The sequence below is a fragment of the Mesorhizobium sp. M1143 genome (genome assembly GCF_040318435.1).
Taxonomy (GTDB): Bacteria; Pseudomonadota; Alphaproteobacteria; order Rhizobiales; family Rhizobiaceae; genus Mesorhizobium.
Genome location: NZ_JAMYMJ010000010.1, coordinates 52,528 through 107,731, shown reverse-complemented (window position 1 = coordinate 107,731; position 55,204 = coordinate 52,528). Strand labels below are relative to the sequence as shown.

Genomic DNA, 55,204 nt, shown 5'->3' with positions numbered 1-55,204 from the left:
GACAGCCTCTCGATCGTCACCGGCCAAAGGCCCCGGTCCCCATCGTCCACGCTCTTGCGACGGAATTCCGGCGACAATTTGTCTTCCGGAGTTTCGCGTGTTTATCTCAACCACTCGTTAAGGGCAACGCGCGGGCGCTTTTCACCCGCCCGCCGTGGCATTTGTGCACCGGCTTTGAGCACTCACAAACGTCCCAGAGCCTTGAGTTCATGCAGCACGGCGGCATCGCGGGCAGACACGTCGGGGAATTCCACGTCCTGCCCGACATCGGCGGTATAGCGCCACGAACGCGCGCATTTGACCAAGCCGCGGTCCTCGGCCTTTTCGACCACCACCGCGACACCTTTGACATCGTCGAGCGCAAAGGCGCCTTCCGGCGCCTTGCCATGGGCGATGACGAGATCGCTGGTGATCGCCATCTCGGCCATGTCGACATCGGCGATCGCGGCTTCAAGCGTGGCATCGTCGAGGCTCACGACCGGCACGGCTTCCAGCGAGGCACCGATGACCTTCTGAGCGCGTGCGATCTCGAGCGCGCCGGTGACGACACGGCGGACCTGCCGCACCTTGCGCCATTTTTCCGCCAGTGCCTCGTTCTTCCAGTCGGCCGGAATCTCGGGGAACTGGTCGAGATGCAGCGAGACAGCATCCGGATGACGGTCGAGCCAAGCTTCTTCCGTGGTGAAGGGCAGCATCGGGGCCAGCCATTTCACCAGGCAGTCGAAGAGGTGGCGCACCACTTGTACCGAGGCCTTGCGCTTCACGCTGGCGGGTCCTTCGCAATAGAGCGCGTCCTTCCTGATGTCGAAATAGAAGGCCGACAGCTCGACCACCATGAAGTCGAGCAAAGTGCGGGTGATGCGTTTGAACTCGAACGCGTCGTAGCCCGAGCGCACGACCTCATCGAGCTCGGCCAGCCGATGCAGCATCAGCCGCTCCAGTTCCGGCATCTTGTCCAGCGGCACCTCCTCGCCATCGTCATGGGCGAGCGTGCCCAGCATCCAGCGGATGGTGTTGCGGAGCTTGCGGTAGGCGTCGATGTTGGTCTGCAGCACGTTCTTGCCGAGACGCTGGTCTTCCCAATAGTCGGTCGTCACCACCCATAGCCGCAGAATGTCGGCGCCGGACTGCTTGATGACGTCCTGCGGCACGACGGTGTTGCCGAGCGATTTCGACATCTTGCGCCCCTCCTCATCCATGGTGAAGCCATGGGTGACGACGGTGTCGTAAGGTGCCCTGCCCCTGGTGCCGCAGCTTTCGAGCAGCGAGGAGTGGAACCAGCCGCGATGCTGGTCGGAGCCTTCGAGATAGACGTCGGCCGGCCATTTCAGGTCCGGACGGTCTTCCAGCGTGAAGACATGCGTCGAGCCCGAATCGAACCAGACGTCGAGGATGTCCATCACCTGCTTCCATTTGGAGGCATCGTGATTGCCGAGGAAACGCTCCTTGGCGCCGGCAGCGAACCAGGCGTCGGCGCCTTCCTGTTCGAAAGCATCCATGATGCGCTGGTTGACGGCTTCGTCCTTCAGCACGTTGCCGTCCTCATCGGCAAAGACGGCGATCGGCACGCCCCAGGCGCGCTGGCGCGACAAGACCCAATCCGGGCGTTCCTCGATCATGGCGCGGATACGGTTCTGGCCGGCCGCCGGCACGAAGCGTGTGTCGTCGATCGCCTTCAGCGCACGGCTGCGCAACGTCGTGCCGTCGCCGAGGTCCTTGTCCATATAGACGAACCATTGCGGCGTGTTGCGGAAGATGATCGGCTTCTTCGACCGCCAGGAATGCGGGTAGGAATGCTTCAGCCGGCCGCGCGCGAACAGCGCGTTGCGCTTGATCAGTTCGTCGATGACCGCCTGATTGGCATTGCCCTTCTTGCCGTTATCGTCGATGACACGCGCGGCGCCACCTTCGCGATCCGGGCCAAAACCCGGCGCGTCCCTGGTGAAGAAGCCGGCATCATCTACAGTGAAGGGGATGGCAGGGTCGATGCCGCGTGCGCGCAAATCCGATGCCGCATCCATCCAGGCATCAAAGTCCTCGCGGCCATGGCCGGGCGCGGTGTGGACGAAGCCGGTGCCGGCGTCGTCGGTGACATGATCGCCGGCCAGCATCGGCACGGCGAATTCGTAGCCGCCGCCGAGACCTTTGAAGGGATGTGAAAGTGTAAGGCTTCCAAGCTCTTCGACCGAAACGCTGCGAAGGCGATTCAAGGTGACCTTGGCCTTGGCCGAAGAGTCTTCGGCAAGCGCATCTGCAAAGATCAGCTTTTCACCGGGCTGTGGACCGAACGAATTTTCGGCTGCGGTAACTTCATAAAGGCCGTAGCCGATCCGTGACGAATAGTTGACGGCACGGTTGCCGGGGATCGTCCACGGGGTTGTCGTCCAGATGACGACGTGGGCATCCCTCAGTTCCTTGATAGCTTCCCAAGCGCCACCCAACTCGGGTGTCGTGACAGTTCTTCCTGATCCAGCGCCGACGATCGGGAACTTCACCCAGATCGTGTCGCTCTCATAATCATGGTATTCGATCTCGGCCTCGGCCAGTGCGGTGCGCTCGACGACGCTCCACATTACCGGCTTGGAGCCGCGATAGAGCTGGCCCGACATGGCGAACTTCAACAACTCCCCGGCGATGCGCGACTCCGAGTGGAAAGCCATCGTCGTATAGGGGTTCTTGAAGTCGCCGACAACGCCGAGCCGCTGGAACTCGCCACCCTGCACCGTGATCCAGTTCGCGGCGAAGTCGCGGCATTCCTTGCGAAACTCGTTGACCGGCACCTCGTCCTTGTTCTTGCCCTTGGCGCGGTACTGTTCCTCGATCTTCCATTCGATCGGCAGGCCGTGGCAGTCCCAGCCGGGCACGTAATTGGAGTCATAGCCGCGCATCTGGAACGAGCGGGTGATGACGTCCTTGAGGATCTTGTTCAGCGCGTGGCCGATATGGATGTTGCCGTTGGCGTAGGGCGGGCCGTCATGCAGCACGTATTTTTCGCGGCCGGCGGCCGCCTCGCGCAGCTTGGCGTAAAGGTCCATATCCTGCCAGCGCTTGACCAGCAGCGGTTCCTTTTCCGGCAAGCCGGCGCGCATCGGGAAATCCGTCTGCGGCAGGTAAAGCGTCTTGGAATAGTCGATCGTTTCAACAGTGTCGGTCATTGGTCTGCCATGTGCATTGCCCGGCGGGCGTAAAAGCTCGGGCGTGAACTATCATGATTTGGAAAAAGCGCGAGGGGGCGCGCAAAACTCCCGGCGGCTCCGGCGGCGCTCAGGCCGCCCGGAACACCGGGCCTGTAATTCGTATCGTCAGCGCGCGAAGGCGCGAAAAGCTCGTCATTGCCGGGCTTTTAGCCGAGAAAGCCGCAGGAATAAAGCGTCTCTTGTTCGATTCACTTACATCGCGAAGTCGAAGCGATAGGTGGTCGAGACGCCGACCGTGAACTGGTTACGGTCGCCGCGCTCCTTGACCAGGCTGGAATCGGCGGCCGGGCCCATCAGGCGCGCATATTCGCCGAACAGGCTGGCGGTCATCGGATCGGTCACCTTCCAGGTGATGGCGCCACCAAGGCCGGTCGATTTCAGGCCGCCGCCAGGATGGTATTCGCTCAGGCCCGAGGCCGCAGCCTCCTTGGCGTTGACACCATAATAAGAGTCGAAATAGCCCGACGAGGCAAAGGACACGCGTGGTCCGCCCGAAATTCTGACAGTCGGCGTCACGTCGTAGAAAGCATCGGCGGCGATGTCGGCGACAAAGCCATCATGGGCACGAATGCCATGGCGCAGTTCGGCGCGGGCGCGCAGCCAGTCCGTCGGATAGATTTCGAAGAAGCCGCCGACCTCACCGCCCCAGCGCACCGGGTCGAGGCCCTTGAGCTCATCCTTGCTGTCGCGGGAAAACAGGAATTTTCCGGTCAGGCCGGCGCGGACGCCGCCATCGTCGACCAGCGCCAGCGAGATGTTGTCGTTGCGCGAGGTAAAGCGCGCGGCCGGGCCGGCCTTGCCCAGTGAGATGATCGGCGATGCGCTGAGCAGATAGCTGTTGGAGCCCTCGAATTTCGGCGCGACCATGCCGGTGGCGCCAAGCGTCAGGTACCAGTCGCCGGACATCCAGCCGAAGGCACCCTCGCCCGCATTGGCGGTGGACACAGTGAGCGGCGCCGAGGCGAGAAACAGCGGAATCGCCCAGACAATACCCATCATCACCCCCATACGCGAAACAAAACGGAGAGAACACCCGGCAGCCAAAGCCATGGCGCCGGTTCGGTAAAATTTGACTTAAAATCTACAGCAGTGGCGGCAACTGCGACCCTGTTTTTTGCGCTGTGGCCCATTTGAACAGGGCGCCGCCGGGCCTGTGGCGAGTTGACAGAAATAGCGAATTTGCCTAAATTCGCGTTAGTGCAGACTAACATGAACAGATGGACCGCGCTTGGCGACCCGACCAGGCGGACGATCTTCGAACTGCTGGTCGAACAACCCTGTTCGGTCGGGGAATTGGCTCGTGCGCTTCCTGTCACCCGGCCGGCGGTCTCGCAGCACCTGAAGGTGCTCAAGGACGCCGGCCTCGTGGCCAACACACGGCTAGGCAAGCAACGCATCTACCGGGTCGAACCGGAAGGCTTGGCCAGCCTGCGCGCCGAACTCGACCGGTTCTGGAGCAAGACCTTGGCGGCCTACAAAGTGGTCGTCGAACAGCCCTTGAAGGAGCAGGAATGAGCACACATCAACCGCCCGTGAGGCACTCCATCCTTGTCGAGGCTCCGATCGCACATGCCTTCAAGGTCTTCACCGAGGACTTCGGCAGTTTCAAACCCAAAGAGCATAACCTGCTTGCGGTGCCGATCGCGGAGACGATCTTCGAACCCCGCGTTGGCGGTCACGTCTACGACCGCGGTGTGGATGGCAGCGAGTGCCGCTGGGCACGGTTGCTGGCCTACGAGCCGCCGAACCGACTGCTTCTGAGTTGGGATATCAGCCCTCAATGGCAGATCGAGACCAATCCGGACAGGACCAGCGAGTGGGAAGTCCGGTTTACGGCGGAGACGAATAGCCGGACCCGCGTCGAGATCGAGCATCGCAATCTCGAACGTCATGGCGAAGGCTGGGAAGGCGTGCGCTTTGGGATTGACGGTGATCAAGGCTGGCCGCTGTATCTCAGGCGATTCCAAGATCTTTTTGCCGGCAAAGTGACCTGAAGGAGCACAACTATGGAACCCTATTGGCTAAGCATCCTCGGTGTACTGATCCTCTGTCTTTTGTCAGTCGCGCTGGCGGTTTACTCGGGTTCGTCCAAGGGATTTGCCGGAGCGCTTTCCGGTCCGGTGATCCCGGCCGACGACGCCAATCTCCTCTACAGGATCGACCGCGTGCATATGAACTCGGTCGAGGCGCTGGCGCCTTTTGTCGTCCCGGCGGTGCTGGCCATGATGGTTGGCGTTGGGTCGGCCACGTTGGCGACCATTGTCTGGGTTCATGTGGCGATACGCCTGCTTCACCTAGGGGTTTACCTACGCGGCGGCAATGCCGCCAAGGGTGGCAGTGTCAGAACGATCGTCTACGTCTCTGGAGCGATCGTCACGCTTGTCCTCGTCCTTGTGACTGGGTGGGCTGCCATAAATTGACACATACGCGCGAACCTCAAGCCACCGACGCTTTGTTTGTTTGCTAGCCGTCGCCATCGGCTGGACGTCCGCTACAGCCGGGGCTAACCTCCCGGCAAGGTGCCAGGCGATTTCGAGGAGATGCAGCCATGACCCTGCACGGTGATACCCTGAAAGATGCGATGGGCCGGACACGGGACAAATGGGGGTGGTTCGTCGCGCTCGGCGTGCTGCTGCTCATCTTCGGCGGCATTGCCTTCGGCAATCTGTTCATCGCCACCGTCGCCTCGGTCTATGTCGTGGGCTGGCTGATGCTGATGGCCGGCATCATCGAGATCGTGCATGCCTTCGGCGTGAAGACCTGGAGTCGCTTCTTCTATTGGCTGCTCAGCGGCCTGCTTTATGCCGTTGCCGGTTTCTTTGCCTTCGACAATCCGCTGCTGGCCTCGACGGTGCTGACCTTGCTGCTGGCGGTGGCGCTGGTCGCTTCAGGCGCGCTCAGGGCCTGGGTCGGCTATAGCCACCGACCGGAAAAGGGCTGGGGCTGGGTCGTCGCGGCAGGCCTGATCAGCGTGCTGGCGGGGCTGACCATCGCCATGGGCTGGCCGGTCAACAGCCTGTGGGTGCTCGGCCTGTTCCTGGCCATCGACCTGATCTTCCAGGGCTGGAGCTTCATCGCTCTCGGACTGGCGTTGAAGAAGTAGGGGCTTGAAGAGGTAAGCGGCCGGAAGGCTCAAAAAGCGATGGCGCCGTCCAGATCCGAAAGCGGCCTGACGCCGGCCAGCAGCGCGCGCGCCTCCGCCTCGTCGCGCTTCATTTGTGCCACCAGCCCATCGAGCCCATCGAACTTCACCTCGGGACGCAAAAAGCCGAAGAGCGATACGTCGCAGATCTCGCCATAGAGATCGCCGGCAAAGTCGAAGACGAAGGTTTCGAGCAGCGGCGCGCCATTGTCGTCGACAGTCGGGCGACGCCCGAAGCTGGCGACACCATCATAGAGCGTGCCGTCGGCGCGGCGAAAGCGGACGGCATAAATCCCTTCCTTCAGAGTCGTTTCCGGCGAAAGCCTCATGTTGGCTGTCGGGAAGCCGAGCGTGCGGCCGAGCTGCTGGCCGCCGATCACTTCGCTTTCGACGGTGAAGCGGTAGCCGAGCAGGCCTGCGGCCTCGGCGACCTCTCCCTCGCAGAGCAGCTCGCGGATACGGCTCGACGACACCACCTCGGCGCCCTCGTCGCGAAAGGCGTCGACCAGGGTGACGCCGAAACCATGGCGCTCGCCTGCCGCCATCAGAAACGCAGGACCGCCCTGCCGGTCCTTGCCGAAGTGAAAATCGAAGCCGGTGACGGCATGGGTGATGCCGAGGTTCGTCTCCAGCACATCGGTCACGAAAGCCTCGGCCGACAGGCCGGCAAAGGCGCGCGTGAACGGCTGTTCGACGATTGCGGCAAAGCCCAGATGCGACAGCAGCCGCGCCTTCATCGGCGGCGGCGTCAATACGAACAGCGGCATATCGGGCCTGAACACCTTGCGCGGATGCGGGTCGAAGGTCAGCACTAGCGCCGGCACGCCGCGCCGCCCGGCTTCGGCAAGCGCGCGATCGAGCACCGCCTGGTGGCCGCGATGGACGCCGTCGAAATTGCCGATCGCCACCACGCCGCCGCGCAAATGCGGCGGCAGCGGCGCGGTTGCTGAAATGTGTTCGAAAGCTGCGCTCATGCAGCAACCCTACCGCAGTCTCGGAATGACGGCGACCGGCCGGTAGCCGTGCTTTTGCAGAAAGGCTGCAAGCCTGGCGGGGTCCGGCTGCATGGGATCGCCATAGTCGCGCGCGTGAATGCCGCCCGAGACGTAAAGCACGTCGATGCCGTTGTCGGCGGCGCCCTTGACGTCGGTCATCATGCCGTCGCCGATGGCCAGCACCTCGGTGCGCGCGACGTCTCGGCCTAGAAGCACGGCAACCTCCCGCAGCGCTACGTCATAGACCGGCGCATAAGGTTTTCCGGCGATCAGCGTGCGGCCGCCAAGCTGGGCATAGTCGCGCGCCAAGGCGCCGGCGCACCAGATCATGCGCTCGCCGCGTTCGACCACGATGTCGGGATTGGCGCAGATGAAAGGCAGGTTCCTGGCGCGCAGCCGGCGCAGCAGATCGGCGTAATCCTCAGGCGTTTCCACCTCGTCGTCGAACAGCCCGGTGCAGACCGCGCCGGAGGCCTCGAACTCCTCGACGAGCTCGACGTCCAGACCGTCATAGAGGGTGAAATCGCGGTCGGCGCCGATATGGAAGATTTTTCGTGGGCCTTCGGCGATAAGGTCGCGGGTCACATCGCCTGAGGTCACGACGCGGTCGTAGGCGGCGGCGGGAACGCCGATCGCATTCATCTGCGCCACCACATCGGCATTGCGGCGCGGCGAGTTGGTGATCAGGACGACCGGGACCTTCGCCGCACGCGCGGCGGCAAGCGCTTCGGCAGCCGCCGGAAAATGCCATTCGCCATTGTGGATCACGCCCCAGACATCGCACAGGATGGCCGAGTAGGCGCCCGACAAATCCGCGAGCGAGCCGATGATATCAGGCGAATCCGCCATGCCGTTTACCTGCTGTGACGATCATTGCGAGAGCTGCAGCCGACGGTCCGCCGCAACCGGCCCCGCATTAACCGAAGCGTTTCATCCTGTCACCAGCTTTTCGGCACTTGCCAGGCTGTTGCGCAACGGCTGATCGAAGGTTGCACAGGCAGGAACCACCCTTCTCCGAGCTTCGGTCTATCGAAACAATGTCGCACCGCTGATCACCAGGGCCGAGTGGTTAACGAGCCTTGAAAAGATGGGCCCATGTTGAACGCATTTCAGCAACCTGAAATTTAACGATTTTGTGGGCATCTTCGGACCGATATTGGGGTCCTGGCAGGGGTGCTGAAGGCATGATCCGCAGATTTCTGAACGACAGACACGGCAACTATGCCTTGATGACAGTGATCACCATGGTGCCCTTGATGGGCGCGCTGGCGCTTGCCATCGACTACACCGATCTCTTGCGCCAAAAGCAGAACATGCTGAACGCGCTGGATGCCGCCGGGATTGCCACGGCACAGCAGATCGTCACCGGGGCGACCGACACGGCAGTCAAGGCCTATGCGAAGGATTTCTTCGAAGCCAATCTCGGCCGCGTCAAAGCAGCCAATACGGCCCTGACGGTGACGCTTCCCAACAACAACGCAGGTGGTGGCACGCTGAAGCTGTGCGCCGAATTGACGTACCACCCCTATTTCCTGCCGGCAGCGGCCATGATGATCGGAAGAACCGCCGCCGACGTCACAACATCGGCATGCTCGGAGATCCGCCTCAAAAACACGCTGGAAGTGTCTCTCGTGCTCGACAATTCCGGCTCTATGAGCACCAACGGCTCCGGCACCGGCCAGCCGCGAATAGATTTGCTCAAGAAGGCCGCGACCGAGCTTGTCAATACAATGGCGCTCCAGGCCGCACAAATGAAGCAGGTGACCAAGCCGGTGCAGTTCTCGCTGGTCCCGTTTTCTGCGTCGGTCAATGTCGGCGCTCCGATCCCCCCGGCTCCATTGCCGACGTGGCTGGACACGACCGGCATTTCCCCGATCCATCATCAGAACTTCGATTGGTCGACGATGACAGCGGCGGCAAATGCCACCAAATGGATCGAAAAAGTAGGCAGCGTTTACTACCAGCGCGGCACGGGCTGGGGCACTGACAAAGACAAGGAGATGACGCGTTTCACCCTCTATCAGGACATGATGGCAACGACCTGTACGAAGAAAAACTCGAACGGCACTTGCAAGACCTCCGTCGTCGCCAAATACGAAGCCTGGAAGGGCTGCGTGGAGGCGAGGCCGTATCCCTATAATGACGACGACACGTCGCCGACCACTGGCACGCCCGCCACCATGTTCGTGCCGATGTTCGCGCCGGACGAAGCTGGCAATTTCTGGACCGACACAACTCGCACCAGCACATCGACGTGGGGTTACGCCAACAATTGGTGGATCGATTATTCCGACACGCTGACTGTCCCCAAACGCCAGGCGGATATGCGCAAGTATTTTCTGACAAAGCCCTGGGACGCAGCAGCCGCTGCGGCCGATGATGGACCCAATTCGGCATGCACGACCGCCGCGATCACGCCGTTGCAGGACATAACCACCACCGATGGCAAGAAAATCCTGACGGATGCCATCAATGCCATGGCCCCGACGGGCAACACCAACGTGCCGGAAGGGCTGGCCTGGGGCTGGCGGACGGTGTCGAGCAACGAGCCTTTTACGCAAGGCCGGCCGAACACCGAAAGAGGCAACGACAAAGTGGTCATCGTCCTGACCGACGGCGCAAACACCTATAGCATCGGCCCCAGCAACGACATGACCAGCAACTACGCCAAGAATGGATCGACCTACGCCGCCTATGGCTACACCGGCCCTAATTTTCCGAAGCCAGTGGAGCCTGCGACCCGCCTGTTCGTCAACACGACCGTCGCCAAGACAACCTATACGGCGACCAACTACACGGCCGCGCTTGACGAGCAGATGCAAACCCTTTGCGCCAATGCGAAGAATTCGAACATTCTCTTGATGACCGTCTCGCTCGACCTTGTTAGTTCCAAGCCGGCGGAAAAGACTGCCATAGATGCGCTCAAGAAATGCTCCTCGGATTCGCGCTTCCGCAAGGATCCGACCGACCCGAGCAAACCGGCGAAGCTGTACTGGAACGCGACCGGCGCCACCTTGTCGCAAAGTTTCAAGGAAATCGCCGACGAACTGTCGAACCTGCGCATCGTCAGCTGATCGGCGCGATCTTTCGAACAAGGCGCTCCGCCTCGGCGGGGCGTTTTGCGTTCGGCAACTGGCGCATTTGGTTAGCGCCTGGTGAAGCGCTATCCGCGCAATCGAGCAGTTTCCCAAACCCGTCCTTCAACGTTTTGTGAAACTGTGGCGGCATTGAAGAATCCGCAGGCGGGGCCGCTTACATCACATGCGTGAACTCTGGCGCACATTCCGGCGTGACTTCTGGCGTGACCGCCGCGGCAATTACGCTCTGATGACCGTTGTGGCGATGGTGCCACTGATGGGCGGCGTGGCCATGGCCGTCGACTACACCGGCGTGGTCAGCGAGAAGCAGAGGGTGGTCAACGCGCTCGACGCCGCCAACTTCGCCACCGCGCGCCGGCTGGTGGAAGGCGCCACCGACGACCAGTTGCGGGCCTATGCGCTCGACTTCTTCAAGGCAAACCTCAACGACGTCGATCCCGCCGACACGACGCTCAGCGTTACGCTGCCCAGCAGCACGACCGGCGGCGGCATCGTCAAGCTGTGCGCCAGCCTGGTCTACAAGCCCTATTTCCTGCCGGCAGCGGCGATGCTGATCGGCAGGACGTCGGAAAACGTCACCTACTCCGTGTGTTCGCAAGTCCGGCTGAAGAACACGCTGGAAGTGGCCATGGTGCTCGACAATTCGGGGTCGATGTCGAACACGGGCACGGGTGCCGGACAAAAGCGCATCGACCTTCTCAAGCAAGCCGCCAAGCAGCTCGTCGACACGCTTGCCTTGCAGGCCGCGATGATCAAGCAGATCGACAAGCCGGTCCAGTTCAGCCTTGTGCCGTTCGCCGCCTCGGTCAATGTCGGCGCCAGCAACGACAACGCGTCGTGGATCGACGCCTACGGGCTGTCGCCCATCCACAATGAGAATTTCGCCTGGTCCACCCTTAACGCAGCCGACAAATATGCCCAGAAGATCGGCGGCATCTGGTACAAGAAAGGCACTGGCTGGGGTGAGCAGGAGGGGCAGATGCTGACCCGCTTCTCGCTCTACCGCGACATGAAGGTGGTCACCAGCCACGAGCGCATCGTCGGCAGCAAACGCGTGGTCTGCGACAAATATCGCGCCAATCATACATGCTCGGACAGCCACAACGAATACGACTACAACGACACATACGGACCGTTCGCCAGCTGGCAGGGCTGCGTCGAGGTCCGTCCCTACCCCTATAATGTCACCGACGCGCCGGCCTCCGGCGGACCGAACAACACCGGCACCGGCGTCGGCGATCCCGCGACCATGTTCGTGCCGATGTTCGCGCCGGACGAGCCGGGCAATCATTGGTACATAACGCAGGACCCCGACGAGGTGGCCCCCAAGACCTATGGCGCAGCCAACAGCTGGTGGAACGACGATCCGGCGAGCACCACCGGCAAGACCAGGCAGTCCAACATGGCCAAGTATTTCCAGCCACGGCCGATCAATGCTCCGGTGCTGGGGACGGGTGCAGGTCCGAATTACAGCTGCACCACCACGCCGATCACACCGCTGACCGACGTCGCCAACGCCGCCGGGCTGACCAAGATCAAGGCAGCAATCGACCTGATGGCGCCCAACGGCAACACCAATGTGCCGGAAGGCATGGCCTGGGGCTGGCGCACCGTCTCCAGCACGGAGCCTTTCACAGGAGGACGTCCTGAGACGGAACGAGGCAATGACAAGGTGGTCATCGTGCTCACCGACGGCGAGAACACCTATTCGACGGTGAGTTCCGACCCCGCCGGCAACAAGTCGACCTATGCCGGCTATGGCTATACCGGCGTCGGCTACAACGGCACTGCGGTCACCCGCCTGTTCGGCGGCACGTCGAGCGCCATCGGCCAGCTCAACTATTCGTCGAGCAACTACACCGCCGCGCTCAACGAGCAGATGGCGACGCTGTGCAACAACGCCAAGGCGGCCAACATCATGGTGATGACGGTGGCGCTCGACATGTCGACGACCGACGCCGGCGACAAGAGCGCGATGGAGGCACTGAAGACGTGCTCGTCGGACTCGCGCTTCCGCAAGGATCCGACCGACCCGAGCAAGCCTGCAAAACTGTTCTGGAACGCGACCGGCGCCACGCTGTCCGACAATTTCAAGGAAATCGCAAACGAGCTCTCGAACCTGCGCGTGGTGAGCTGAGGGTTGAAGCTGCTGATCTTCCCCCTTGCGGGGGAAATTGACGGCTTCGCTTTCGTCTTTTTTCGACGCTGGCGCAAAGTCTCCGGCCATCATGCTCTTGCGGTGAGTCAAAACGCGTGCTCGGTATCGTCACCGCCTCCCGGAGATTGCCCGTGCCCGAAACCGCCAACCATCTCGCCTTCGCGCTGGTCTGCCTGGGCATGGTGCTGACGCCCGGGCCGAACATGATCTACCTGATCTCGCGCTCGCTGTCGCAAGGCCCCAAGGCCGGGCTGATCTCGCTCGGCGGCGTGGCGGCCGGCTTTCTGTTCTATGTCGTATCGGCTGCGCTGGGCATCACCGCGCTGCTGCTTGCCGTGCCGTTTGCCTATGACGCACTGCGCATTGCCGGCGCGCTCTATCTGCTATGGCTCGCCTGGCAAGCGGTGCGACCCGGCGGGCGCTCACCATTCCAGGTGCGCGAACTGCCGAAGGACAGGCCGCGCAAGCTGTTCGCGATGGGCCTGATGACCAATCTCCTCAACCCCAAGGTGGCGGTGCTTTATCTGTCGCTGCTGCCGCAGTTCATCTCGCTGGGCAAGGGCCATGTGCTGTCGCAGCTTCTGGTGCTCGGCGCCACGCAGATCTCGATCAGCCTGACCGTCAATGCCATCATCGCGGTAACGGCCGGTTCGATCGCGACCTTCCTTGCCGGACGGCCGCTATGGATGGTCATCCAGCGCTGGATGATGGGCACGGTGCTTGCCGGGCTGGCGCTTAAAATGGCGACCGACGCGCAACGCTGATCGGAGGCAACGCGCCGAGACTACATCGGCCGCCGACCTTCCCATTCGAATCGATCGGCCGAACCCGCACGGAGGCCAGCGATTGAGATTTTCGCGGCCCTGCCCGGCAAAAGCCATGATCGCCGCTAAGTCAGCTCGCATGACAATGATCTGCAGCACCAATCACCCGCTCGCGCAAACCCGCTCTGGCGCAGCAAGTCCAAAACCAAACAGGCGCCTGCTGCTGATCGGCCTTGCAGCCATGGCCGGCCTCGCTGCTTGCAGCACGGTCTCGGTGCCGACCGGCGAAGGCGCCGGTGTGTCGTCCTCGGCCACCGCGACGCTGGCCGGCATCCGAGCTTCGGCCGGACTGCCGGCGCTGGTGCCGGACGCCCAGCTCGAGCAGGCCGCTCGGCAGCAGGCCGGCTATATGGCCTCACGCGAACGCATGAGCCACACGACGGGCTGGGGAAAGGATTTCGCGTCGCGGATGAAGGACAATGGCGTGCGGGGCGCCGCCGCCGAGAACATCGCCGAGGGCCGCTTCGACCAGCAGAAACTGTTCGACATATGGATGCATTCGGCTGGCCACCGCCGCAACATGCTCGATCCGGATTTCAGCCGCTTCGGCCTCGCCTATGTACGCGACGGACGCGACAGCGCCATCCGCTACTGGAGCCTGGTGCTCGGAAAATAGCAGCCAGCGGTTACGGCGCGAGCCAGCCGTCAGCCTTTCGCGATCAGCTCGCCGATATCCCCAGCCGACAGGGGTTCGCTGAAATAATTGCCCTGCACCTCGTCACAATTGTTCTTGCGCAGGAAGGCGACCTGGTCTTCCGTTTCGACACCTTCGGCCAGCACCCGAAGGTTCAACTTCTGCCCCAGGGAAATCACGGCGCCAGTGACCGCCTGATCGTTCTCGTCGGTCGCGAGATCGTTGATGAAGGACTTGTCGATCTTCAGCCGCGCCACCGGAAACGTCTTGAGGGCGCTGAGACTGGAATAGCCTGTTCCGAAATCGTCGATCGATATCTGCACGCCGAGCTTTTGCAGTCCGTTCATCGTTGCGACCGCCAGCTCGAAATCCTGCATGATCAGGCTTTCCGTCACTTCGAGCTCGAGATACCTCGCCTCCAGGCCGCTTTCCTTCAATGCGTTGACGACGCGGTCGATCAGGTTCTTCTCCCGGAACTGCCGCGCCGACACGTTGACGCAGACGGCTACGGGCGACAGACCGGCGCGCTGCCAGGCTTTGTTCTGCCGGCAGGCTTCGTGCAGGATCCAGTCGCCGAGCGGCACGATCAGCCCGGTCTCCTCGGCGGTCGGGATGAACATCGCCGGCGAAACCAGGCCTCGCGTCGGGTGGTTCCAGCGCACCAGCGCTTCAACGGCGAAAACCTGCCCCGATCGCAGATCCACTTGTGGCTGATAGTGCAGAGCGAATTCCGACCGGGCGAGCGCGTTTCGCAATTCCTCCTGAAGCAGGAATTTTTCATGTGCCGTTGAGTTGAACTCCGGGGCATAGAACTGGAAATTGTCGCGGCCGAATTCCTTGGCGCGATACATGGCGGCGTCGGCATTGGCCAACAGCGTATCCGGGCTGGTCCCGTCCTTCGGGTAATTTGCGATGCCGATGCTGGCCGTCGTTCTCAGCCGATGCTCTCCGACAAGAACCGGTTCCGCGATCGCATCCCTGATCGTCTGCAGGGTTTCCGAGACCACATCGACATTGGTGGTTTGGTCGAACAGGACGATGACAAATTCGTCGCCGCCAAGCCGCACGACGGTGTCGGTGGCCTTCACGCATCCAACCAAACGGCTGGCGACGGTCTTGAGGAGTTCGTCACCGGCATTGTGGCCAAACGTATCGTTCACCAGTTTGAAATTGTCGAGATCGATGAACACCACCGTCATCCAGCGATTGTATCGCTGCGCGTAGAGGACCGCCTGGGAAAGCCGATCCTCCAGCAAAGCGCGATTGGGCAGCCCGGTCAGCGCATCATGGTTGGCCATGAAGTGGATCTGGTCTTCCGCCAATTTGCGCTCGATCGCGATGCCGGCAATGTGTGTGGTGAATTCGATCAGGCGGGTCTCGGCATGGGTGGGTTCGCGCACGGTCATCGAATACATGGCAAAGACGCCCAACACGACGCCCCGATGCGACAGGATCGGGGTTGACCAGCACGAACGATAGCCATGGGGTGCCGCCAGTTCGCGGTAATCGTCCCAAAGCGGATCCTGCAGAATATCGGTAACAATGACCGGTTCCCGCCGGTAGATGGCGGTTCCGCAGGATCCCACCTTGGGACCGATGGCCGCCCCATCGATGGCGCTCGTATAGGCTTTCGCCAGGCCCGGCGCCGCACCGTGACGCAAATGAATGCCGTCCTTGTCGAGCAGCAGGACGGAACCGAATATCCCCTTCAACTGAGACTCGACGAAGCGCATGAGGCGGTCGAGCACGTCCTCCAGCGGCGCGCTCGTGGCAATCATTTCGAGGATCTGCGCCTGCCCGCTGCGAAGGACATCCGCCTGCTTGCGGGCGGTGATGTCGTGGGCGATGCCAACCAGGCCGAAGATTTCATTTTGACGATTGCGCAGCGGCACCTTCGTCGACGAAAGCCATTTGCCGGCGCCCGACGCATCCACGACAAACTCTTCCGCGTCGATCATTGGTTGTCCGCTCTTGAGCAGGCGCTGCTCGACCAGGCGAAATTTCCGCGCAAATTCCGGGGGGTGGAGATCAAAATCGGTCAAACCGATCATGTCGCTGGTCTTGTTGCGGCCGCTATCGGTCGCAAGGGCGCTGTTGACCACGACGAAACGGCTTTGCGTATCCTTGACCCAGAGATAATCGGGCACCCAGTCGATCAGCGCCTGCAGCGAAATGCGCTCGTCGACGATCTGCCGATTGGCGAGGAGTTCAGTGATGTCCTCATGCGTGGCGATCCAACTGCCATCGGGCATGGGCTGGTTACGGATCTGGATTGTGCGACCATCGACAAGTTTGGCGGTCCAGAGCCGCGAAGCCTTGCCCGAATTGATCGAGCGAGCCGTTGCGAGATAGGTGTCGGCGGCCGTCGCCGCCGTGCCGGCGGCAACGCGGCGTTCGACTATTTCGCTCAGTGTCACGCCAGGCCGCAATTCCTCGGGCGCAATGCGGTAGATTTCCGCATAGCGCCGGTTGCTCAGGATCAGCCGTTCATCGGCATCGAAAAAGCAGATGCCTTGCGAAATATTCTCGATCGCAGTCTCGAAGCGCAGGGTCTGCCCTTCGAGACCCGCAATGGTCGTGCGAAGTTCTCCCTCGAGCGTATCGTAGGAAACGTCAGCCAGTCTTGCCAATGCGGCTACGCCCACCGGCCCGCGCGCCCCGACGGATCTTCTGGATGACTTCGTGACCAAACAGACCTCCTCCGGTTTGGCACCTGAAACAAGAAAGGGCCTCTGTCGTGCCAGACGAAAGTCGACTGACAATGTTACAGATGTGCTAATTCAAGATGAACTGTAACGGAATTGGAGGCGTCAGCAACCAGATACCAAAGGTGCAAATTCATTTCAAATCAACTTCCAACGGCTCATTATCGATATTCTTTTGCACACGCGGGTTTTGACGATCATCCGAGCAACAATCATCAGGGGCAACCAGCTTGCTGCCAGCGCTACCGGCGCCCGCCTCAATCCATATGCGCGGCAGGAGCGGCCGCGCCGGCCGGAGCGGTCTTCGGCTTGCGCAGCAGGAAGACAAACGGAATGGCAACCAGCGTCATCACCATCAGCAGTTTGAAGTCGTTGACGTAGGAGATCATCATCGCCTGGATGTTGACCATGCGGTCCACCTGCGAAAGTGCCGTCGGATCGCCGCCTGCTGCCGCCGGCGAGGCCGCCCACAAATTGGGGTTGAACGGGTTGATGAAAGCCGACAGTTCGGTGTGATTGACCTGCGTGTTGCGCACCATGAGAACCGTCACCACCGACACGCCGATCGACGAACCGAGATTTCGAACCAGGCTGAACAGGGCCGTGGCGTCGGTGCGGAAGCGCACGTCGAGCGTGGCGAAGGCCACCGTCGACAGCGGCACGAACACCATGCCCATGCCGAGGCCCTGGATGACGCCGGAGCTAAGGATCAGCCAATTGTCCATCTGCGGCGTGAAGGAGGACATGGTGTAGAGCGACTGCGCGGTGAGCAGAAAGCCGATGACGACGAGGATCCGGGCGTCGATCCTGCTCATGAGCCGCCCAACGACAAGCATCGAAATCATCGTGCCGACACCGCGCGGCCCCAGGACGACGCCGATGGTCACGGTCGGATAGCCGAAGATGGTCGACAGCATCGGCGGCAGCAGCGACATCGAGGCCAGGATCAGCACGCCCATGACGAAGATGAAGGCCAGACCGGTGACGAAATTGCGGTCGAGGAAGATCTTGGGGTCGATGAAAGGACGTTCCGCCGTCAGTGTGTGGATGATGAACACCCAGAAGCCGGTGATCGAAAGAGCAAGCTCGATCCAGATTTCGACCGAGGAAAACCAGTCGACCTCGCCGCCGCGGTCGAGCAGCAGCTGCAGTGCGCCGACGCCGAGCGAAATCATGGCGAAACCGAAGAAATCGAAGCTGCGTATCCGCCGGGCAATGACCGGCAAATAGGCTGCCATGCCGAGGAAGGCGATGATGCCGACCGGCAAATTGATGAAGAACACCCAGCGCCAGTTGAAATTCTCGGTCAGCCAACCGCCCAGCGTCGGACCCAGGATCGGCCCCAGCATGATGCCGGCGCCCCAGATGGCCATCGCCTGGCCGTGGCGTTCCCTGGGGTTGATGTCGAGCAGGAAGGTCTGCGACAGCGGCACGATGGCTGCGCCGAACACGCCCTGCATCAGCCGGAAGAACACAATGCTCTCCAGGCTCCAGGCAATGCCGCACAGCATCGAGAACACGGTGAAGCCGACAACCGCCGCCAGGAACAGTTCCTTGCGGCCGAAGCGGTCGGCCAGCCAGCCGGTCACCGGCGTCATGATCGCGGCGGCAACGATGTAGGAGGTCAACACCCAATTGATGTTGTCGGGCGACGCGCCGAGGTCGCCGGTCATGGTCGGCAGCGCGACATTGGCGATCGTGGTGTCGAGCGCCTGCATGACCGTCGCCAGCATCAGCGCCACGGTGATCAGGCCGCGATGCGGCACTTCCTTGAAAGGTTCTGGTGTGGTCATGATGCGGAACTTCCGACAGGTAACAATAACGTGTACACTAGGTTTCCGGGCGGCGAGGCCTTCTCTGGTGAAGAGACCCTCATCGCGGTGGGACGCGATCTATCGATGTGGGGGTTACATCGATCGAAGGTCTCGACACATCAGGCGCTTGCCGCCCGGAAATCCAAGGTCCGAAGGATGGGCGCCGAGATGGTCCAGGTTCTGGGCAGCCCGCAATGCGGCCCGGTCCAATCCACCCCTCGTTCAACCTGCCGTCGGACCGATCCTGTCATCTCAACTTCACCTCGCCTGCGGCGGGCGTTCTGCCGGGCCGTGATCCTGCTTTTCGAGATCACGGTCCATTCACAGTCTATTGTGCTTCGCCTGCGGTGGCGTGGCCGAAGATAGCGGGGAACCCGCGTGCCACGCCGGTATCCACCGTAACCGAGGCGCTCATGCCGGTGCGCAGCGCCATTTTGGCGTCGGCATCGGTCAGCTCCAGGCGCACCGGAATGCGCTGGGTGACCTTGACCCAGTTGCCGGTGGCGTTTTGAGCCGGCAGCAGCGAAAACTCCGCGCCAGTGCCGGCGCCGATCGCCTTGACGGTGGCCTCGAAAGTTCTGCCCGGATAGGTGTCGACGACGATCTCGGCCTTCTGGCCAGGCTTCATGTGGGTAAGCTGGGTTTCCTTGAAATTGGCATCGATCCAGGTGTCGCCGGTCTCGACCAGCGCAAACAGCGGCGTGCCGGAACCGACATACTGGCCGATCTTGAACGAGGAGGCCTGGCTGATGACGCCGTCGGCCGGCGCCTTGACCGTGGTCTGCGCCAGATCGTAGGCGGCCTTGTCGCGCGCGGCGAGTGCGGCCATCACCGTCGGATGCTTGTCGGTCTCGATATCGGGATTGCCGGCGAGAGCCGCCTTGGCGCTGATGATGCCTTGCTCGGCAACGGCCAGTTGCTGCCTGGCCTTGTCGAGATCGTTCTTGGCCTCGTCCAGCGACGATTTGGCGTTGATGCCCTTCTGGGCAAGGTCGGCGGCGCGGTCATACTGCGACTGCGCGTAGTCGACCTGGCTGGCATCGGACTTTTCCTGCGCCAGCGCCTGGCTGTAGGCGGCGCGCAGCTGTTCGATACCGACGCGTGCGACTGCGACCGCCGCGTCGGCCTGCGCCAACGCGATCCGGTAGGGCTCGGGGTCGATGGCAAACAGCACATCGCCCTGCTTGACCTGCTGATTGTCCGAGATGCCGACCTGAACGATGCGGCCGGCGGTGTCCGAGGCGATCGACACCTTGGCCTGCTGCAAATTGGCGTTCTCGGTTTCCTGATAGCGGCCGCCGGTCACCCAGACATAACCGCCACCAATGGCCAGCGCGGCCGGCAGGGCGACCATCAGCAGCAAGCGGCCGAGGCGGCGCTTCTTGACCGGAGCCGGAGCGGGTTGAACCGGGGGAGCCACCGCGACAGGTGCTGCGGCCGGCTGTGCAGGCGCTTCGGCGGCCGGCTTTGCCGGCGTCTCGATCTTGGTTACATTCTCGTCTAGCTTGGCTGCCGCGTTCATGCTGCTGCCCCTTCCGTACTCTTCAAGGACGACGTCTCGCCGTCCGCCAGGTTTTGCACGATGGTGTCCAGCGCCCGGATAAGGACGCGGCGGTCGTCCGGCGAAACGCCGACCAGCGATTCCTCATAAACTTCGCCAGCAAGGCTTTTGACCTCGGCATAGGCCGCGTTCGCCTTGGCTGTCGGGAAGATCATGCGCACGCGCCGGTCAGTTGCGTCGGAGCGCCGCTCGATCCAGCCGCCCTCCTCCATCCGGTCGACGAGGCGTGAAACGCTGATCGGCTCGATTTCGAGAAGTTCGGCGAGGCGAGCCTGGGCGACGCCGGCCTCCTTGGCGACGCGAACCAGAAGCCGCCATTGTGCCGAGGAAAGGCCAAGACCGCTGGCGCGCGCCTCGAAGCGCTTGCGCATGAGGCGCTGCACGTCGTGGATCAAAAAGCCCAATCTATCTATGCCGTCGGAAACCATGAGCGGTATATATTATAAGCGTGCTTACCATTCAAGGCGCCGCATTGCGCCAGAGCCGAAAAAGAGGGATGGCAGCCATGCAGATGCGGTCATGGCACAGTCAATAACGGTTGCGGATGACCTCCCGACCGTGACGTGAATTGCCGTCGAGAACGCCGCGAGGAGAAAGGTCGTCTTGCGCGTCCTCGCCACCGGCACACCTAGGCTTTCGGCGGCACTTTCGCCGGCGGGGAAGGCATCGAGCCGGCGGTGGTTCCACAGGGCATAGGCAAGGATGGTGCCCGCACCCAGCGCGCCCGGATATTGTCCCAGCGAGCCAGGCCGAGGCCGCCCAGCAGCGGCTTTCCACGATGGTGACCTGCCACAGTCGACCAGCGCCCTTCGATTTTACGACAGGCGCAATTTCGATCAAACTGGCCTCGCAAAAAGCCGGCAGCATGGTGTGGCCAAATGCGAGGAGACTCATGAACCCGACCGAGAAAGCGCTGTGGTTTGTCGAGAGCCATTTGCCGGAAGCGATCTCGCTTGAGGATGTCGCGCAAAGCAGCGGCGTCTCGCGCTTTCATGTGACGCGCGCCTTTGGCGCCGCCACCGGCCGTTCGGTGATGGGCTATATGCGCGCGCGCCGGCTGACCGAAGCGGCGCGCAAGCTGGCTTCCGGCGCGCCTGACATCCTCGCGGTCGCGCTCGATGCCGGCTACGCCTCGCACGAAGCCTTCACCCGCGCCTTCCGCGATCAGTTCGGCACGACGCCGGAACTGGTGCGCGCGCAGGGCAGCCTCAGCAATCTCGACCTGGTGGAGTCGATCCTGATGGACCAGTCCTTCCTCGCCTCACTGCCGCCGCCGCGCTTCGAGACCGGCCGTCCCTTCCTCATTGCCGGCCTCGGCGAGCGCTACAGCTGCGAAACCAGCGCGGCTATTCCGATGCAGTGGCAGCGCTTCGGTCCCTATATCGGCAACATTCCGGGCGAGACCGGCGACGTCGCCTATGGCGTCTGCGTCAATGGCGACGATGCCGGCAATTTCGACTATATCGCCGGGGTCGAAGTTTCGGATTTCTCGGACCTGCCGAAGGAGCTTTCGCGGGTGCGGGTGCCGGCGCAGAAATACGCCGTGTTCACCCATGCCGAGCACATCTCCACCATCCGCCGCACCGTCAACACGATCTGGAACAAATGGCTGCCGGCCTCGGGGCACGATATAGCCGACGGCCCCGAATTCGAGCGCTACGGCCCGGAGTTCCATCCGCGCAGCGGCAATGGCGGGCTGGAGATATGGGTCCCGGTGGCCTGAACGCCGCTACAACTCCAGGTTCCAGTTCTGGCCGACCAGATCCTTGCCGAAGGCGTGATGGCGCTCTTCGTCCACCAGCCTGAAGCCGGCACTCTCGTAGATGTGGCGGGCGGCGGTCAGGATGTCGTTGGTCCATAGGGTCAGCGTCTTGTAGCCCTTAGCACGAGCAAAGCCGATGCACTCCTGAACCAGCCGCTTGCCGATGCCGAGGCCGCGCGCCGATGGTTCGACATAGAGCAGGCGCAGCTTCGCCACCGCGTCGGATTTGCGCACGACGAAGACCGAGCCGACTACCTCCCCTTGCCGTTCGGCAATCCAGCTGCGTTCCCATTCTGGATCGAAGGATTTTACGAAGGCGCCGAGGATTTCGGCGACCAGCGCCTCGTAGGTTTCGTCCCAGCCATATTCCTGTGCGTAGATCTGTCCTTGGCGGCGCACGACCCAGCCGATGTCGCCGACCTGCAAGGGGCGCAGCACATACGGCACTTTGGACTCCGGGCTGTCGCCCAGGAGTTGCTGCACCGTCTGCATAGCCTTGGCCAGCCGGTCCTGTTCGGCAGCGGGAAGCCGCGCCAGCAAGGCGGCGACCTGGTCGTGCGAAGCCCGGTTCAGCGGCACGAAGGCCTGCCGCCCCGCCGGCGTCAGCGTGATCGACGATTGCCGCGCATCCGACGCCAGCGCCGCGCGCGAAATCAGCTGCAGGTGCTCGAACTTCTTCAGGAGCCGGCTGACATAACCGGCATCGAGGCCGAGATCGCGAATGAGATCGCTGGCGGTCAGGCCATCGCGATGCGCCAGTTCGTAGAGCACCCGCGCCTCGGTCAGCGAGAAGGCGCTTTTCAGCAGGCCTTCGTCGAGCAGACCTATCTGGCGGGTGTAGAAGCGGTTGAAAGCCCGCACCGCGTCGATGCGCTCCTTGCCGGGCTGATGATGGATCGTCATGGGAAGCCTCCTGCCCATCAACGATCGGCCATTTATTTGACTTAGTCAAGTATGTACGAGATGCTCACGCGGTCGCTTCTCAGGCGATCGCGCGGCGGCGCCGCGCGATCAGGACGAACAGGCCGAGCAGCACGACGCTGGCCGCCGCACTGGCGGCGGCAAATTCCGGCACCGGGCGAAAATCCTTGCCGTCGATCAGCAGCGATGCCGCGACCGGGCCGATCGCCAGACCGAAAAGCTGGGCCGCCGGCACCAGAAGCACGGCCGTGCGCGTCTCGTCGGCGGTGATCGCCAGCCGGATCTGATAGGGCACGATGAACAGAAGGATGAAGCCCATGATCAAGGCCGCGACCCAGAAAACCGTCAGGCCGGGGCTGCCGGCGAGCACCACGGAACTGGCGACGGCGACCACGCCGATCGCCACGATCGCGAAGCGGTAATCGATGCGCGCCTCGAAGACGGTAGCCGTCATTGCGCCCAGCACCTGCAATGCGAGGTTGGCCGAGACGATCAGGCCGACGGTGCGGCCATCGATGCCGTATTGTGCGCCAAGTGGCTCGAGAAACGCCCAGACCGAGCCGAAGAACATGAAGTAGCAGAAGACGCTCAGCAAAGCGGCAAGCGAAGGAACGGTCAGCACATTGCTGAACTGTTCCTCCTTGGGCAGGTCGGCATAGCTATCGGGGACGATGAAGGCGACCGCCACCGAAGCGATGCAGACGACGGCAAGGACGATGAAGCCGCCTGCCGATCCGGCGGCCGGGATGACGTAAAGCGCCACCAGCAGGGCAAGGGCGCATTGCGCCAGGGTCTGAAGGGTGACGAAGAAGCCGCCGATGCGCTCGGCCCGGCGCGAACGGGCGATCAGTTCCGTGGCGACCGCCACCAGCCCGCCCTCGGCGAGGCCGGCCACCGCGCGGGCGGCAATCAGCGAGGTGGAGGTCAGCGCATAGGAGGTCGCCCAGTTCGCCAGCGCCAGCAGGACCAGAAGGACGGCACTTTTCCAGCGCATATTGTGGGCGGAAAGCATCATGGCCACCACAGCCGAACCGATGCCGATGGCAATCATCTCGGCCGTGGCGACCAGCGCGAGTTCGTCGCCGCTGACATGCCCCTCGGTATAGAGTGCGCCGAGCAGCACCGGCTGCAGCCCGAGAATGAGCAGGCCGACCGAGCCGATCCACAATGCCGAGGCGAGTTGCGCCCCAGTGGGGTTGCCGACCAGCCAGTCGCCGTTCCCGGCATCGGCGTTACCAGCAGAAGTCACGGTCGCCTCCCAACGTCCTTGCCTGGCGGCAAAAAAACTGACAGTCTGTCAGCATTTAGAAACTGATACTCGATCATATTCGTTTGTCAATCAGTAGCGGGACTTGGCACCAACAAGGCTGGGGATGGTCTTGGCGATCGAATGGTCTGGGCGATCGAGAGGATGGCGGCATGAACGAAGCAGTGCAGATGACGACCGAACCGAGGCGCAGGCCCAAACAGGAGCGCAGCCGCGAGCGCATCGACGCCATCCTGTCGACGACCATGCGGCTGATCGGCGAGAAAGGCATCGACGCCGTCACCATGAAGGAAGTCGGCGCACAGGCCGGCGGGCCGATCGCCACCGTCTATCATTACTTCCCCAACAAGTCGGCGATCCTGGCGATGCTCTACGAGCGATTCTCCGAAGTGAGCCGCGCCCGGCTTGCCGCGATCGTTGCCGACGTCGGCGGGCTGAGCGACGTTATCGCTGCGGCCGACCGGCTGCTCGACGACTACTATGAGCGCGTCGCCGGCGACCCCGCCATTCAGGACCTGCAAAACGCCATCCAGGCTGACAAGGCGCTGAAGAATCTCGACATCGCCGAAACCCGGCACCAGGCGACGATGTTCTGCGACCATGTCGGCCCCTTTCTCGCGCCAGAGCGACGCAATGAGTTCGGCCGTATGGTTTTCCTGATCTTCCAGCTGGCCGGCGGCGTCGTGCGCATGGCGCTGACCCAGGACCAGGAGGAAAGCCGCCACACCATCGAGGACTACCGGTCGATCATCCATACGCAGTTGGGACTGTTTCTCTAGCGCCCGATTCGACCCCGTCCGGTCTGGTGGATGAGGTTTTCGAAGCCGTCGGCCAGGTTGGCTGTGCCGGCGGCAACAATCTTCGACAGGTTCCTGGCGCGACCTGGGGTCTTGTTGGCATCGAGCAGCACGGCCCTGCCCTCATGCACGACAAAGTCGAATTTGCCATAGTCGAAGCCCAGCTTCCGACGCAAGGCGCGCAGTTCGTCGGGAACCGCAACCGGCTCCCGGCGGACGGTGTCGTCGCCCTTGACCAGGCGCTGCGGCGAGACATAGCGGGTGCAGCGCTCCCGATCGCCGCAGAATATCCAGAACCGCGCCGCAAACCCGTCGGGCTCGATTTCGGGAATGAATTTTTCCACGATCAGGTCGGCACGCCTGAAAATCTCCGGCGCCACATCGGCCAGCGAGGCATGCACCTGATAACGGTCGAAGGTCTGCGCGCCCGGGAAAGGCACTGCCTTGCCGGCGCGAACGGATTTTCGGTTGAGCTGCTCCTCGGGCGTCCCCCAATGATTGAGGTTGCTCTTGACGATGACCTGGCCGCTCCAGTTGGCACCCTCCTCGAGGATCGCACCACTGATGCGGCGCTTGGAAATGTCGGTTGCACCAAGATTGAGACAAATCGGAAATCCGCGCGCGTAGTCGACATAGTCCGATGGCGTCACCGTCGCGTCGACATGCAGGACGGCAATATCGGCGTTATGACTTGCCGAGGGTCCACGCATGATCTGCACGGAGTGACCGCGCCGTTTCAGCTCCGCCAGGACGTCGAACAGCATGTAGGGGCTGTCCTGGCGCAGCAGGAGGCCCCGCCGGCTCTGGAAGCGGTCAAATTCATGCGTTATGACGGCAATGCGGGCCATGGCCTTTCCTGCATGAGGTAACTCGCAAGGCAACCAACAGCCTGGAAGGAAATATGTCCAGCCTTTCCCCAAACCGTTCCGCATGACTGAGCATTGGGACGCAATTCGCCGTCATTGGCGGCTTCTCGGGTCGCCGCTGTGTCCGCCCCCGGAAGCTGTCGCCGCCTATGAGCGCGAACTTAGCCTGCAATCAGTCGATGTGGTGCTGCTCGGGGTCACGCCGGAGCTTGCCGGCCTCGGAAGGACCATGCTCGCGATCGACGAGTCCACTGCCATGATATCGGGCATCTGGCCGGGCGATACCGCCTCACGCAAGGCGGTGATCGGCAACTGGCTGGAGTTGCCGCTGGGCGACGAAAGCGCCGGGGCGGTGATCGGCGACGGCTGTCTGTCGGCGCTGGACTCCTCGGTTGCACGGCAGGCGCTGCTTGCCGAGATCTCGCGTGTGCTGAAGTCCGATGGGCGGGCTGCATTGCGCGCCTATGCAAGCCCTCAGGTGCCGGACGATCTGCAGGAGGTCCGGGCGCTGACGCTGTCCGGTGGTGTCGCGACCTTCCACGAACTCAAATGGCGCATTGCCATGGCTTGTGCCGGCGGCGATCCCGACCGCGCCATTCCGGTGCGGGCGATCCTCGACGCCTTCGATGCGCTGTTTGCCGACCGGGAGGCCCTTGCCGCGACGACCGGATGGGAGATGCCGGTCATCGGCACCATCGATGTCTATGCGAATTCGCAGACTGTCTACAGTTTCGCCCCGGCGGCGACGCTGGTCGAAGAGGCGAGCCGGTTTTTTGACAGTGTCCGCCTCGCGCCGACAGGGACCTATGGGCTGGCTGAACGCTGTCCGCTTCTGGTGCTTAAATCGCCGCGGCGCCGGTAGGGTCTGCCGTCGGATCGCGGCACGGCTCCAATTGGCACAATTGTGCTCACCGTTCGCCTTGACTCTCGAAAGCCACGCGCTTATTTCAGCGCACGTTAGCACTCTCCCCAGGTGAGTGCTAACGCACATCCGGCACCGCCGGATCGAGGAACAGCTCTCACCGTTCTCATTCGAGGAAGAAAAAATGGCAAAGTCGAAGTTCCGCCCGCTTCATGACCGCGTGGTCGTACGCCGGGTCGAATCCGAATCCAAGACCGCCGGCGGGATCATCATCCCGGATACGGCAAAGGAAAAGCCGCAGGAAGGCGAGATCATCGCCGTCGGCTCCGGCGCTCGCGACGAAGCCGGCAAGCTGGTCCCGCTGGACGTCAAGGCCGGCGACCGCATCCTGTTCGGCAAGTGGTCGGGCACCGAAGTCAAGCTCAATGGCGAAGACCTTCTGATCATGAAGGAATCCGACATTATGGGCATCATCGGCTGATCATCGGCCTCACCGTCAACTAATTTCGGGCTTGATCGCAAGCCCCCTGCCAGGAGCTAAAAAATGGCTGCTAAAGACGTAAAATTCTCCCGCGACGCCCGCGAGCGCATGCTGCGCGGCGTCAACATCCTCGCCGACGCAGTGAAGGTCACGCTCGGCCCCAAGGGCCGCAACGTCGTCATCGACAAGTCGTTCGGCGCACCGCGCATCACCAAGGACGGCGTCACCGTCGCCAAGGAAATCGAACTTTCCGACAAGTTCGAAAACATGGGCGCGCAGATGATCCGCGAAGTTGCTTCGAAGACCAACGACATCGCCGGTGATGGCACCACGACCGCGACCGTCCTGGCGCAGTCGATCGTCCAGGAAGGTAACAAGGCGGTTGCCGCCGGCATGAACCCGATGGATCTGAAGCGCGGCATCGACCTGGCCGTGACCGAAGTCGTCGCGGCTCTCGGCAAGGCTGCCAAGAAGATCAAGACCTCCGAGGAAGTTGCCCAGGTCGGCACGATCTCGGCCAATGGCGACGAGTCGGTCGGCGCCATGATCGCCGAAGCGATGCAGAAGGTCGGCAATGAAGGCGTCATCACGGTTGAAGAAGCCAAGACCGCCGAGACCGAGCTGGAAGTCGTCGAAGGCATGCAGTTCGACCGCGGCTATCTCTCGCCCTACTTCGTCACCAACGCCGACAAGATGGTTGCCGAGCTCGAGGACGTCTACATCCTACTGCACGAGAAGAAGCTGTCCAACCTCCAGGCCATGCTGCCGGTTCTCGAAGCCGTCGTGCAGACCTCCAAGCCGCTGCTCATCATCTCGGAAGACGTCGAAGGCGAGGCTCTGGCCACGCTGGTCGTCAACAAGCTGCGTGGCGGCCTGAAGATCGCCGCCGTCAAGGCGCCGGGCTTCGGTGATCGCCGCAAGGCCATGCTGGAAGACATCGCCATCCTGACCGGTGGCCAGGTCATCTCGGAAGACCTCGGCATCAAGCTCGAGAACGTCGGCCTCAACATGCTCGGCCGCGCCAAGAAGGTGTCGATCTCCAAGGAGAACACCACCATCGTCGACGGCGCCGGCAAGAAGGCCGAGATCCAGGGCCGCGTTGCCCAGATCAAGCAGCAGATCGAAGAGACCACGTCGGACTACGACAAGGAGAAGCTGCAGGAACGTCTGGCGAAGCTCGCCGGCGGCGTTGCGGTGATCCGTGTCGGCGGCGCGACGGAAGTCGAAGTCAAGGAAAAGAAGGACCGCGTCGATGACGCCCTCAACGCGACCCGCGCGGCCGTGGAAGAAGGCATCGTTGCAGGCGGCGGCGTCGCACTGCTGCGCGCTTCGGCCAACATCAAGGTCACCGGCGTCAATGCCGACCAGGCTGCCGGCATCAACATCGTTCGTCGTGCACTGCAGGCTCCGGCCCGTCAGATCGCTTCGAACGCAGGTGCTGAAGCTTCGATCGTTGCCGGCAAGATCCTCGACAACAAGGGCGCGACCTACGGCTACAACGCCCAGACCGGCGAGTATGGCGACATGATCGCCATGGGCATCGTCGACCCGGTCAAGGTCGTTCGCACCGCTCTCCAGGACGCGGCTTCGGTCGCCGGCCTGCTCGTCACCACCGAAGCCATGATCGCGGAGGCCCCCAAGAAGGAGTCTGCTGGCGGCGGCATGCCTGGCGGCATGGGCGGCGGCGGCATGGGCGGCATGGGCGGCATGGATTTCTAATCCAAGCTATCTGGCTTATGCATACGGAAAGGGCGCCGAGAGGCGCCCTTTTTGTTTTGGAAAGCGGATGGTTAGGCGGCGCTGTCCGCCTGCCGCGCAACCTTGCCTGCAAGCACCGCCTGCTCGACAAGCGCCGCGACCTCGTCGGCCACCACCAGCACCGGGCCACGATCGCGGGTGGCCCTCGCAATCACCATCAGCCCTTCCAGCGAGGATTCGACCAGCAGTGCCAGGGCATGCGCCCGGCGTTCGGGCACTCCTGCCCTGACAAAGGCCTGTCGCAGCAAGCCGATCCATTGCTCGAAAGCCGATCGGCAGAGTTCCGCCAGTTCCGGCACATCGGTGGGTGAATCCAGCACCACCGGCGCGATGGGGCAACCCAGCGAAAAATCATTGTCCTCCAGCATGCGCCCGACCGACTGGTAGATGTGATGGACGGCCACTGCAGGATCGCTCTCGGCTGCCAGTGCTTCGCCCAGCCTTTTCGTGACGTCGGCAACGCTGTTGCGCGTCACCTCGATGACCAGTTGGTCCTTGCCGCCTGGGAAATGAAAATAGAGCGAGCCGCGCGGCGCCCCGCTGGCGCCCAGAATGTCGTTGAGCGAGGTGCCGTGATAGCCGCGCTGCCTGAGCAACAGGCCTGTGGTCTCGAGTATGCGGGTGCGGGTGTCGTTGGCCATGTCAACCTCTGTCAGCAGTGACGCATTATAGGCCTTGCCAAGAATATGACAATCGGTCTATATAATATGTGGATCAGTCTATATACTATTAAGGAGAGTGACATGCGCAGCTACCGTCTCGAAGGGTTTGGTGGAACCGAATCCCTGGCGATGCGCGACGAGGCGCGGACGGAACCGAAACCGCATGAGATCGTGGTGCGAGTCCGCGCCGCCTCGCTCAATCGGCGCGACACGATGATCCTTGGCGGCACCTATCCCTTGCCGGCGCGGCAAGGCATCGTGCCGCTGAGCGACGGAGCCGGTGACGTCGTCGCAATCGGCGATGCCGTCACCCGTTTTGCCGTCGGCGACCGCGTCACCGGCAGCTACTTCGCCCGCTGGATCGATGGCCGCATCAATGCCGGTCTGATCGACCAGCTCGGCTGTACGCTTGACGGCATGCTGACTGAGTTTGCCGTGCTCGACGAACAATGGGCGGCGCGACTGCCCGATCATCTGAGCTGGCACGAAGCGGCGACGCTGACCTGCGCCGGCGTGACGGCCTGGAACGCGGTGACCGGGACCCGGATTCCGAAGCCTGGTCAATGGGTTCTCACCATCGGTTCGGGTGGCGTTTCGCTGTTTGCTCTGCAGTTCGCCAAGTTGCTCGGCTGCCGGGTTGTCGCCATCACATCGCGCGCGGAGAAGGCCGACAGGCTGCGGGCGCTGGGCGCCGACCTCGTTGTCTCCAGCACCGACATACCGGAATGGGGCGGCTGGGCGCGCGAGCAGACAGGCGGAGTCGACCTCGTCGTCGAAACCGGCGGCCCGGCCACCTTCGCGCAGTCGCTGATTGCCAGCACGCTTTATGGACACATCGTGCTGCTGACGCTGCAGGACGCCAGTGGCAGATCGATCGAGATGCCGGCAGCGCTTTATCAGCGCAGCCTCGCCACCATCAGCCGCCTGTTCGTCGGCAGCCGCAGCAATCTTGAGGCCATGCTGCGCGCCGTGTCGCAGCATCGCCTCAAGCCCGTTGTCGACAGGGTCTTCCCCTTTGCCGAAGCCCCCGAAGCGTACCGCCACTTCCAGCAGGGCGACGTGTTCGGGAAGGTTGTCATCGACTGCGCCTGACCCAATTGCCCGCTTTTCAACCCCGAATCAGGAGAACGACCATGACCATCCGTGAAGCTTCCGCAGAATGGCAAGGCACGCTGAAGGAAGGCGGCGGCCGTCTGCGGCTTGGCAGCGGCGTCTTCGAAGGCGCCTATTCCTTTCCGTCGCGGTTCGAGGACGGTCCGGGCACCAATCCCGAAGAGCTGATCGGGGCAGCACATGCCGGCTGCTTCTCGATGGCGCTGACCTTCATCCTCGGCCAGGAAGGCCACGTCGCCCGCACCATCCGCACCGTCGCCAAGGTGCATCTCGGCGCGACCGCCGCCGGGCCGACGATCACCCGCATCGAGCTCGAAACGGAAGCAGAGATTCCCGGCCTTCAGCCTGCCGAATTCCAGCGTATGGCGGAGACGGCGAAGACGACCTGCCTTGTCTCTCGCGCTTTGGCCGGCGTTACAACCATCACCCTCAAGGCCGAGCTGGCCGCCACCACTGCCACGGAACAATGAAAACCAGGAGGTATGAGATGAGCCAGGACAGCATCACGAGCATTCATCCGGGCGACCACTCTAGCCAGACGGCCGAGATCATGCGTCGCTTCAACGATGTGTTCCAGTTGCACGATCCGTCCGCGCTTGCCGAGTTGGTGGCGCAGGATTGCGTTATCGAAAACACCGTGCCGGCGCCGGACGGCGCCCGCCATGCCGGCAAAGAGGCATGCATTGACCTATGGTCGGCGATCGCCACCCAGCCCGGCACGCGCTTCGACCTCGAGGAAACCTTCGTCGCCGGTGAACGGGCGACGATCCGCTGGCGCTACTTCATGGCCGACGGCAACTCCATCCGCGGCGTCAACCTGATGCGTGTCGCGGACGAGCTGATCGTCGAGGCGATGGGTTACGTCAAAGGATAGAAGCGTTGCCCGGCACTCCCGTTCCCAGCCCGGAATCTCGCTCAAGTCGAGTTTCCGGGCCGGTTTTCTGGTCACTGGATGGCGCGGTGCAGCTTCACCGTGGTGCTGGGACTGTTCTGGATGGTCTGGAAGATCACGCAATAGCGATCCGTGAGTTCGAGCAGTTGGTCGAGCTGACTTTGGGGAGCGTCGGTGTCGATGTCGAAGCGCAAGCGGATTTCCTTGAAGCCGACTGGAACACCCGCAGTCACGCCGAGCGTGCCGCGAAGATCGACGTCACCTTCCGCGGAAACTTCGGCGGACCTGATCGGAATTTCGAGCACGGCCGCCGCCGCGCGCATCGAGACACCGGCGCATGCGATCAGCGCCTCCAGCAGCATGTCGCCGGAGCACAGTTCCTGGCCGCTGCCCCCGGCCATCGGATGAATGCCGGCAAGCGCCAGCCCGCGTCCGGTCTCGACCTTGCAGGTCACGGTGGACGCGTCGGCGACGCCTTTGGCCTTCAAGGTGAGGAACGCGGCCTTCGCATCCCTGCGATAGAGATCCTTGATCGGCTCCTGCGTGGCGCGAAATGTTGCGATTTCCATGAACAATCTCCTGTCTTGAATTGTCGTTGTCAAAAATGGCGAGCAGTGGCCGGGCCTTATTCCGGCACCGCGATGCCGGAGCCGCCGAGCTCAGCCGGAAAGTCCCTGAGCTTGGGCAGCCCATCCTTCATCGGCAGCACGGTCTCAGCGTAGTTGACGTGAACCCCAGGCGTGAATTTCACGCCTGGTATGGTTGCCGCATAGACATCGACCAGGCCGAGCGGCGGATGAACGGTCATCAGATGACCACCGCATTTCGTGCAGAACTGGCGATCGCTCATTTCGGTCTTCTCGAACCCGGACAGGAACTCCGCGCCCCTGGTGACCTTGACGTTCTGAGGCTTCCACAGCGTGAAGGCGTTCACGGGAGACGCCGACCACGATCGACACGAACCGCAATGGCAATAGCCCATTGCCTCGGCGGCTCCGTGCACTTCGATTTCCACGGCGCCGCAAAAACACCCGCCCTTATGTACCGTCATGACATTTGTCCCTGGTTGGTTTCGACAGCACTCAGCGCCCTCTCTCGGCAGCGCTTGAGCACCGGTGCAGGTTTAGGAGTTCTGGCCGCGAACTGAATGATACGGCGTCCGCCTCGCTTGACAGCGCGTCCGGAACTCGAAAGGGATGGCTGACCGGCTAGCCGGGTGCGGGACGAAACGGAATGGCCGGGGATGCTCTGTCTGACCTGTTGAGGACGGTACGCCTTACCGGCGCGACGTTTTTTGACATTGAGGGCCACGAGCCGTGGGCCGTCTGCTCGCCGGCGCCATCGTCCATCCTGCCGAAGATCCTGCCCGGTGCGGACCATCTGATCTCCTACCATGTGGTAACGGCCGGTCGCTGCTTCGCGCGCATCGTCGGCCAGGAAGCGATCGCGCTGGAGGCCGGCGAAGTCGTCGTCTTCACCAGGAGCGACCCGCATATTATGTCCAGCAATCCGGCGCTGCGCGCCGATCCGCCGACAGCCGACGTTCTCGACATCGCAACAGCCGGCCGGATGCCGTTTTACATCAACTGCGCCGGCGACGGCGCGACCTCGGCCAGGCTGGTTTGCGGCTATCTCGCCTGTGATGCACAGCCTTTCAATCCACTGCTCGAGGCTTTGCCGCCGGTGATCAAGGCCGGAGCTGCCAAAGGCGATGGCGGCTGGCTCAGCCAGTTCATCAACCTGGCTGTCACGGAGGTGGCGCAAAAGCGCGCAGGCAGTGAAACGGTGCTCACCAAACTGAGCGAACTGATGTTTGTCGACGTGTTGCGCCGTTACTTGGAATCGCTGCCGCCACAAACCACGGGATGGCTGGCTGGCCTGCGCGATCCGCACCTGGCGAGGGCACTGGCGCTGATCCACGACCGGCCGGCGCATAACTGGACGGTGGAGGCGCTGGCGAAGGACTCCGCGCTGTCGCGCAGCGTGCTCGCCGAACGCTTCACCAGGCTGGTCGGCATGCCGCCAATGCATTATCTCGCCAAATGGCGCATGCAGATCGCCTCGGAGCTGCTCAGCGCCGGCTCCAGCAACATGGCCAGCATCGCCGCTGAAATCGGATACGAATCCGAGGCAGCGTTCAGCCGCGCCTTCAAGAAGATGATCGGCCTTCCGCCCTCCGCCTGGCGTCTAGGCATCCGGACCGGATCCGGAACCGACGAAGAGTAGGCCGATGCCTGCCAGATCCTGTTCTATCGATCAGCAAGCGCCAGCTTGGCCCCAAGCATGACAAAGGCGCCGGCGAAGGTGCGGCGCATCCAGGTCAGCACCATCGGCCGCGACACGACATGGCTCCGGATCGAGGCGGCAAAGATGCCGTAAGCGACGAAGACGACGAAGGTCAGCAGCATGAAGACGCTCGAGAGCTCCAGCATCTTGGCAAATGCGTTCGGTTCGGTCGTGCTGACGAATTGCGGCAGGAAGGCAAAGAAGAAGATCGACAGCTTCGGGTTCAGGATGTTGATCAGGATGCCGGAGGTGATGACCTTGGCTGCCGAGCGGGGTGCCGCGTTTTCATCGACGCTCAGGCCGCCCTTCTCCTTCAGCGTGTTCCAGGCCATGTAGAGGAGATAGGCGACGCCGAGATATTTCAGCGTCTCGAAGGCGACAGCACTTGTGTGCAGCAGCGCCGCCAGGCCGGTGATGGCGGCGGCCATATGCGGGATGATGCCAAGCGTGCAGCCGAATGCAGCAGTGATCGAGGCGCGCGCGCCTCGCGAAAGCCCGGCGCTCAGCGTGTAGAGAACGCCGGTGCCGGGCGAAGCCACGACGATCAGCGACGTCAACAGGAATTCGATGCTCATGGTTCCTCCAACGCCCTGCCCGTGGTGGAAGCTATCGGGGGATGTGGGATGAGGCAAGGTGGGCGTCGGCTAGATCGTTGGCATCCCGTGCGCCTTGCGCGCCATCAGGCAATCGTCGCCGCCAGGCATGCAGGCGTGGCAGACGTCCGGGCGGATCTCGTAGATGCCGCAGGCTGTGTGCTTGCCGATCTCGCCCGTAAGCGCCGAACAGCGCACGCCCTCGCAGCGCATCCCGGACAGGTCGGCGGACACGAACTTTTCCGGAATCCGGTCAAGTTGCGCATCGTCCTCGGTCGAGAAGCGCGGCCATTCGGCCGAGTAGGAACAGCAGGCGCCGCAGCTCTGGCAATCGAAAACCGGCTGGTCGTCCTGTTTTGACGACCGGATATCCCTGGCGGCCAACGCGACCAGCCCAGGTGCTGCGAGATTGCGATCGGCTTGGTGCGGCAAGGCGCTATTTCTTCTTGCCTGCCTTGCCCTTGGGCGTGGCGGCTGGCGCCTCGAACAGATCGGTTGCCGACGGTTCGGCGGCCTTCGGCGCGGCAGCGGGCTTGGCCTGCTTTGCAGTGGCAGCAGCCGGCGCTGCCGGCTGGTCCTTGGTGGAAAACTTTATGGCCATGTCAGTCCTCGTCGGAAAAGCGGGATGATGGTGCGCGCGGATTGCGCAAGCGGCCGATCAGCGCCGAGACCGCTGTGATGTTCATTTCCTCGGGCGACCAGTTCCTCGCCTCGGCAATGTGGTGCGCCGCCAGTTCGCGATGCGTGCTGCCGCTATAGGCGGCATCCTGGTAGGTCACGCGCTCCTGGGTCTTTTTGTCCTCGCGGACATATTCGACCAGATAGTTCGGGGCTTCGGCACGGCCGCGCACGCCGACGCGCACCTGGGCATCGCCATGCGCGCGCTTGCAGCGCTCGAGCTTTTCCAGCACACGGCGGACATATTCGACCGGCTTGTCCAGGCCCGGGACCATGGACGCTATGGTCGCATCGGCATCGATCGGCGTGGGCGGTACGCGCTTGGTGGCCATCAGCGTTTGCCTGCCCGCTTTGGCAGCGCCGCAAGGACTGCGGCCGCTGCCATGTCGTCGGCTTCCTTTTCCTTGCGCAGTTCGCGCAAGCGCGCGGTCTTGGCTTCGCGCGCCTCGCTGACGGCATCACGCTCGGACAGGATGCGGTTGAGTGACATCGACTGGGTTTGCGTCTTGCTGAACAGCGAGCCGGCCTGGTCGGCGGTCTTGGATTGAGTGGTCAAAACTTTCTCCTGTCGGGAGCCTGGTGCCGATAGAGCGAGAGCGGTCTTCGATTACGACCAAAGCAATACGGCAGCGGGGCAGTATGGGCGGTTCAGATTGCTGGAGCGTCCCTTAGCACGTTCCGGCCGGCGTGCGGCGCACTTTTAGCGGCACGACGCACAAAATGAAAAAGGCCAGGCACCGCCTGACCTTCCATGAAAGCGCCGCGCATCCAGTTGGATGCGCAAGGCGCTCCTTTCAGCCTTTCATCGGTGCCAGTACATCCGTGGTCACCGGAAGGCCGAATTCCTTATCAGGCCGCCTTCAACTGGTCGGCGGACATCTTGCCCGACTTGTTGTCGCGGGTCATCTCGTAGCCGAGCTTCTGACCCTCGACGATGTCACGCATGCCGGCGCGCTCTACGGCCGAGATGTGGACAAAAACGTCGGCGGAGCCGTCGTCAGGCTGAATAAAACCAAAACCTTTGGTGGCGTTGAACCATTTCACTGTGCCGGTGGCCATGAAGAACCCTTTCCCTGGCAAACATTCGTTCACCATCGTGCGACTGCACAACAGCGTTTTGTCTCGATTTTTGATGGGGAAGTTCGTCAAAGGCGCGCATCATGCGCGGATAACAAAAGTCGGTCAAACAAATATCGACATGTTTCTTATAGACTTCTTTTAGCGCCCAGTCAATTTCTGGTTTGGCCGGAGCCCAAATTCAACCTGAGGGTGCCTGAGGCATAAGCCTCAACTGACGAGGTGGCGGAGCGCAAGGCGTTCCAAAAAATATTCCACGCCCCGGAACCAATCGCAAGCCGGCGCATTTCCGTGATGTCAGCAATTCAGAGAACAATCTCGGTAATGCTGGCAAAAGAACGCCTCCCGCACATTAAACGGTGCGAGAGGCGTTCTTGTATGTGCCGTTGTCTGACACAATTCCCAAGTGGAAAACCGTTTCACATCCATAAACTTACGCTCGCCTACAGGATCGCGCTGATCAGCGGCAGGATCTCGTAGTGGAAACCGCGGCCGAAGCTCGACACCGGATCGCCGTCGGTGACCGCTCTTGCCTCGGCTTCGCTGCCGACACGCAGGATCAGCAGACCCCAAGGGCCGGCCGGGTCGGCGACCGGCCCGGCCAGGATCATGGTGCCCTCGGCAAGCTTGCCGCGCAGATAGTCGGCATGCCGGCCCATCAACTCCCTCTCCTCCTCCGTCAGGGTGAAGGCGAAGTCCGGCCGAGGCGGGATCAGCCGGCAGTGGAAGATTGTTGGCGCGGTAGTCTCACGCGGTCCATCATTGCTGGCCATCGGTCACTCACCGTGATGTCACTAGTGGTCCTATTCGTCCGGGCCGGGTTCCGGCCAAGTCTCCTTCGCCGCTTCCGCGTACCAGTGCCGCATCGCCGGCGTTGCCAACACGGCGTCGACATAGGCGCGCGTGTCGGGCGCGAGTTCGCCGCCATAGGTGTCGAAGCGGGTGACGACAGGTGCATACATGGCATCGGCCGCGGTGAAATGACCGAACAGGAAGGGGCCGCCCTTGCCGTATTGTTCCCGGCACTGGCGCCAGATCGTTTCGATGCGCGCGCGCTGCATTTCGCCTTCGGCGTCGAGCGGCTTGTGGGCCTTCGGCCGGCGCAAATTCATCGGCCAGCCATAGCGCACCTCGCGAAAGCCGGAATGCATCTCGGTCGCCACCGAGCGAGCCAAGGCGCGGGCGCCGATATCCTGCGGCCAAAGTTTTTTCTCAGGAAACAGGTCGGCCAGATATTCAAGGATGGCAAGGGTTTCCCAGACGATCCTGCCATTGTGATTCAACACTGGCACAAGGCCGGTCGGCGACACTTTCGCCAGATTGGCAAAAGTCTCGGGCGTGCGCAGGCGCACGAAACCTTCCTCGAACGGGATCTCCAGATGCTTCATCGCCACCCATGGCCTCAGCGACCAGGACGAAAAGCACTTGTTGGCGATGATGAGCGTAAATTCAGCCAAGGCGGTCTCCCCAAAATTTCGACACACTAGTCACACGATACGACGCGGCAAAGCGTTTCGGCGACCATATAAGCGACCAGATGCGACGATGATCGCCGCCCAGGGAACCTAAGCCAAGCCGGCCCGTTTGCCTCCTGCGAATGAATCCCCGGAATCCCAGGAGATGCAAAGATGGTGAACAAGGATCAGGTTGCCGGCGTGGCCAAGCAGGTCAAGGGCTCGGTCAAGGAGGCCGGCGGCAAGGCGACCGGCAACAGGCAGACCCAGGCCGAAGGCACGGCCGACAAGACCGCCGGCAAGGTGCAGAAGGTCTATGGCGACGTGAAGGACAAGATCAAAAAGGCGCTCTGACCCGATCTTGCAGGCAATGAGGAAGGCGGCTCAAGGCCGCCTTTTTCTTGTCAGAGGCTGAGGCTCTTGCTGAAGGCGCTGGTGAACTTGACCCCGCCCCGGTCGCCCGCCGCCTCGCCCAGCACCACGTCCATGCCGTCCCCGGTTACCCTCACCAGCGCGAAGCCACCCATATAGGCAGCCTTCGGCTTGAACAGGTCGAGGCCATCGCTTTTGTAGATCATAGGCACTTCGTGCTGATGGCCATGGAAGATGGCGATGACATTGTAGCCCTTCAGCGCCGCCAGCAGCGCCTGGCGGTCGGCCTCGCTCCACCAATGCGGCGCGCCTGCGCCGTCATCGTCATAGGTGCGCTTGGCCGGGTCCCAGCGCTCGACCGAGAAAGTGTCCCAGCCATAGTGCTGGAACAGGATGACGGGACGGCCATCCGCAGCGTAGGTCGTCAGATCCTGCTTCAGCCACGGCAGGCTGCTCACCGCGCCGTGGCCGGTGTCGCCGGCAAACCGGTGGGTCTGGACGAGATGCAGGCCGCCCCAGTCCCAGGAATAGCAGTCGGTGTCGACATCGTATTCGGTGGCCGGCACCGGGGGCTTGAAGAACACGCCGGGGCGATGGTTGACCTCGACATAGTCGCGCAATTCGCGCCGGTACCAGTCGACGTGCGGCGGCGAGCCGTTCTGGTCGAGATCGTGATTGCCGAGGCCGACATAGACCGGCATGTGCACGCGATCGGGACCGACGCCCTGTTGATAGCGCTGGCTGAACTGCAACAGTTGCGTGCCTTCGCTGGGCTCGGTGATCTGGCCGCCGCCATCGTCGGTGATGTCGCCGCCGACAACGAGGCCGAGCGGCGCATCGATGCGGCCGCCGGCCGAACGCAGGCGGGTTGCAACGCCATCGATCTCGACTGGCCATTGCCGGCCGGCCAAGCCATTGAGGACAGCGACATTGCGCAACAGCGCGGCATCGGTCTTGCCTTCCTCCAGGCAGTTGGGGCTGAGGCCGCTCGACATGCGGCAGGCATGGACATCGGCGATGAACAGAAAGGTGGCGTCGATGGGCTGGATGCGCTTGCCGGTCTGGCCAAGCGCGGCGCGCGGCAGCATGCCAGCCATGGCAAGGCCGGCTGCCTGTGCGAGGAAATTGCGACGGGAGAGGACGAGCTTGCGATTCATGACCTGAAATTCAGCACAGCCGGCGCCCCACCGTCCAGTTGCCAGGAATTGGCAGGTCGACACGGCACTGAGGCTCTGGCATTTCTTGGGTCATGCTGGCGCGCAGCAAATACAAGCAGAGGGGAGGATTTCATGAGAGCCGTTTCGATAGGCGTGGTGCTGGCTGGGTTGCTGCCGGCGGCTGCGGTGCATGCCGCCGATTGTGTCGACGCAAAATCGGCCAAGGCCGGCTTCGTTCTGGAAATGCCCGGCGTCCGCAGCGAGTTTCGGCCGGTGGCCGGCGGCATGGTCTCCGTTGCCAACACCTACGAATCGCAATCGCCGCAGACACAGTTCCTGTTTGCCGGCCTGGTCGAAGTGTTTCGCGACAGCGATACCGGACGGGTGGCGACGATCCCGTTTTCCGATCTGCGAAAACTGTTTCCGCTGAAGACGGGAGCCAAGAGCACGATCGAATTCGTCGAGCTGTCGCCGAACAAGCAGCCGAAGAGCACCAAGACGCTGAGCCTGGTCGTCAAGGGCAAGGAGACGTTCAGTGTCGGCGGCTGCAAATACAACGTGCTGGCGGTCACGGAGACCTTCAAGAACGGCGCCGGCGAAACGCTGGACACATTTACCGCGCTTTATGCGCCTGATCTGCAAGCGTCCCTCGCCCGGCGCTACGACGAAGGGACCAGCGCGGAATCGGTGAACGGTTACGAGACGATCAAGCCGCTTTCCAACTAGAACAGCGCAGTTCCGGCCTCAAGGTTTTCCCGGCCGCAGCAGGATCCTGCTACGCCGCTTCGCTCTGCTCGGGAATGGCGGCGTTGAGCTACCCTGAAGTTCGGCCAGGCAATCGCGCAGCACGCTGGCATCCTGTGCCGCCTTGGCCATCGACATGGCGCCGGAATAGGCGGCGATGGCGAGTGCCGCAAAGCGCTCGGGGTCGGTGCCCTGCTCCCTCCCCGACTGCTGGTCGGCTCGCACCTTGTCGGCAACCGCCTGACGCCATCCGGCAAAGATGCCGGCCAAAGCGGCGCGGAAATGCGGGTCAGCGAGCGACAGTTCATGCGCCAGATTGTTGAGCGGACAGCCGCGCACGAAGCCTTGCTGCTCAAGCTCGGTCGCCACCGCCTCGAACACCGCGCGCACGCCTTCGCGCGCCGAGCCTGCCGCCCGTACAGGGTTGATCCAGGTTTCATCGAGGGCCGCTGCCACGCGCTCCTCGATCACCGCGAGAGCTAGCGCCTTCTTCGTCGGGAAATGATGATGCAGCGCGCCGCCGCTGACGCCTGCGGTCGTCATCAACTCGCCAAGAGCGGATGCATGATAGCCACGCGCCTGGAACGACGCTTCGGCGACATCGAGCACCTTGTTGCGCAGCCCTTCGGGATCGTTGGTGCGTTTTCGCGGCGGCCCTTTCGGAGCCCGAGCAATCTCTGCTGACATTTGCCAACGATAGCAGATTGACAAAACAGGACAACCGGTCTGTTTTATAAACCGGATGATCATCCTGTTTTTTGGAGACGACACAATGACCGTACCCCTGAATGCGCCTGCGGCGGCAAAACTGCTCGCTTCGCCTGTCGTCGAGTTGCGGCAGTACACGCTGAAGCCGGGCCGGCGCGAGACGCTGATCGACATCTTCGACAGTCGGTTCATCGAAGGCCAGGAACACGCCGGCATGACCATCATCGGACAGTTCCGCGACCTCGACCGCCCCGACATGTTCGTCTGGCTGCGCGGCTTCGATGGCATGGAAGCGCGGAAGCAGGCGCTCACCGCCTTCTATGACGGGCCGGTGTGGACGGCGCACCGCGACGCCGCCAATGCGACGATGATCGATTCCGACGATGTGCTGCTCTTGAAGCCGGCATGGCCAGGCGCCGGCTTCGATCTGTCAGGCGCGCAGCGAGGCGCCATGCCGGCGGATGGAAAGTTGAGCGCAGACAATCGCTTGACCGGTGTTGTTGTCATCCAGATTCATCATCTGCGGTCTGGCGCCGAAGCCGATTTCGCCGGCAATTTCGAAACGGACGCCGTTCCGGTCCTTATCGGCGCCGGCGGACGGTTGCTTGGCGCCTTCATCACCGAGCACGCTGAAAACAGCTTTCCCCGCCTGCCGGTGCGCTTGAGCGAAAACGTCTTTATCGCGGTGACGGGTTTCGACAGTCCCGAGGCGCATGCCAGTTACGAAGCCGCAGTTGCCGCTTCGCCCCAATGGCAAGCGGCCGATGTGACGTGGCGGACCGAAACCTTGCGCCTGACGCCGACGTCGCAGTCGCTGCTGCGGTAACCGGATCGGCACGCGGCCAACCGAAGTTCATACTGAGCGATAGGCCGGCGGCTTGACCGCCCTCGCCGATCGGCATTGCCTTCGTGACGCGGGCAACAGCGAGAGCATTCGATGCGACTTGGCCTTCAATGAGACTTTCTGGCAAACGAGCACTGGTGACCGGCGGCTCGGACGGCATCGGCCTGGCGATATCGGAAGCTTTCTTGCGCGAGGCGCCGACGTGCTGATCGTCGGTCGCGACACCAGCAAGCTCGAGACCGCCCGCGAGACACTTGCGGCGGCGGGCAACGTCGGCACCCAGTCGGCCGATCTCTCGACCTCGTCCGGCATCGATGCCGTGGTCGATCGCGCGAAAGCAACCGGCCCGCTCGACATCCTCGTCAACAATGCCGGCGTCGCTTATCTGGTGCCTTTCGAGACCGTCACCGAGCACCAATTCCAGCAATCCTTCGCGCTCAATGTGACGGCGGCGTTCTTCCTTACCCAGCGGCTGCTGCCGCATCTCGGCGCCAACACCTCCGTCATCAACATCTCGTCCTACTTCGCCGACAAGATGATCCCGAAGCGGCCGTCGAGCCTGTATTCCTTGTCCAAGGGCGCGCTGAATTCGCTGACCAAGTCGCTGGCCTTCGAGCTTGGTCCGCGCGGCATCAGGGTCAATGCGATTGCGCCCGGCACGGTCGACACCGCCATGCGGCGCAAGTCGATCGACAACCTGCCGGCGGCAGCGCAGGCCGAGCTGAAAACCTACGTCGAGCGCAGCTACCCGCTCGGCCGCATCGGCCAGACCAGCGATCTTGCCGGCATCGCCGTCTATCTGGCCAGCGACGAGGCGGCGTGGACCAGCGGCGGCATTTTCGCGATCGATGGCGGGTATACGGCGGGGTGACCGTTTGGACGGCCCTCTGCCTCGAACAAGCGGAGCACTTGACCAAACTTCCGATACCGCGTCTGTCTGCAGATTGAGCAATGCTTCAGACATTCGTGGTGCCATGCCGTCTATCGATCCACTGATCCTCTTCTACACAACGTTCTTCAGCAAACCCGTCGATATCGCGTCGATACAGTGCGAAATGCCCGGGCGGTGGACACTGGACAAACGACGGATTTCCGAGGCCGCGGCAGTGGTCTTCCATATTCCGAACTTTCGCGAAGTTGGCGATGCCTACAAATACCCTGGTCAATATTGGGTCGCCTGGTCGATGGAATGCGGCCAAAACTACAAGCGACTTGCTGACCCCAAAATCATGCGGCACTTCGATATCATCATGACGCATGAATCCCGGTCCGATGTCTGGGTACCCTACCTTCCGCGTGCGGTGTGGTGGAAAGATGCGCTGGCCAGACCAATCGTGCCGAAAACGGAAGAAGCGCCGGTCGCACTCTTCCAGTCGGCCGGCCTGAATTATAGCGGCCGTGTCGATTTGGCGAACGAACTGGCGCGCCACATCAAGATCGATTCTTATGGCCGATATCGCAACAACCGATCGGTCTCTGGCCCCGATCTGGGCTCGAAGACCAAGATCGAAACCATTGCGCGGCACAAATTCTGCCTGGCCATGGAGAACTCGATCGAGGCCGACTATGTCACCGAGAAAATCTATGACGCGTTCATGGCGGGCACGGTGCCGATCTACCTTGGCGCTCCCAATGTGGACGAGTTCGTTCCGGAGCACTCCTTTATTGACGCCAGTGCCTTCGCCAGCGCCAGCGATCTTGCAGCCTATCTCCAGCACCTGATCGCAACGCCGCAAGACTACGAGGCTTATTTCGACTGGCGCTCAAAGCCATTGCCCGACAACCTCGTCAAACGGGTGCAATCATTGGAAACACCCGCGTTCTGCAGACTGATGAGCGTCGTGCGCCAGCGTCTGGAGGCGCGGACAAGCAAGCCTTCCGGACGGCGAACACTTCCGTTCGGCTATAGATCCTATCTCAGGACAAAGCTGCGCCGTTGGAGGAAAAAGGTTCCGAGCTGACGGTCCGCGATCAGGCGCGCTTTCAGCAAAATACGGAGAACAAAGAGCGTCTCTTGCGACGTCGAGACGGCTTCGACCTTGCCGCCATGCATCTTGGAAATCTCCGAGGCTATGTGGAGGCGCTCCCAGGGTGGACTTGAAATTCTCGGCTTCGCGATCCGAAGCTCGATCCGGATGCGATGTCGGATTTTGGTCGGAAACTGAACAGAAGGACAAGTGCATAAGCTACCTCATCGCTGCTGTTGCCAGTGAGACGCCGGCACGGATGGTAGTTTGTGTGGCAGCGTCGCTCGTAGGTAGAGTAGGTAGACATGAATTGCGCATTGCTGATCCTGGGGGAAGTTTGCGTAGAGCAATCCGCCAGCTCGACATGATCTCATCGAGCTAAATCCGCAAGTTTCCGTCCACTTCATGGGATCAAGCCGCACTGAGGAGCAATTTCCTTCACAAGAAAGTGGAGGGTGCAGGATCCCGAAGGCCGGCGCTACCGCTTCAACCGATTTACTGCCTGCCGGCCGCAATCTCTGCTTGAAGGCCATTGTGCAACGCGATACGCCGTTGCCGAATTCGATCGTCGGAGAGACAAGTGACCGCTGCCAGGACCAGAACCGAAACCGACACGTTCGGCCCCATCGAGGTTGCCGCCGACCGTTACTGGGGCGCGCAGGCGCAGCGTTCCCTCGGCAATTTCAGGATAGGCTGGGAAAAGCAGCCGGCCTCGATCGTGCGTGCGCTCGGCATCGTCAAGCGAGCGGCGGCGGAAGCCAATATGGAGTTGAAGCGGCTCGATCCGGCAGTCGGCAAGGCGATCATCGAGGCGGCGCAAGAGGTGATCGACGGCAAGCTGAACGATCATTTCCCGCTGGTCGTCTGGCAGACCGGCTCGGGCACGCAGTCCAACATGAACGCCAACGAGGTGATCTCCAACCGGGCGATCGAACTTCTGGGCGGCGTCATGGGCTCGAAGAAGCCGGTGCACCCTAACGACCACGTCAATATGAGCCAGTCGTCGAACGACACCTACCCGACAGCCATGCACATCGCGTGCGCCGAGCGCATCGTGCACGATCTGCTGCCGGCGCTGAAGCATCTGCACGCGGCGCTCGAGGTCAAGACGAAGGCCTTCGCCCACATCATCAAGATCGGCCGCACCCATACGCAGGACGCGACACCCCTCACGCTGGGCCAGGAATTTTCCGGCTACGCCGCGCAGGTGGCCTCTTCGATCAAGCGCATCGAGATGACGCTGCCCGGCCTGCAGGAACTGGCGCAGGGCGGCACCGCCGTCGGCACCGGCCTCAACGCGCCGGTGGGCTTTGCCGAAACGGTGGCGGCGCGCATCGCCGAAATCACCGGCATCGCCTTCGTCACCGCGCCGAACAAGTTCGAGGCGCTCGCCGCGCATGATTCCATGGTGTTCTCGCATGGCGCCATCAACGCGGCGGCCGCCGCCCTCTTCAAGATCGCCAACGACATCCGCTTCCTCGGCTCCGGCCCGCGCTCGGGCCTCGGCGAACTGTCGCTGCCGGAAAACGAGCCGGGTTCCTCGATCATGCCGGGCAAGGTCAACCCGACCCAATGCGAGGCTCTGACGCAGGTCTGCGTGCAGGTGTTCGGCAACAACGCCTCGCTGACCTTCGCCGGCAGCCAGGGCCATTTCGAGCTCAACGTCTACAACCCGCTGATGGCCTACAACTTCCTGCAGTCGGTGCAGTTGTTGGCCGACGCCTCGATCTCCTTCACCGACAATTGCGTCGTCGGCATCGAGGCTCGCGAAGACAACATCAAAGCCGCGCTCGACCGCTCGCTGATGCTGGTGACCGCGCTGGCGCCGACGATCGGGTACGACAATGCCGCCAAAATCGCCAAGACCGCGCACAAGAAGGGCACCACCTTGCGCGAGGAAGCACTGGCCACTGGGCTGGTCAGCGAGGCAGACTACGACCGGCTGGTGCGGCCGGAGGACATGACGCATCCGGGTTAAGCGATTCCAGGGAAAGTGCCTTGCGTTTCCTCGGGAAGCGCGCAGCCCTCTTCTTGGGGATTGCGTCAACTAGAAATCCGAATTTGTGGCGGGACAATTTGCTCCCGCCGCTGCTGGCCGCGACAAGAATTTTGCGTCGGTCGAACGATCCCGAAATGTACGTCCTGTGAACAATGTGTCGCCGGACTGGCGGCTTTGGTGAACAGTCGGCTTGGTCTATCTGACGGGACATCAACCCTTTTCGGAGAGCCACCATGTCCATCAACACTTCCGCTGCCGGCGCCGGCATCGCGTCCAACAGCTCCACCACCATCCTGCTCGGCCGCATCCTGCTCGCCGCCATCTTCCTGCTTTCCGGCTTCGGCAAGCTCACCGCCATTTCCGGCACCGCCGGCTATTTCGGCGCCATGGGCCTGCCGGTGCCGACCGTAACGGCCATTGTCGTCGGCCTGATCGAATTGCTCGGCGGCCTTGCCGTGCTCGTTGGCTTTCAGACCCGCATCGCCGCCTGGGTGCTCGCGGTCTTCACCATCGCCTCGGCCTTTGTCGCCCATACCGGCTGGGCCGACCAGAACCAGATGATCCATTTCCTGAAGAACGTCGCCATCACCGGCGGCTTCCTGCTGCTGGCTTCCTCAGGCCCTGGCACCTACTCGATCGACGCCAAGCGCGGCTGAGCTTTCCCTTCCCAAGCCTGAAAAAAAGCGGCGTGGAATTTTCCACGCCGCTTTTTCGTTGTCTGCCCAAGCGCACGCTCGACCCATCCCTGCTAGGATCGGTCTCGAAACAGCCGGCGGACAGACATCGGAGATGACCATGCCCCGCGATGCATTGCTTCTGATTTCCCGGCTGCTGCTCGCCGTCCTGCTCGTTCCCTCCGGCTACCACGCGCTCGCCGACATTGCCGGGACGACCGGCTATTTCGCCGGCCTCGGCATGCCATTGCCGACGCTTGCCGCCTGGGGCACCGGGCTGTTCGAGTTGATTGCCGGTCTCTTGATACTGGTCGGCTTTCAGACGCCGGTCGTTGCGATACTTCTTGCCGCTTTCTGCATCGTTGCAGGCTCCATCGGCCACTACGGCCAGGGCGGCGATGACCCGATGCTCACCTTCCTGCACCAGCAGATGCTGATGAAGGATATTGCCATCGCCGGTGGATTCCTGGCGCTAGCCATGGCCGGCGCCGGGGCCTGGTCGATCGACGGGCGCCGCGCCGCGGTCTGATATCGTCAAATATCGTCCCGGTTGAACCATCCGTGCCAGGTCGACCCCCACTCCGTCTCGGCTTCGTCGAGCCACCTCTCCCCCGATCGACGGGGTAGAGGAAGTGCGCGAGCCTATTGCCGCCAACGCTTTCCAACGAGGCTCCCTTCCTTTCCCTCCGGAGGGGGAAGGTGGCGGTGCGAAGCAGCGACGGATAGAGGAAGCCGGTCCTCGAACGCGAGGCCGACGACGACATGGTTTTGCTGTCAGGCCGCGCCTACTTCACCGACACGCTCTGCCCACCCTCGACCGCCAGCACCAGCCGGCGGTTGGTGATCCGCGCCAGTTGCGCCAGCCGTCCGGCCGGGCGTTCGCCGTAAAGATCGGAAAGTGAGGCCGGCAGCACCAGCGCCAACGTGCCATTGCCGCGGTTTTCCCATTTCAGCCGCGGCATGACGCCGGGCATGGCCGCAGTCAGCAGATAGACGACGCGCAGCACCGCCGCCAGGATGCGGGCGCGCTCGAGATAGCGCGGCGTCGCCAGGCCGCGGATTTCCGGCGCCGCATCGTTGAACACGCCTTCGTGGCGGAACAGGCCGACCAGCGCCAGGAAGGCACGGCCGGGGTGATCGACGCCAATGAAGGAGGCGTGGGCAATGATGTTGAGCGACTGCTTGCCGCGATATTCCGGGTGCGCGCGCCAGCCTATATCGGCCAGCAGACAGGCAGCGTGGCGATAGCGCGCCTCATCCTCCGTCTCGTCGATGCCGAAGGCGGCAAAGGTCTTGTCCGTCCATTCGACAAGCTCATGCGCATGGGTGACCGAGCGCGACCGCAGCCGCGCCAGTTCCTCCGAAGCGGAGACCAGCGGATCGGCCTTCTGCTCGGCAGGGTCGAGCAGCGAATAGAGAAACCCTTCGCGCACGCCCAATGCCGAGACGATGATCTTCGACGGCTGCATCGCCGCCATGATCTCCTGCAGCACGACCGCGCCATAGGGCAGCAGCGAACGGCGGTTCTTCGACACACCTTCGATGCCCTTGACCTTCTCGATCTCGCCTTTCGCCACCTGCTTCAGGAAATTGGCGGCGCTTTCGACACCGATCTCATAGTGGTGCATGACGCCAAGCGGGTAGTTGGTCATTTCCATGTGCAGCCGGGCAAGGTTTCGCCAGGTGCCGCCAACGGCGTAAAAGGGCCGTCCCAGCCCGCCCTTCAACAATTTGGCGCGCGCCAGTTCGTCGCGGGTGATCTTTGCCGCCTGGGCGAGCGAATTCCTGGCCATGTCCTGCAGCCGCAGGCCACCCAGCGGCAGCGTGATACCGTCGCCGATCGCCTCGCCATTGATGTCGATAAGCTCCAGGCTGCCGCCGCCAAGATCACCGGCAATGCCATTGGCGGGGTGGAAGCCCGAAATGACGCCAAGCGCCGAATAATGCGCCTCCTGCCGGCCAGTGAGCACGCGGATCTCGGTCTTGAGCACATCCTGGGCGCGGTGGATGAAATCGGGTCCGTTGATCGCTTCGCGGGCCGCGGCCGTTGCCAGCACAAACATGTGCTCCGCACCCGCCTGGTCGGAGAGCGCGCGGAAACGGCGGAACTCCTCCATCGAGCGCGTCACCGCCTCGGGATCGAGCTTGCCGGTCGAAACGATGCCGCGGCCGAGGCCGGCCAGCATCTTTTCGTTGAACAGCAAGGTCGGCGAGCGCGCCAACCCTTCATAGACGACAAGGCGGATCGAGTTCGAGCCGATGTCGATGATGGACAGCGGCCGGCGATCCTGCAGCCGGCCTTGGGACGTTGAAATCATCAGCCGGTGTTCTTCTTGCGACGCTTGAACTGCGCGATGCGCTTGGGCGCATGCGACTTCAGCGCGTCACCCCGTCCCGACAGGCTCGGATTGGTCATGAAATATTCCTGCGCGTTGAACGGTTCCTCACCCTCCTCCAGCACGACGCGCCGGGAGGTTCCGTCAGCCAATACGTCGAAACTTTGCTGGTTGTCCATGATGTTGCCCAGCATGATCTGGCCAAGGATCTGTTCATGCACCGTCGGGTTGGTGATCGGCACCATGGTCTCGACGCGGCGGTCGAGATTACGTGGCATCAAGTCGGCCGAGGCGATGTAGACGATCGCCTCGTCCGACGGCAGGCCATGGCCGTTGCCGAAGCAGTAGATGCGGCTGTGTTCGAGGAAGCGGCCGACGATCGACTTGACCCTGATGTTTTCCGACAGGCCGGGCACCTGCGGCCGCAGGCAGCAGATGCCGCGCACGACGAGATCGATCTCGACGCCGGCACGGCTGGCGTCATAGAGCGCGTCGATGATGTTGGGATCGACGAGCGCGTTCATCTTCATCCAGATGCGCGCCGGACGGCCAGCCAGCGCGTAGGCGACCTCGTCGGCAATGTGCTTGAGGATACGGCTGCGCAGCGTAAACGGCGAGATGGCGATCCGCATCTCATCCGTCGGCTCGGCATAGCCGGTGATGAAGTTGAACAGCTGGGCGACATCGCGCGCGATCGTCGGATCGGTGGTGAAGAAGGACAGGTCGGTGTAGATGCGCGCGGTCACCGGATGGTAGTTGCCGGTGCCGAGATGCACATAGTTACGCAGCTTGCCGTCCTCGCGCCGCACCACCAGCGACATTTTCGCATGGGTTTTGAGTTCAAGGAAGCCGAACACGACCTGGACGCCGGCGCGTTCGAGGTCGCGCGCCCAGCGGATGTTGGCTTCCTCGTCGAAGCGCGCCTTGAGCTCGACCAGGGCGGTTACCGACTTGCCGGCCTCGGCCGCGTCGACCAAGGCGCGCACGATCGGGCTGTCGTTGGAGGTGCGGTAGAGCGTCTGCTTGATCGCCACCACCTCCGGGTCGGCCATCGCCTGGCGCAGGAATTGGACCACCACGTCAAAGGATTCATAGGGGTGGTGGACGACGATGTCCTTCTCGCGGATGGCCGCGAAACAATCGCCGCCATGCTCGCGGATGCGCTCGGGAAAGCGCGGATTGTAGGGGGTGAACTTTAGGTCGTCGCGCGGCACGGCGACGATCTCGGAAATCTGGCTGAGCGCCAGCGGGCCGGTCAGAACGCTGATGCGGCTCGAAGAGACGCCAAGCTCGCCGGCGACGAACTCGCGCAATTCACCGGGCATCGACTTGTCGAATTCGATGCGGATGACCGAACCGCGGCGGCGCCGCTTCAGCGCCGTCTCGAACAGGCGCACGAGATCTTCCGACTCTTCCTCGACCTCGATATCGCTGTCCCGGATGATGCGGAAGGTGCCGGAACCCTTGACCTCATAGCCGGGGAACAGCTTGCCGATATAGAGGCCGACAGCCTCCTCCAGTGGAATGAAGCGAACGTGCTGCTTGCGGTCGGGCAGACGGATGAAGCGCTTCAGCGCCACCGGCAGGCGCAGAAGCGCGCTCATCTCCTCGCCATTCTTGCGATGGCGCAATTGCAGCGCCATCGAGAAGCCGAGATTGGGAATGAACGGAAACGGATGCGCCGGGTCGATCGACAGTGGAGTCAGCACCGGGAAAACCTGGTCCTGGAAATGGTCTTCCAGCCAGACTTTTTCATCCTTGGTCAGTGCATCGCGGGTGATGCTCTCAATGCCTTCCTTGTTGAGCAGCAACATCAGCGCCGAAAGGCTGTTCTGCTGGTCCTCCTGCAGCCGCTCGACCTCGCGCAGCAATTGTTCCAGCTGCTGCTCCGGCGTGCGGCCGTCGGGGCTCTTGAGCGCAATGCGTTCGCGCACCTGGCCCGCAAGGCCGGCGACGCGGACCATGAAGAATTCATCGAGATTGGCGGCCGAAATCGACAGGAAACGGACGCGTTCGAGCAGCGGATGGTGCTCGTTCTGTGATTCCTCGAGCACACGCCGGTTGAACTGCAGCCAGGAGAACTCACGGTTGACGAACCGATCGGGGTTGCCGCCCTCGGGGCTCGCCACCTCGACATTGATGAATTCGCTCTGCACCGGCTTCAGTTCGTTCATGGTTCCTGCTCTTCCCCGCCAACCGTCCCTTGGAGCGCCGCTGGACGTGCCATGCCTCTAACACGCTTTTGTGACGCATGGCCCTTCGGCGAAAACCATTCCGATTTCAGGGACATGCACTTAACCGGCTCACCGTATCCTCTGACAGGCTTTTGCGACAGTTTCATTTCATCGATCTTGCAAACAGGCCTGTTATGTTCCAGATGCTTTTCGACGAGATCAAGGAGACGACGATGGCAGGCGGTTCCATTCCCCACTTCCAGAACGATGCGGGCCATCCGGCAATCGACATCGGCGTCAAGGAATTCATGTGCACCGGCGCCAACCCGCCCTTCGACCATCCACACGTGTTCCTCGACATGGGCGACGACAATGAAAAGGTCTGCCCCTATTGCTCGACGCTCTACCGCTATTCGGCGAAGCTGAGGGCGACGGAAACGCTGCCGGCCGGTTGCCTTTATATCGACCAGGCCGCCTGATCCTTCCGCGACAAGCCCGATGGAAGACATCAGGTCCCGGCAGGTCATAATCGCCGGGGCCGGCATCGCCGGGCTGACCGCTGCCCTTGCCTTCGCCGGACGGGGTTATCCGGTAAAGCTGATCGAACAGGCACAGCACCTAGAAGCGGCCGGCGCCGGCATCCAGCTTTCGCCCAACGCAACACGCATTCTTGGAAAACTCGGCGTGCTCGACCGACTGCTGCCCGCAGCGTTGCGGCCGGAAGCGGTCGTGCTCAAGGACGCCGGGACGCTGCGCGAACTGGCGCGGGTACCGCTTGGGCAAGCCGCCGAAGCGCGCTGGCAGGCGCCTTATCTCGTCGCTCACCGCGCCGATCTGCAGGCAGCGCTGCTGGCGCAAATGGCCGAACGGCCGGAGATTGAGCTCATCACCGGCGCCCGCGTGACCGGCATCGTCAAAGACGCGCAATATGTCGCCGTGACCGCCGAAGTGGACGGCCGCGAGATCGAGGCACGCGGCAAACTGCTGGTCGGCGCCGACGGCGTCTGGTCGGCAGTCAGGGCGCAACTCGCAGGCGAGGACTTCGTCAAAAGCCGTTTTTCGGGCGAACTCGCCTGGCGAGTCACGATCGCGGCCGACGGTGCGGCCGGAGAAGCCTTTGTCGCGATCGGCGCCGCCGACTGCGTCACCACGTTCCTGCATCCTGGCTTCCACATGGTCGCCTACCCCGTCAGCAAAGGCCGGGCCTTCAATCTCGCCGCCTTCACCAAGGGTGAGCGCATAGCCGAAGGTTGGTCGGGCCATGCCGATCCCGCGATCCTCACGGCTGCCCTGCGCGGCACCGCGCCGGGCCTGACGAAGCTTGTGGCACTGGCCGGCCCATGGACGGCCTTTCCGATCCACACCGTCGAACAGAAGCGGTGGACGAGCCCGCAGGGCATCGCGCTGATCGGCGACGCCGCGCACGCGATGACGCCGTTTGCCGCGCAGGGCGCGGCAATGGCGATCGAGGATGCCATCACGCTTGCCGATGCTATCGCCGATTTCCCTGGCGATCTGCCCAGAAGTTTTCAAATCTGGGAAAATCTTCGGCGGCCGCGTGTCGCCAAGGCCGCGCGTCGTGGGGCCGTAAACCGCCTCGCCTGGCATGCTGCCGGCCCGGTGGCGATCGCCCGCAATCTGTTCCTGGCCATGCGCTCGCCCGACAAGCTCGCCGCCGACCTCGACTGGCTCTATGGATGGCGAGCGGACGCTCGGCAGTCTAGATCGTCGACTTAGCGATCCTTCCCACCCCCTCTGTCCTGCCGGACATCTCCCCCGCAAGGGGGGAGATTGGATGTCGCCGTCGCCTTCGCCAAAATCGCCGGCGTTGCAGCAGGAGCGCCGCGGGCAAACGGCTGCTCTCCCCCCTTGCGGGGGCGATGGCCGGCAGGCCAGAGGGGGGTGCTGTCCCGCTGACTTCAAAAGATCCAACACTGTCGCGGTGCGATGAAGGACTGCTAGTTATAAAACCGCATCGACAAGCCCAGCGAGGCCGGCAGCGGGTTCCACCAGCCGGTGCGCAGGCCGGCGGTGCGCAGGCCGGCGGCTGTCCAGGTGTTACAGCCGACAAGCGCGTTGAAATGGCCGTTCGCCTCGAAGAAGCGGTCGAAGCTGGAATAGGCGGCGTTCTCGATGACGACCGGACCATGCGGCCCTTGCTGGAAACTCGCGTCGATATAGTCGAGCAGCGCTGCAAAACGTTCCTCATCGATGTCGAAACCGGTGACAGCAGGGTGCGGCTCGGCGATGGCCCCGGCGATATCGACATGCATGACCGAGGCGTCCAGTGTCAGCGCCTTGAGGACGGGCACTGCTTTCAGCTGCGACCAGCTCGGCGTCTCCAGATAGAAGGCCCGGCCGCCCCAGCCAAAGACGATGTAGCGCACTTCCGGGGCGTCGACAGGGATGCCGGCAGCGACCAGGAAATGGAAGCGCCGGCGCACTTCGTCATCGACGGGAATGGCGATGTCGGTGTGGATCGGATTCTCCAGCACCAGAATATGGCGCGTGCCCTCACCCGCCGCTGACGCCGGCCACAGCGGACGCGGCACCAGCGTGCCGAGCGTGGCAGCGAGCGCGACCACGATAATCAGCATGGCCACGAAACGCAGGGCTTTTCTCATGCGGCGGCGGCTTTGTGTTTCAATGGAGAAGATCAACCCCGACCCCAGATAGCAAAAGAGCCCGGCCGCATTACGGCCGGGCTCTTTTGGTTCGCATGAAAATGCTCAGTGCAGGATCTGCGACAGAAACAGCTTCGTGCGCTCGTGGCGCGGATGGTCGAAGAACTCGGCCGGCGTGTTCTGTTCGACGATCTGGCCCTGATCCATGAAGATCACCCGGTTGGCGACTTTGCGGGCAAAGCCCATTTCGTGAGTGACGCACAGCATGGTCATGCCTTCCTCGGCCAGGCCCACCATCGTCTCCAGCACTTCCTTGATCATTTCGGGATCGAGCGCCGAGGTCGGCTCATCGAACAGCATGATGCGCGGGTTCATGCACAGCGAACGCGCTATCGCCACGCGCTGCTGCTGGCCGCCCGACAGCTGGCCCGGATATTTGTTGGCCTGTTCGGGGATCTTGACGCGCTTGAGGAAGTGCATGGCCATTTCCTCGGCCTGCTTCTTCGGCGTCTTGCGCACCCAGATCGGTGCCAATGTGCAGTTCTCCAGGATGGTCAGATGCGGAAACAGGTTGAAGTGCTGGAACACCATGCCGACCTCGCGGCGCACCTCGTCGATCTTCTTGAGATCGTTGGTGAGTTCCTTGCCGTCGACGATGATCTTGCCCTTCTGGTGCTCTTCCAGCCGGTTGATGCAGCGGATCATGGTCGACTTGCCCGAGCCCGAAGGACCGCAGATGACGATGCGCTCGCCGCGCATCACCTTGAGGTTGATGTCCTTCAGCACATGGAACTCGCCATACCATTTGTGCATGCCGATGATGTCGATTGCGACATCGGTGGTCGAAATGTGCATCTTCTTGGCATCGACCTTGATCTCTTCGGCGCTGACGGCGTTTTCTATGACCATGGCAGGTTCCCCTTTTTGTTCTGTCTTTTAGCTATGATGCATGTCGTTGTCCCAAAACCGCTAAACACTTTTGGGCGACATGCATCAACGTTTGTGGCCGGTGTCGAGCCGGCGTTCCGTGTACATCGAATACCGCGACATGCCGAAGCAGAACAGCCAGAAGACGAAGGCTGCAAAGATGAGACCGGATCTCGCGGTCTGTGGCGTCGCCCAATTGGCGTCCGAGAAGTTCTGCTTGACGACGCCAAGCAGGTCAAACATCGAGATGATGATGACGAGGCTTGTGTCCTTGAACATACCGATGAAGGTATTGACGATGCCGGGGATGACCAGCTTCAGTGCCTGCGGCAGCACGATCAGCACCATCTTCTGCCAGTAGCCCAGGCCAAGCGAATCCGCACCCTCATACTGGCCCTTGGGGATCGCCTGCAGGCCGCCGCGCACCACTTCGGCCATATAGGCGGCGGCAAACAGCGAGACGCCGATCAGCGCCCTGAGATATTTGTCGAACGAAACCCCGGCGGGCAGAAACAACGGCAGCATGACGCTGGCAAAGAACAAAACGGTGATCAGCGGGATGCCGCGAACGAACTCGATGAAGACCACGCACAGTGTCTTGACGATCGGCATCTTGGAGCGCCGGCCAAGCGCCAGCACGATGCCCATCGGCAGCGACACGGCAATGCCGACAAAGGACAGGCTCAGCGTCACCAGCAGCCCGCCCCATAGCTGGGTCTCCACATGCGGCAGGCCGAAGATGCCGCCGACCAGGAGCACGAACGCGATGATCGGCAATGCCAGGAATAGAAGAATGGCGTTCAACCCCTTGCGCGGCACGCGTGGCATCAGCAACGGCACCAGCAGCGCCACGAACAGGACGGCGACCAGGATCGGCCGCCAGCGCTCTTCCAGGGGATAGCGGCCAAGCATCAACTGGCCGAACTTCGCGTTGACGAAGGCCCAGCAGGCGCCTGACCAACCGTCCGGCTGGATGCCGCCTTGCGCCACCGTGGCGCATACAGTCCGGTCCGGCCCCGTCCACTGGGCGTTGATGAAGGCCCAGTTGACGATGGGCGGCACGATCATCACCACCAGCGCA

The 55,204-nt window shown here is 62.5% G+C and carries 56 protein-coding genes and 1 pseudogene (1 of these 57 cut by a window edge); 27 read left to right on the top strand and 30 right to left on the bottom strand.

Annotation, left to right across the window (positions count from 1 at the left end; all coding sequences use genetic code 11):
- Positions 1-182: 182 nt before the first annotated feature.
- Both ileS and NKH35_RS10855 read right to left on the bottom strand, forming a co-directional pair.
- Complete coding sequence (gene ileS / locus NKH35_RS10860; protein WP_352914426.1) at positions 183-3,155, bottom strand: isoleucine--tRNA ligase; 2,973 nt, start codon at positions 3,153-3,155, stop codon at positions 183-185.
- A gap of 234 nt (positions 3,156-3,389) precedes the next feature.
- Positions 3,390-4,193, bottom strand: a complete 804-nt coding sequence (locus NKH35_RS10855) for a MipA/OmpV family protein (RefSeq protein WP_352914463.1) — start codon at positions 4,191-4,193, stop codon at positions 3,390-3,392.
- A 213-nt stretch (positions 4,194-4,406) separates the two neighbouring features.
- Here NKH35_RS10855 and NKH35_RS10850 point away from each other — a divergent pair, with 213 nt between their 5' ends.
- The 4 genes from NKH35_RS10850 (at position 4,407) to NKH35_RS10835 (ending at position 6,300) form a co-directional block, all read left to right on the top strand.
- Complete coding sequence (locus tag NKH35_RS10850) at positions 4,407-4,712, top strand: ArsR/SmtB family transcription factor (protein WP_023689559.1); 306 nt, start codon at positions 4,407-4,409, stop codon at positions 4,710-4,712.
- Positions 4,709-5,191 (top strand): SRPBCC family protein, encoded by a 483-nt coding sequence (locus NKH35_RS10845; protein WP_352914423.1) that lies wholly within the window; start codon positions 4,709-4,711, stop codon positions 5,189-5,191. Before NKH35_RS10850 ends, NKH35_RS10845 begins: the two co-directional genes overlap by 4 nt.
- Before the next feature lie 12 nt (positions 5,192-5,203).
- Positions 5,204-5,617: an MAPEG family protein gene (locus tag NKH35_RS10840; protein WP_023671536.1), complete on the top strand. Its 414-nt coding sequence runs from the start codon at positions 5,204-5,206 to the stop codon at positions 5,615-5,617.
- Positions 5,618-5,745: 128 nt separating this feature from the next.
- Positions 5,746-6,300 carry an HdeD family acid-resistance protein gene (locus NKH35_RS10835; protein ID WP_352914420.1) on the top strand — a complete coding sequence of 185 codons (555 nt, stop codon included), beginning with the start codon at positions 5,746-5,748 and terminating at the stop codon, positions 6,298-6,300.
- A gap of 29 nt (positions 6,301-6,329) precedes the next feature.
- On the opposite strand, the gene NKH35_RS10830 is transcribed toward NKH35_RS10835, so the two are convergent.
- A complete protein-coding gene (locus NKH35_RS10830) occupies positions 6,330-7,313 on the bottom strand; it encodes a bifunctional riboflavin kinase/FAD synthetase (RefSeq protein WP_352914417.1) in 984 nt (327 codons plus the stop codon).
- 9 nt (positions 7,314-7,322) lie between these two features.
- Positions 7,323-8,183 (bottom strand): TIGR01459 family HAD-type hydrolase, encoded by an 861-nt coding sequence (locus NKH35_RS10825; RefSeq protein ID WP_023671533.1) that lies wholly within the window; start codon positions 8,181-8,183, stop codon positions 7,323-7,325.
- Between the two features lie 335 nt (positions 8,184-8,518).
- Between NKH35_RS10825 and NKH35_RS10820 the strand changes: the two genes are divergently transcribed.
- From NKH35_RS10820 to NKH35_RS10805, 4 genes are all read left to right on the top strand, one after another.
- Positions 8,519-10,408 carry a pilus assembly protein TadG-related protein gene (locus NKH35_RS10820; protein ID WP_352914414.1) on the top strand — a complete coding sequence of 630 codons (1,890 nt, stop codon included), beginning with the start codon at positions 8,519-8,521 and terminating at the stop codon, positions 10,406-10,408.
- Between the two features lie 187 nt (positions 10,409-10,595).
- Positions 10,596-12,569 (top strand): pilus assembly protein, encoded by a 1,974-nt coding sequence (locus tag NKH35_RS10815; protein WP_023705732.1) that lies wholly within the window; start codon positions 10,596-10,598, stop codon positions 12,567-12,569.
- A gap of 152 nt (positions 12,570-12,721) precedes the next feature.
- Positions 12,722-13,354, top strand: a complete 633-nt coding sequence (locus NKH35_RS10810) for a LysE family translocator (RefSeq protein WP_023730458.1) — start codon at positions 12,722-12,724, stop codon at positions 13,352-13,354.
- A 145-nt stretch (positions 13,355-13,499) separates the two neighbouring features.
- On the top strand, positions 13,500-14,030 hold the full coding sequence (locus NKH35_RS10805) for a CAP domain-containing protein (protein ID WP_023689553.1): 531 nt from the start codon (positions 13,500-13,502) through the stop codon (positions 14,028-14,030).
- A gap of 29 nt (positions 14,031-14,059) precedes the next feature.
- On the opposite strand, the gene NKH35_RS10800 is transcribed toward NKH35_RS10805, so the two are convergent.
- The 5 genes and pseudogenes from NKH35_RS10800 to NKH35_RS10780 form a co-directional block, all read right to left on the bottom strand.
- Positions 14,060-16,678: an EAL domain-containing protein gene (locus NKH35_RS10800; protein WP_352914411.1), complete on the bottom strand. Its 2,619-nt coding sequence runs from the start codon at positions 16,676-16,678 to the stop codon at positions 14,060-14,062.
- A gap of 332 nt (positions 16,679-17,010) precedes the next feature.
- Complete coding sequence (locus tag NKH35_RS10795; protein ID WP_023694754.1) at positions 17,011-18,546, bottom strand: DHA2 family efflux MFS transporter permease subunit; 1,536 nt, start codon at positions 18,544-18,546, stop codon at positions 17,011-17,013.
- A 349-nt stretch (positions 18,547-18,895) separates the two neighbouring features.
- Positions 18,896-20,089, bottom strand: a complete 1,194-nt coding sequence (locus NKH35_RS10790) for an HlyD family secretion protein (RefSeq protein ID WP_023736377.1) — start codon at positions 20,087-20,089, stop codon at positions 18,896-18,898.
- Complete coding sequence (locus NKH35_RS10785) at positions 20,086-20,556, bottom strand: MarR family winged helix-turn-helix transcriptional regulator (protein ID WP_023705728.1); 471 nt, start codon at positions 20,554-20,556, stop codon at positions 20,086-20,088. The genes NKH35_RS10790 and NKH35_RS10785 overlap by 4 nt, the downstream gene beginning before the upstream one ends.
- A gap of 126 nt (positions 20,557-20,682) precedes the next feature.
- Positions 20,683-20,891, bottom strand: a pseudogene (locus NKH35_RS10780) (iron chelate uptake ABC transporter family permease subunit); the annotation flags it as partial.
- Between the two features lie 129 nt (positions 20,892-21,020).
- On the opposite strand from NKH35_RS10780, the gene NKH35_RS10775 reads away from it, so the two are divergent.
- Entirely contained in the window at positions 21,021-21,851 is an 831-nt protein-coding gene (locus NKH35_RS10775) for an AraC family transcriptional regulator (RefSeq protein ID WP_352914408.1), read from the top strand.
- Between the two features lie 6 nt (positions 21,852-21,857).
- On the opposite strand, the gene NKH35_RS10770 is transcribed toward NKH35_RS10775, so the two are convergent.
- Both NKH35_RS10770 and NKH35_RS10765 read right to left on the bottom strand, forming a co-directional pair.
- On the bottom strand, positions 21,858-22,793 hold the full coding sequence (locus NKH35_RS10770; protein ID WP_023747749.1) for a bifunctional helix-turn-helix transcriptional regulator/GNAT family N-acetyltransferase: 936 nt from the start codon (positions 22,791-22,793) through the stop codon (positions 21,858-21,860).
- A 79-nt stretch (positions 22,794-22,872) separates the two neighbouring features.
- Complete coding sequence (locus NKH35_RS10765) at positions 22,873-24,060, bottom strand: MFS transporter (RefSeq protein WP_027049676.1); 1,188 nt, start codon at positions 24,058-24,060, stop codon at positions 22,873-22,875.
- 170 nt (positions 24,061-24,230) lie between these two features.
- Here NKH35_RS10765 and NKH35_RS10760 point away from each other — a divergent pair, with 170 nt between their 5' ends.
- Entirely contained in the window at positions 24,231-24,857 is a 627-nt protein-coding gene (locus NKH35_RS10760) for a TetR/AcrR family transcriptional regulator (RefSeq protein ID WP_023712752.1), read from the top strand.
- Here NKH35_RS10760 and NKH35_RS10755 read toward each other — a convergent pair.
- The gene (locus tag NKH35_RS10755) at positions 24,854-25,723 is read right to left on the bottom strand and encodes a hypothetical protein (RefSeq protein ID WP_023824503.1); all 870 of its coding nucleotides are present in this window, start codon (positions 25,721-25,723) and stop codon (positions 24,854-24,856) included. The genes NKH35_RS10760 and NKH35_RS10755 overlap by 4 nt on opposite strands.
- Positions 25,724-25,805: 82 nt before the next feature.
- Between NKH35_RS10755 and NKH35_RS10750 the strand changes: the two genes are divergently transcribed.
- The 3 genes from NKH35_RS10750 (at position 25,806) to groL (ending at position 28,803) form a co-directional block, all read left to right on the top strand.
- Entirely contained in the window at positions 25,806-26,603 is a 798-nt protein-coding gene (locus NKH35_RS10750; protein WP_352654820.1) for a class I SAM-dependent methyltransferase, read from the top strand.
- A gap of 184 nt (positions 26,604-26,787) precedes the next feature.
- On the top strand, positions 26,788-27,084 hold the full coding sequence (gene groES / locus NKH35_RS10745; RefSeq protein ID WP_006203049.1) for a co-chaperone GroES: 297 nt from the start codon (positions 26,788-26,790) through the stop codon (positions 27,082-27,084).
- Between the two features lie 63 nt (positions 27,085-27,147).
- Positions 27,148-28,803 carry a chaperonin GroEL gene (gene groL / locus NKH35_RS10740; protein ID WP_352914404.1) on the top strand — a complete coding sequence of 552 codons (1,656 nt, stop codon included), beginning with the start codon at positions 27,148-27,150 and terminating at the stop codon, positions 28,801-28,803.
- Between the two features lie 71 nt (positions 28,804-28,874).
- On the opposite strand, the gene NKH35_RS10735 is transcribed toward groL, so the two are convergent.
- Entirely contained in the window at positions 28,875-29,483 is a 609-nt protein-coding gene (locus NKH35_RS10735) for a TetR/AcrR family transcriptional regulator (RefSeq protein WP_023697706.1), read from the bottom strand.
- A gap of 102 nt (positions 29,484-29,585) precedes the next feature.
- Between NKH35_RS10735 and NKH35_RS10730 the strand changes: the two genes are divergently transcribed.
- Genes NKH35_RS10730 through NKH35_RS10720 form a run of 3 tightly spaced genes read left to right on the top strand, consistent with a single transcriptional unit; the run spans position 29,586 to position 31,491 of the window.
- Entirely contained in the window at positions 29,586-30,596 is a 1,011-nt protein-coding gene (locus NKH35_RS10730; RefSeq protein WP_023697707.1) for a zinc-dependent alcohol dehydrogenase family protein, read from the top strand.
- A 41-nt stretch (positions 30,597-30,637) separates the two neighbouring features.
- Entirely contained in the window at positions 30,638-31,087 is a 450-nt protein-coding gene (locus tag NKH35_RS10725) for an OsmC family peroxiredoxin (protein WP_023697708.1), read from the top strand.
- Between the two features lie 17 nt (positions 31,088-31,104).
- Positions 31,105-31,491, top strand: a complete 387-nt coding sequence (locus NKH35_RS10720; RefSeq protein ID WP_023697709.1) for a nuclear transport factor 2 family protein — start codon at positions 31,105-31,107, stop codon at positions 31,489-31,491.
- Positions 31,492-31,562: 71 nt separating this feature from the next.
- Here NKH35_RS10720 and NKH35_RS10715 read toward each other — a convergent pair whose 3' ends face one another.
- Both NKH35_RS10715 and NKH35_RS10710 read right to left on the bottom strand, forming a co-directional pair.
- On the bottom strand, positions 31,563-32,078 hold the full coding sequence (locus NKH35_RS10715) for an OsmC family protein (protein WP_352914401.1): 516 nt from the start codon (positions 32,076-32,078) through the stop codon (positions 31,563-31,565).
- A 56-nt stretch (positions 32,079-32,134) separates the two neighbouring features.
- Entirely contained in the window at positions 32,135-32,560 is a 426-nt protein-coding gene (locus NKH35_RS10710) for a GFA family protein (RefSeq protein ID WP_023734267.1), read from the bottom strand.
- Positions 32,561-32,742: 182 nt separating this feature from the next.
- Between NKH35_RS10710 and NKH35_RS10705 the strand changes: the two genes are divergently transcribed.
- The gene (locus NKH35_RS10705; protein WP_023697711.1) at positions 32,743-33,735 is read left to right on the top strand and encodes an AraC family transcriptional regulator; all 993 of its coding nucleotides are present in this window, start codon (positions 32,743-32,745) and stop codon (positions 33,733-33,735) included.
- Positions 33,736-33,758: 23 nt separating this feature from the next.
- On the opposite strand, the gene NKH35_RS10700 is transcribed toward NKH35_RS10705, so the two are convergent.
- The 8 genes from NKH35_RS10700 to NKH35_RS10665 form a co-directional block, all read right to left on the bottom strand.
- Complete coding sequence (locus NKH35_RS10700; RefSeq protein WP_023689918.1) at positions 33,759-34,370, bottom strand: LysE family translocator; 612 nt, start codon at positions 34,368-34,370, stop codon at positions 33,759-33,761.
- Positions 34,371-34,439: 69 nt separating this feature from the next.
- Positions 34,440-34,772: a YkgJ family cysteine cluster protein gene (locus NKH35_RS10695; RefSeq protein ID WP_023671506.1), complete on the bottom strand. Its 333-nt coding sequence runs from the start codon at positions 34,770-34,772 to the stop codon at positions 34,440-34,442.
- Positions 34,773-34,824: 52 nt separating this feature from the next.
- Positions 34,825-34,989: a hypothetical protein gene (locus NKH35_RS10690; RefSeq protein ID WP_023671505.1), complete on the bottom strand. Its 165-nt coding sequence runs from the start codon at positions 34,987-34,989 to the stop codon at positions 34,825-34,827.
- A gap of 1 nt (position 34,990) precedes the next feature.
- Positions 34,991-35,398, bottom strand: coding sequence for a hypothetical protein (locus NKH35_RS10685; protein ID WP_023671504.1), 408 nt, complete (start codon positions 35,396-35,398; stop codon positions 34,991-34,993).
- A complete protein-coding gene (locus NKH35_RS10680; protein ID WP_023689917.1) occupies positions 35,398-35,622 on the bottom strand; it encodes a hypothetical protein in 225 nt (74 codons plus the stop codon). The genes NKH35_RS10685 and NKH35_RS10680 overlap by 1 nt, the downstream gene beginning before the upstream one ends.
- Before the next feature lie 293 nt (positions 35,623-35,915).
- Positions 35,916-36,125: a cold-shock protein gene (locus NKH35_RS10675; protein ID WP_023671502.1), complete on the bottom strand. Its 210-nt coding sequence runs from the start codon at positions 36,123-36,125 to the stop codon at positions 35,916-35,918.
- 461 nt (positions 36,126-36,586) lie between these two features.
- Positions 36,587-36,916 carry a YciI family protein gene (locus tag NKH35_RS10670; RefSeq protein WP_050588150.1) on the bottom strand — a complete coding sequence of 110 codons (330 nt, stop codon included), beginning with the start codon at positions 36,914-36,916 and terminating at the stop codon, positions 36,587-36,589.
- Between the two features lie 30 nt (positions 36,917-36,946).
- Positions 36,947-37,600 carry a glutathione S-transferase family protein gene (locus tag NKH35_RS10665; RefSeq protein ID WP_023827237.1) on the bottom strand — a complete coding sequence of 218 codons (654 nt, stop codon included), beginning with the start codon at positions 37,598-37,600 and terminating at the stop codon, positions 36,947-36,949.
- 171 nt (positions 37,601-37,771) lie between these two features.
- Here NKH35_RS10665 and NKH35_RS10660 point away from each other — a divergent pair, with 171 nt between their 5' ends.
- Positions 37,772-37,951: a CsbD family protein gene (locus NKH35_RS10660; RefSeq protein WP_023671498.1), complete on the top strand. Its 180-nt coding sequence runs from the start codon at positions 37,772-37,774 to the stop codon at positions 37,949-37,951.
- Positions 37,952-38,001: 50 nt separating this feature from the next.
- Here the strand turns inward: NKH35_RS10660 and NKH35_RS10655 are convergent, their stop codons facing one another.
- Complete coding sequence (locus NKH35_RS10655) at positions 38,002-39,126, bottom strand: metallophosphoesterase (RefSeq protein WP_023671497.1); 1,125 nt, start codon at positions 39,124-39,126, stop codon at positions 38,002-38,004.
- 132 nt (positions 39,127-39,258) lie between these two features.
- Here NKH35_RS10655 and NKH35_RS10650 point away from each other — a divergent pair, with 132 nt between their 5' ends.
- Entirely contained in the window at positions 39,259-39,852 is a 594-nt protein-coding gene (locus tag NKH35_RS10650; protein WP_023671496.1) for a hypothetical protein, read from the top strand.
- Between the two features lie 18 nt (positions 39,853-39,870).
- Here the strand turns inward: NKH35_RS10650 and NKH35_RS10645 are convergent, their stop codons facing one another.
- Positions 39,871-40,557: a TetR/AcrR family transcriptional regulator gene (locus NKH35_RS10645; protein WP_352914398.1), complete on the bottom strand. Its 687-nt coding sequence runs from the start codon at positions 40,555-40,557 to the stop codon at positions 39,871-39,873.
- Positions 40,558-40,642: 85 nt separating this feature from the next.
- On the opposite strand from NKH35_RS10645, the gene NKH35_RS10640 reads away from it, so the two are divergent.
- From NKH35_RS10640 to NKH35_RS10615, 6 genes are all read left to right on the top strand, one after another.
- Positions 40,643-41,404, top strand: coding sequence for an NIPSNAP family protein (locus NKH35_RS10640; protein WP_352519820.1), 762 nt, complete (start codon positions 40,643-40,645; stop codon positions 41,402-41,404).
- A gap of 220 nt (positions 41,405-41,624) precedes the next feature.
- The gene (locus NKH35_RS10635; protein WP_352914396.1) at positions 41,625-42,293 is read left to right on the top strand and encodes an SDR family NAD(P)-dependent oxidoreductase; all 669 of its coding nucleotides are present in this window, start codon (positions 41,625-41,627) and stop codon (positions 42,291-42,293) included.
- A 103-nt stretch (positions 42,294-42,396) separates the two neighbouring features.
- The gene (locus NKH35_RS10630; RefSeq protein WP_023715187.1) at positions 42,397-43,383 is read left to right on the top strand and encodes a glycosyltransferase family 10 domain-containing protein; all 987 of its coding nucleotides are present in this window, start codon (positions 42,397-42,399) and stop codon (positions 43,381-43,383) included.
- Positions 43,384-43,969: 586 nt separating this feature from the next.
- The gene (gene fumC / locus NKH35_RS10625; RefSeq protein WP_023697720.1) at positions 43,970-45,367 is read left to right on the top strand and encodes a class II fumarate hydratase; all 1,398 of its coding nucleotides are present in this window, start codon (positions 43,970-43,972) and stop codon (positions 45,365-45,367) included.
- Between the two features lie 254 nt (positions 45,368-45,621).
- Positions 45,622-46,044: a DoxX family protein gene (locus NKH35_RS10620; protein WP_023697721.1), complete on the top strand. Its 423-nt coding sequence runs from the start codon at positions 45,622-45,624 to the stop codon at positions 46,042-46,044.
- Positions 46,045-46,183: 139 nt separating this feature from the next.
- Entirely contained in the window at positions 46,184-46,591 is a 408-nt protein-coding gene (locus NKH35_RS10615) for a DoxX family protein (protein WP_023734272.1), read from the top strand.
- A 256-nt stretch (positions 46,592-46,847) separates the two neighbouring features.
- Here NKH35_RS10615 and ppx read toward each other — a convergent pair whose 3' ends face one another.
- Together ppx and NKH35_RS10605 are read right to left on the bottom strand one after the other, a co-directional pair.
- The gene (ppx, locus tag NKH35_RS10610; RefSeq protein WP_023697723.1) at positions 46,848-48,380 is read right to left on the bottom strand and encodes an exopolyphosphatase; all 1,533 of its coding nucleotides are present in this window, start codon (positions 48,378-48,380) and stop codon (positions 46,848-46,850) included.
- Positions 48,380-50,572, bottom strand: a complete 2,193-nt coding sequence (locus NKH35_RS10605; protein WP_023734273.1) for an RNA degradosome polyphosphate kinase — start codon at positions 50,570-50,572, stop codon at positions 48,380-48,382. Before NKH35_RS10605 ends, ppx begins: the two co-directional genes overlap by 1 nt.
- 233 nt (positions 50,573-50,805) lie before the next feature.
- On the opposite strand from NKH35_RS10605, the gene NKH35_RS10600 reads away from it, so the two are divergent.
- Both NKH35_RS10600 and NKH35_RS10595 read left to right on the top strand, forming a co-directional pair.
- Positions 50,806-51,051, top strand: a complete 246-nt coding sequence (locus NKH35_RS10600; protein WP_023705697.1) for a zinc-finger domain-containing protein — start codon at positions 50,806-50,808, stop codon at positions 51,049-51,051.
- A 19-nt stretch (positions 51,052-51,070) separates the two neighbouring features.
- Complete coding sequence (locus NKH35_RS10595) at positions 51,071-52,309, top strand: FAD-dependent monooxygenase (RefSeq protein WP_352914391.1); 1,239 nt, start codon at positions 51,071-51,073, stop codon at positions 52,307-52,309.
- Positions 52,310-52,530: 221 nt separating this feature from the next.
- On the opposite strand, the gene NKH35_RS10590 is transcribed toward NKH35_RS10595, so the two are convergent.
- From NKH35_RS10590 to NKH35_RS10580, 3 genes are all read right to left on the bottom strand, one after another.
- On the bottom strand, positions 52,531-53,196 hold the full coding sequence (locus tag NKH35_RS10590; RefSeq protein ID WP_023727880.1) for a TIGR02117 family protein: 666 nt from the start codon (positions 53,194-53,196) through the stop codon (positions 52,531-52,533).
- Positions 53,197-53,301: 105 nt separating this feature from the next.
- Positions 53,302-54,105: an amino acid ABC transporter ATP-binding protein gene (locus tag NKH35_RS10585; protein WP_023734275.1), complete on the bottom strand. Its 804-nt coding sequence runs from the start codon at positions 54,103-54,105 to the stop codon at positions 53,302-53,304.
- A gap of 84 nt (positions 54,106-54,189) precedes the next feature.
- Positions 54,190-55,204, bottom strand: partial view of an amino acid ABC transporter permease gene (locus NKH35_RS10580; protein ID WP_023705694.1) — the 3' portion only. The gene runs 143 nt beyond the window's last position; the window shows 1,015 of its 1,158 coding nt (coding positions 144-1,158); its start codon lies beyond the right edge, outside the window; it ends in the stop codon at positions 54,190-54,192.

What these genes read in the sequence shown, in the direction of transcription:
- NKH35_RS10600 (WP_023705697.1), top strand. Translation starts at nt 50,806, where the DNA reads ATGGCAGGCGGTTCCATTCCCCACTTCCAGAACGATGCGGGCCATCCG.
- NKH35_RS10705 (WP_023697711.1), top strand. Translation starts at nt 32,743, where the DNA reads ATGGCCGGGGATGCTCTGTCTGACCTGTTGAGGACGGTACGCCTTACC.
- NKH35_RS10820 (WP_352914414.1), top strand. Translation starts at nt 8,519, where the DNA reads ATGATCCGCAGATTTCTGAACGACAGACACGGCAACTATGCCTTGATG.
- NKH35_RS10815 (WP_023705732.1), top strand. Translation starts at nt 10,596, where the DNA reads ATGCGTGAACTCTGGCGCACATTCCGGCGTGACTTCTGGCGTGACCGC.
- NKH35_RS10710 (WP_023734267.1), bottom strand. Translation starts at nt 32,560, where the DNA reads ATGACGGTACATAAGGGCGGGTGTTTTTGCGGCGCCGTGGAAATCGAA.
- NKH35_RS10640 (WP_352519820.1), top strand. Translation starts at nt 40,643, where the DNA reads ATGACCGTACCCCTGAATGCGCCTGCGGCGGCAAAACTGCTCGCTTCG.
- NKH35_RS10790 (WP_023736377.1), bottom strand. Translation starts at nt 20,089, where the DNA reads ATGAACGCGGCAGCCAAGCTAGACGAGAATGTAACCAAGATCGAGACG.
- NKH35_RS10775 (WP_352914408.1), top strand. Translation starts at nt 21,021, where the DNA reads ATGAACCCGACCGAGAAAGCGCTGTGGTTTGTCGAGAGCCATTTGCCG.
- groL (WP_352914404.1), top strand. Translation starts at nt 27,148, where the DNA reads ATGGCTGCTAAAGACGTAAAATTCTCCCGCGACGCCCGCGAGCGCATG.
- NKH35_RS10620 (WP_023697721.1), top strand. Translation starts at nt 45,622, where the DNA reads ATGTCCATCAACACTTCCGCTGCCGGCGCCGGCATCGCGTCCAACAGC.
- NKH35_RS10735 (WP_023697706.1), bottom strand. Translation starts at nt 29,483, where the DNA reads ATGGCCAACGACACCCGCACCCGCATACTCGAGACCACAGGCCTGTTG.
- NKH35_RS10650 (WP_023671496.1), top strand. Translation starts at nt 39,259, where the DNA reads ATGAGAGCCGTTTCGATAGGCGTGGTGCTGGCTGGGTTGCTGCCGGCG.
- NKH35_RS10825 (WP_023671533.1), bottom strand. Translation starts at nt 8,183, where the DNA reads ATGGCGGATTCGCCTGATATCATCGGCTCGCTCGCGGATTTGTCGGGC.
- NKH35_RS10760 (WP_023712752.1), top strand. Translation starts at nt 24,231, where the DNA reads ATGAACGAAGCAGTGCAGATGACGACCGAACCGAGGCGCAGGCCCAAA.
- NKH35_RS10750 (WP_352654820.1), top strand. Translation starts at nt 25,806, where the DNA reads ATGACTGAGCATTGGGACGCAATTCGCCGTCATTGGCGGCTTCTCGGG.
- NKH35_RS10850 (WP_023689559.1), top strand. Translation starts at nt 4,407, where the DNA reads ATGAACAGATGGACCGCGCTTGGCGACCCGACCAGGCGGACGATCTTC.
- NKH35_RS10845 (WP_352914423.1), top strand. Translation starts at nt 4,709, where the DNA reads ATGAGCACACATCAACCGCCCGTGAGGCACTCCATCCTTGTCGAGGCT.
- NKH35_RS10715 (WP_352914401.1), bottom strand. Translation starts at nt 32,078, where the DNA reads ATGGAAATCGCAACATTTCGCGCCACGCAGGAGCCGATCAAGGATCTC.
- NKH35_RS10770 (WP_023747749.1), bottom strand. Translation starts at nt 22,793, where the DNA reads ATGACGATCCATCATCAGCCCGGCAAGGAGCGCATCGACGCGGTGCGG.
- groES (WP_006203049.1), top strand. Translation starts at nt 26,788, where the DNA reads ATGGCAAAGTCGAAGTTCCGCCCGCTTCATGACCGCGTGGTCGTACGC.
- NKH35_RS10725 (WP_023697708.1), top strand. Translation starts at nt 30,638, where the DNA reads ATGACCATCCGTGAAGCTTCCGCAGAATGGCAAGGCACGCTGAAGGAA.
- NKH35_RS10615 (WP_023734272.1), top strand. Translation starts at nt 46,184, where the DNA reads ATGCCCCGCGATGCATTGCTTCTGATTTCCCGGCTGCTGCTCGCCGTC.
- NKH35_RS10595 (WP_352914391.1), top strand. Translation starts at nt 51,071, where the DNA reads ATGGAAGACATCAGGTCCCGGCAGGTCATAATCGCCGGGGCCGGCATC.
- NKH35_RS10785 (WP_023705728.1), bottom strand. Translation starts at nt 20,556, where the DNA reads ATGGTTTCCGACGGCATAGATAGATTGGGCTTTTTGATCCACGACGTG.
- NKH35_RS10670 (WP_050588150.1), bottom strand. Translation starts at nt 36,916, where the DNA reads ATGGCCAGCAATGATGGACCGCGTGAGACTACCGCGCCAACAATCTTC.
- NKH35_RS10855 (WP_352914463.1), bottom strand. Translation starts at nt 4,193, where the DNA reads ATGGGTATTGTCTGGGCGATTCCGCTGTTTCTCGCCTCGGCGCCGCTC.
- ileS (WP_352914426.1), bottom strand. Translation starts at nt 3,155, where the DNA reads ATGACCGACACTGTTGAAACGATCGACTATTCCAAGACGCTTTACCTG.
- NKH35_RS10630 (WP_023715187.1), top strand. Translation starts at nt 42,397, where the DNA reads ATGCCGTCTATCGATCCACTGATCCTCTTCTACACAACGTTCTTCAGC.
- NKH35_RS10585 (WP_023734275.1), bottom strand. Translation starts at nt 54,105, where the DNA reads ATGGTCATAGAAAACGCCGTCAGCGCCGAAGAGATCAAGGTCGATGCC.
- ppx (WP_023697723.1), bottom strand. Translation starts at nt 48,380, where the DNA reads ATGATTTCAACGTCCCAAGGCCGGCTGCAGGATCGCCGGCCGCTGTCC.
- NKH35_RS10835 (WP_352914420.1), top strand. Translation starts at nt 5,746, where the DNA reads ATGACCCTGCACGGTGATACCCTGAAAGATGCGATGGGCCGGACACGG.
- NKH35_RS10700 (WP_023689918.1), bottom strand. Translation starts at nt 34,370, where the DNA reads ATGAGCATCGAATTCCTGTTGACGTCGCTGATCGTCGTGGCTTCGCCC.
- NKH35_RS10685 (WP_023671504.1), bottom strand. Translation starts at nt 35,398, where the DNA reads ATGGCCACCAAGCGCGTACCGCCCACGCCGATCGATGCCGATGCGACC.
- NKH35_RS10675 (WP_023671502.1), bottom strand. Translation starts at nt 36,125, where the DNA reads ATGGCCACCGGCACAGTGAAATGGTTCAACGCCACCAAAGGTTTTGGT.
- NKH35_RS10755 (WP_023824503.1), bottom strand. Translation starts at nt 25,723, where the DNA reads ATGGCCCGCATTGCCGTCATAACGCATGAATTTGACCGCTTCCAGAGC.
- NKH35_RS10730 (WP_023697707.1), top strand. Translation starts at nt 29,586, where the DNA reads ATGCGCAGCTACCGTCTCGAAGGGTTTGGTGGAACCGAATCCCTGGCG.
- NKH35_RS10795 (WP_023694754.1), bottom strand. Translation starts at nt 18,546, where the DNA reads ATGACCACACCAGAACCTTTCAAGGAAGTGCCGCATCGCGGCCTGATC.
- NKH35_RS10830 (WP_352914417.1), bottom strand. Translation starts at nt 7,313, where the DNA reads ATGAGCGCAGCTTTCGAACACATTTCAGCAACCGCGCCGCTGCCGCCG.
- NKH35_RS10645 (WP_352914398.1), bottom strand. Translation starts at nt 40,557, where the DNA reads ATGTCAGCAGAGATTGCTCGGGCTCCGAAAGGGCCGCCGCGAAAACGC.
- NKH35_RS10605 (WP_023734273.1), bottom strand. Translation starts at nt 50,572, where the DNA reads ATGAACGAACTGAAGCCGGTGCAGAGCGAATTCATCAATGTCGAGGTG.
- NKH35_RS10690 (WP_023671505.1), bottom strand. Translation starts at nt 34,989, where the DNA reads ATGGCCATAAAGTTTTCCACCAAGGACCAGCCGGCAGCGCCGGCTGCT.
- NKH35_RS10590 (WP_023727880.1), bottom strand. Translation starts at nt 53,196, where the DNA reads ATGAGAAAAGCCCTGCGTTTCGTGGCCATGCTGATTATCGTGGTCGCG.
- NKH35_RS10840 (WP_023671536.1), top strand. Translation starts at nt 5,204, where the DNA reads ATGGAACCCTATTGGCTAAGCATCCTCGGTGTACTGATCCTCTGTCTT.
- NKH35_RS10660 (WP_023671498.1), top strand. Translation starts at nt 37,772, where the DNA reads ATGGTGAACAAGGATCAGGTTGCCGGCGTGGCCAAGCAGGTCAAGGGC.
- NKH35_RS10805 (WP_023689553.1), top strand. Translation starts at nt 13,500, where the DNA reads ATGATCTGCAGCACCAATCACCCGCTCGCGCAAACCCGCTCTGGCGCA.
- NKH35_RS10655 (WP_023671497.1), bottom strand. Translation starts at nt 39,126, where the DNA reads ATGAATCGCAAGCTCGTCCTCTCCCGTCGCAATTTCCTCGCACAGGCA.
- NKH35_RS10720 (WP_023697709.1), top strand. Translation starts at nt 31,105, where the DNA reads ATGAGCCAGGACAGCATCACGAGCATTCATCCGGGCGACCACTCTAGC.